This is a genomic window from Verrucomicrobiota bacterium, assembly GCA_034440155.1.
Lineage (GTDB): Bacteria > Verrucomicrobiota > Verrucomicrobiia > JAWXBN01 > JAWXBN01 > JAWXBN01.
On record JAWXBN010000031.1, the window covers coordinates 1 to 41,517 of the forward strand.

At 48.3% G+C, this 41,517-nt stretch carries 42 protein-coding genes and 1 tRNA gene; 22 read left to right on the forward strand and 21 right to left on the reverse strand.

The genetic code is table 11. The features are described from left to right. The 3 genes from SGI98_03055 to SGI98_03065 form a co-directional block, all read left to right on the forward strand. Positions 1 to 275: pyrroline-5-carboxylate reductase dimerization domain-containing protein (locus SGI98_03055; protein MDZ4742381.1), on the forward strand; the 275-nt coding region annotated here is incomplete at its 5' end. Positions 276 to 428: 153 nt separating this feature from the next. Next, positions 429 to 1,844, forward strand: a complete 1,416-nt coding sequence (gene fumC, locus SGI98_03060; GenBank protein MDZ4742382.1) for a class II fumarate hydratase — start codon at positions 429 to 431, stop codon at positions 1,842 to 1,844. Positions 1,845 to 1,965: 121 nt separating this feature from the next. Further along, positions 1,966 to 2,829, forward strand: a complete 864-nt coding sequence (locus SGI98_03065; GenBank protein MDZ4742383.1) for a TIM barrel protein — start codon at positions 1,966 to 1,968, stop codon at positions 2,827 to 2,829. A 77-nt stretch (positions 2,830 to 2,906) separates the two neighbouring features. Here SGI98_03065 and SGI98_03070 read toward each other — a convergent pair whose 3' ends face one another. Beyond that, entirely contained in the window at positions 2,907 to 4,193 is a 1,287-nt protein-coding gene (locus tag SGI98_03070) for a DUF4034 domain-containing protein (GenBank protein ID MDZ4742384.1), read from the reverse strand. Continuing rightward, the gene (locus SGI98_03075; protein ID MDZ4742385.1) at positions 4,190 to 4,444 is read right to left on the reverse strand and encodes a hypothetical protein; all 255 of its coding nucleotides are present in this window, start codon (positions 4,442 to 4,444) and stop codon (positions 4,190 to 4,192) included. Before SGI98_03075 ends, SGI98_03070 begins: the two co-directional genes overlap by 4 nt. Positions 4,445 to 4,628: 184 nt before the next feature. Between SGI98_03075 and SGI98_03080 the strand changes: the two genes are divergently transcribed. Both SGI98_03080 and SGI98_03085 read left to right on the forward strand, forming a co-directional pair. Next, entirely contained in the window at positions 4,629 to 6,155 is a 1,527-nt protein-coding gene (locus tag SGI98_03080) for a tetratricopeptide repeat-containing serine protease family protein (protein MDZ4742386.1), read from the forward strand. A 318-nt stretch (positions 6,156 to 6,473) separates the two neighbouring features. Further along, positions 6,474 to 9,923 carry a hypothetical protein gene (locus tag SGI98_03085; GenBank protein ID MDZ4742387.1) on the forward strand — a complete coding sequence of 1,150 codons (3,450 nt, stop codon included), beginning with the start codon at positions 6,474 to 6,476 and terminating at the stop codon, positions 9,921 to 9,923. On the opposite strand, the gene SGI98_03090 is transcribed toward SGI98_03085, so the two are convergent. After that, positions 9,916 to 10,491: a hypothetical protein gene (locus SGI98_03090; protein MDZ4742388.1), complete on the reverse strand. Its 576-nt coding sequence runs from the start codon at positions 10,489 to 10,491 to the stop codon at positions 9,916 to 9,918. The genes SGI98_03085 and SGI98_03090 overlap by 8 nt on opposite strands. Positions 10,492 to 10,509: 18 nt before the next feature. Then, positions 10,510 to 11,055 carry a tRNA adenosine(34) deaminase TadA gene (gene tadA / locus SGI98_03095; protein ID MDZ4742389.1) on the reverse strand — a complete coding sequence of 182 codons (546 nt, stop codon included), beginning with the start codon at positions 11,053 to 11,055 and terminating at the stop codon, positions 10,510 to 10,512. Positions 11,056 to 11,200: 145 nt separating this feature from the next. On the opposite strand from tadA, the gene SGI98_03100 reads away from it, so the two are divergent. The 4 genes from SGI98_03100 to SGI98_03115 all read left to right on the forward strand — a co-directional run bounded on the left by SGI98_03100 (position 11,201) and on the right by SGI98_03115 (position 14,685). Next, positions 11,201 to 12,097, forward strand: a complete 897-nt coding sequence (locus tag SGI98_03100; GenBank protein ID MDZ4742390.1) for a glycine cleavage T C-terminal barrel domain-containing protein — start codon at positions 11,201 to 11,203, stop codon at positions 12,095 to 12,097. Further along, positions 12,094 to 12,825 carry a peptidylprolyl isomerase gene (locus tag SGI98_03105; GenBank protein MDZ4742391.1) on the forward strand — a complete coding sequence of 244 codons (732 nt, stop codon included), beginning with the start codon at positions 12,094 to 12,096 and terminating at the stop codon, positions 12,823 to 12,825. Before SGI98_03100 ends, SGI98_03105 begins: the two co-directional genes overlap by 4 nt. A gap of 23 nt (positions 12,826 to 12,848) precedes the next feature. Further along, positions 12,849 to 13,400, forward strand: coding sequence for an NUDIX hydrolase (locus SGI98_03110; GenBank protein ID MDZ4742392.1), 552 nt, complete (start codon positions 12,849 to 12,851; stop codon positions 13,398 to 13,400). A 64-nt stretch (positions 13,401 to 13,464) separates the two neighbouring features. Then, the gene (locus SGI98_03115; protein MDZ4742393.1) at positions 13,465 to 14,685 is read left to right on the forward strand and encodes a glycosyltransferase family 4 protein; all 1,221 of its coding nucleotides are present in this window, start codon (positions 13,465 to 13,467) and stop codon (positions 14,683 to 14,685) included. Positions 14,686 to 14,747: 62 nt separating this feature from the next. On the opposite strand, the gene SGI98_03120 is transcribed toward SGI98_03115, so the two are convergent. Continuing rightward, positions 14,748 to 15,029: an HU family DNA-binding protein gene (locus SGI98_03120; GenBank protein MDZ4742394.1), complete on the reverse strand. Its 282-nt coding sequence runs from the start codon at positions 15,027 to 15,029 to the stop codon at positions 14,748 to 14,750. Between the two features lie 185 nt (positions 15,030 to 15,214). On the opposite strand from SGI98_03120, the gene SGI98_03125 reads away from it, so the two are divergent. From SGI98_03125 to fmt, 8 genes are all read left to right on the forward strand, one after another. Continuing rightward, complete coding sequence (locus SGI98_03125) at positions 15,215 to 16,348, forward strand: response regulator (GenBank protein MDZ4742395.1); 1,134 nt, start codon at positions 15,215 to 15,217, stop codon at positions 16,346 to 16,348. Further along, positions 16,345 to 16,644 carry a hypothetical protein gene (locus tag SGI98_03130; GenBank protein ID MDZ4742396.1) on the forward strand — a complete coding sequence of 100 codons (300 nt, stop codon included), beginning with the start codon at positions 16,345 to 16,347 and terminating at the stop codon, positions 16,642 to 16,644. The genes SGI98_03125 and SGI98_03130 overlap by 4 nt, the downstream gene beginning before the upstream one ends. A 120-nt stretch (positions 16,645 to 16,764) precedes the next feature. Further along, positions 16,765 to 16,848 (forward strand) — tRNA-Leu (locus SGI98_03135). A 17-nt stretch (positions 16,849 to 16,865) separates the two neighbouring features. Then, complete coding sequence (gene folP / locus SGI98_03140; GenBank protein MDZ4742397.1) at positions 16,866 to 17,708, forward strand: dihydropteroate synthase; 843 nt, start codon at positions 16,866 to 16,868, stop codon at positions 17,706 to 17,708. Between the two features lie 40 nt (positions 17,709 to 17,748). Continuing rightward, complete coding sequence (gene glmM, locus SGI98_03145; GenBank protein MDZ4742398.1) at positions 17,749 to 19,119, forward strand: phosphoglucosamine mutase; 1,371 nt, start codon at positions 17,749 to 17,751, stop codon at positions 19,117 to 19,119. A 63-nt stretch (positions 19,120 to 19,182) separates the two neighbouring features. Next, positions 19,183 to 20,415 carry a class I SAM-dependent rRNA methyltransferase gene (locus tag SGI98_03150; protein MDZ4742399.1) on the forward strand — a complete coding sequence of 411 codons (1,233 nt, stop codon included), beginning with the start codon at positions 19,183 to 19,185 and terminating at the stop codon, positions 20,413 to 20,415. 240 nt (positions 20,416 to 20,655) lie between these two features. Next, positions 20,656 to 21,276 carry a nucleoside monophosphate kinase gene (locus SGI98_03155; GenBank protein MDZ4742400.1) on the forward strand — a complete coding sequence of 207 codons (621 nt, stop codon included), beginning with the start codon at positions 20,656 to 20,658 and terminating at the stop codon, positions 21,274 to 21,276. A 19-nt stretch (positions 21,277 to 21,295) separates the two neighbouring features. Further along, positions 21,296 to 22,240 (forward strand): methionyl-tRNA formyltransferase, encoded by a 945-nt coding sequence (gene fmt / locus SGI98_03160; GenBank protein MDZ4742401.1) that lies wholly within the window; start codon positions 21,296 to 21,298, stop codon positions 22,238 to 22,240. 72 nt (positions 22,241 to 22,312) lie between these two features. On the opposite strand, the gene nth is transcribed toward fmt, so the two are convergent. The 6 genes from nth to SGI98_03190 all read right to left on the reverse strand — a co-directional run bounded on the left by nth (position 22,313) and on the right by SGI98_03190 (position 29,651). Next, complete coding sequence (gene nth / locus SGI98_03165) at positions 22,313 to 22,975, reverse strand: endonuclease III (protein ID MDZ4742402.1); 663 nt, start codon at positions 22,973 to 22,975, stop codon at positions 22,313 to 22,315. Positions 22,976 to 23,057: 82 nt separating this feature from the next. Beyond that, entirely contained in the window at positions 23,058 to 26,045 is a 2,988-nt protein-coding gene (locus tag SGI98_03170) for a tetratricopeptide repeat protein (protein MDZ4742403.1), read from the reverse strand. Positions 26,046 to 26,058: 13 nt separating this feature from the next. After that, positions 26,059 to 28,191, reverse strand: coding sequence for a polyribonucleotide nucleotidyltransferase (locus tag SGI98_03175; protein MDZ4742404.1), 2,133 nt, complete (start codon positions 28,189 to 28,191; stop codon positions 26,059 to 26,061). Positions 28,192 to 28,460: 269 nt separating this feature from the next. Beyond that, complete coding sequence (rpsO, locus tag SGI98_03180) at positions 28,461 to 28,718, reverse strand: 30S ribosomal protein S15 (GenBank protein ID MDZ4742405.1); 258 nt, start codon at positions 28,716 to 28,718, stop codon at positions 28,461 to 28,463. A 67-nt stretch (positions 28,719 to 28,785) separates the two neighbouring features. Beyond that, positions 28,786 to 29,307, reverse strand: a complete 522-nt coding sequence (locus SGI98_03185) for a cyclic nucleotide-binding domain-containing protein (protein MDZ4742406.1) — start codon at positions 29,305 to 29,307, stop codon at positions 28,786 to 28,788. A gap of 185 nt (positions 29,308 to 29,492) precedes the next feature. After that, the gene (locus SGI98_03190) at positions 29,493 to 29,651 is read right to left on the reverse strand and encodes a hypothetical protein (GenBank protein MDZ4742407.1); all 159 of its coding nucleotides are present in this window, start codon (positions 29,649 to 29,651) and stop codon (positions 29,493 to 29,495) included. Positions 29,652 to 29,731: 80 nt separating this feature from the next. Between SGI98_03190 and SGI98_03195 the strand changes: the two genes are divergently transcribed. Next, the gene (locus tag SGI98_03195) at positions 29,732 to 29,959 is read left to right on the forward strand and encodes a hypothetical protein (GenBank protein ID MDZ4742408.1); all 228 of its coding nucleotides are present in this window, start codon (positions 29,732 to 29,734) and stop codon (positions 29,957 to 29,959) included. A 67-nt stretch (positions 29,960 to 30,026) separates the two neighbouring features. Here SGI98_03195 and SGI98_03200 read toward each other — a convergent pair whose 3' ends face one another. The 4 genes from SGI98_03200 to SGI98_03215 form a co-directional block, all read right to left on the reverse strand. Beyond that, the gene (locus SGI98_03200) at positions 30,027 to 31,169 is read right to left on the reverse strand and encodes a DEAD/DEAH box helicase (protein ID MDZ4742409.1); all 1,143 of its coding nucleotides are present in this window, start codon (positions 31,167 to 31,169) and stop codon (positions 30,027 to 30,029) included. A gap of 164 nt (positions 31,170 to 31,333) precedes the next feature. Continuing rightward, entirely contained in the window at positions 31,334 to 31,888 is a 555-nt protein-coding gene (locus SGI98_03205; protein ID MDZ4742410.1) for a UbiX family flavin prenyltransferase, read from the reverse strand. Further along, positions 31,885 to 33,369: a menaquinone biosynthesis decarboxylase gene (locus SGI98_03210; protein MDZ4742411.1), complete on the reverse strand. Its 1,485-nt coding sequence runs from the start codon at positions 33,367 to 33,369 to the stop codon at positions 31,885 to 31,887. Before SGI98_03210 ends, SGI98_03205 begins: the two co-directional genes overlap by 4 nt. A 322-nt stretch (positions 33,370 to 33,691) precedes the next feature. Further along, on the reverse strand, positions 33,692 to 33,832 hold the full coding sequence (locus SGI98_03215) for a hypothetical protein (GenBank protein MDZ4742412.1): 141 nt from the start codon (positions 33,830 to 33,832) through the stop codon (positions 33,692 to 33,694). Positions 33,833 to 34,139: 307 nt separating this feature from the next. Between SGI98_03215 and SGI98_03220 the strand changes: the two genes are divergently transcribed. After that, the gene (locus SGI98_03220) at positions 34,140 to 34,940 is read left to right on the forward strand and encodes an NRDE family protein (protein MDZ4742413.1); all 801 of its coding nucleotides are present in this window, start codon (positions 34,140 to 34,142) and stop codon (positions 34,938 to 34,940) included. Here SGI98_03220 and SGI98_03225 read toward each other — a convergent pair. After that, positions 34,849 to 35,556, reverse strand: coding sequence for a phosphopantothenoylcysteine decarboxylase (locus tag SGI98_03225; GenBank protein ID MDZ4742414.1), 708 nt, complete (start codon positions 35,554 to 35,556; stop codon positions 34,849 to 34,851). The genes SGI98_03220 and SGI98_03225 overlap by 92 nt on opposite strands. 59 nt (positions 35,557 to 35,615) lie before the next feature. Here SGI98_03225 and nadD point away from each other — a divergent pair, with 59 nt between their 5' ends. Beyond that, positions 35,616 to 36,227 carry a nicotinate-nucleotide adenylyltransferase gene (gene nadD, locus SGI98_03230; protein ID MDZ4742415.1) on the forward strand — a complete coding sequence of 204 codons (612 nt, stop codon included), beginning with the start codon at positions 35,616 to 35,618 and terminating at the stop codon, positions 36,225 to 36,227. Then, entirely contained in the window at positions 36,205 to 36,717 is a 513-nt protein-coding gene (gene rsfS, locus SGI98_03235; GenBank protein ID MDZ4742416.1) for a ribosome silencing factor, read from the forward strand. Before nadD ends, rsfS begins: the two co-directional genes overlap by 23 nt. 80 nt (positions 36,718 to 36,797) lie before the next feature. Here rsfS and argS read toward each other — a convergent pair whose 3' ends face one another. The 5 genes from argS to SGI98_03260 form a co-directional block, all read right to left on the reverse strand. Then, on the reverse strand, positions 36,798 to 38,525 hold the full coding sequence (argS, locus tag SGI98_03240; protein MDZ4742417.1) for an arginine--tRNA ligase: 1,728 nt from the start codon (positions 38,523 to 38,525) through the stop codon (positions 36,798 to 36,800). A 66-nt stretch (positions 38,526 to 38,591) separates the two neighbouring features. After that, positions 38,592 to 39,053, reverse strand: a complete 462-nt coding sequence (locus tag SGI98_03245) for a PTS sugar transporter subunit IIA (protein MDZ4742418.1) — start codon at positions 39,051 to 39,053, stop codon at positions 38,592 to 38,594. A 75-nt stretch (positions 39,054 to 39,128) separates the two neighbouring features. Continuing rightward, positions 39,129 to 39,830 (reverse strand): hypothetical protein, encoded by a 702-nt coding sequence (locus SGI98_03250; protein MDZ4742419.1) that lies wholly within the window; start codon positions 39,828 to 39,830, stop codon positions 39,129 to 39,131. A gap of 21 nt (positions 39,831 to 39,851) precedes the next feature. After that, complete coding sequence (locus SGI98_03255) at positions 39,852 to 40,193, reverse strand: putative quinol monooxygenase (protein ID MDZ4742420.1); 342 nt, start codon at positions 40,191 to 40,193, stop codon at positions 39,852 to 39,854. Positions 40,194 to 40,254: 61 nt separating this feature from the next. After that, the gene (locus SGI98_03260) at positions 40,255 to 40,932 is read right to left on the reverse strand and encodes a glycosyltransferase family 2 protein (protein MDZ4742421.1); all 678 of its coding nucleotides are present in this window, start codon (positions 40,930 to 40,932) and stop codon (positions 40,255 to 40,257) included. Between the two features lie 42 nt (positions 40,933 to 40,974). Here SGI98_03260 and SGI98_03265 point away from each other — a divergent pair, with 42 nt between their 5' ends. Next, positions 40,975 to 41,487, forward strand: a complete 513-nt coding sequence (locus tag SGI98_03265) for a hypothetical protein (protein ID MDZ4742422.1) — start codon at positions 40,975 to 40,977, stop codon at positions 41,485 to 41,487. Positions 41,488 to 41,517: the final 30 nt, after the last annotated feature.

A 41,517-nucleotide genomic window follows, 5' to 3' on the forward strand; every position in this document is an offset into this window, starting at 1 on the left:
ACATTTACCTGATCATAGAGGCCCTCGCCCAAGCCGCCGTGAAAGAAGGACTCCCGGAAACTCTCGCCCTAAACCTCGCGGTCCAAACAGTCAAAGGGGCCGCCCTCATGCTCGAAAAAACGGGGGAAACCCCCTCCAAACTCCGGGATCAAGTCACCAGCCCCGGTGGCACTACCCTCGAAGGCCTCAAAGTCATGGAATCCAAAGCCATCCGCGACATCCTCCAAGACACTGTCTCCGCCGCTGCTAACCGTTCCCGCGAACTCGGACGGTAATCCGGTATATACTAAAATAACTTTACAAGCTACAGGACTATTGGGAGGTAAATAGTCCGGCACCGGGGGAAATTTTACGGTGCATATCCTTGCGCTGAAAACGTATTCGATCTAATCAATTCACTAAACAAAACGAGAGAATCAATCAATCTTATGTCAGCAAAACCCTCCTACCCCGCCGGAACAAAAACACGTATCGAATCAGACAGCATGGGCGACATCGAAGTGCCCTGTGATGTTTATTGGGGAGCACAGACCGCCCGTTCCCTCATCCATTTTAATATCGGATCGAATCCCATGCCCCCGGAAATCATCAAGGCATTCGGTATCCTCAAAAAATCCGCCGCCCTCGCTAATAAAGACCTCGGCAAATTGCCCGCGGAAACCTGTGAACTCATCTGTAAATCTGCTGATGAAGTCATCACCGGTCAGTGGAACTCCCATTTCCCTCTCAATGTCTGGCAAACCGGCAGTGGCACCCAGACCAATATGAATGCCAACGAAGTCATCTCGAACCGCGCCATCGAAATGGCCGAAGGTGAGTTGGGCTCGAAAAAACCGGTGCACCCAAATGACCATGTGAATATGTCACAGTCCTCAAATGATACATTCCCCACAGCGATGTACGTCGCTGCCGCCTGCCAAATCCAAGAGAAACTCATCCCCGCCGTCCGCCTCATGCGTAATGGGCTCGCCGCCAAGGCCAAGGAATTCACCGGGATCGTCAAAATCGGTCGTACCCACTTGCAAGACGCTACCCCTGTGACTCTCGAACAAGAATTCTCCGGTTACGTCGCCCTCTTGGACGCAGACATCGAACGCATTGAAATCGTTCAAAAAGGTCTCTTCCGCCTGGCTATCGGTGGAACAGCCGTCGGCACCGGCCTAAATGCCCATCCGGAATTCGGTGACCGCGCGGCAAAGTATATCGCCACGGCCACCGGCCTTCCGTTCGTGTCCCACACAAATAAATTCGCCTCCCTCTCAGCCCATGATGAACTTGTCTTCGCCAGCGGGGCACTCAAAACACTGGCGTGTTCACTCATGAAAATCGCCAATGACGTGCGTTGGCTCGGCAGCGGACCACGCTGTGGACTCGGTGAACTCAACCTTCCTGAGAATGAGCCCGGTTCATCCATCATGCCCGGCAAGGTGAACCCGACCCAGAGCGAAGCCATGACCATGGTTTGTGTCCAAATGATCGGTTATGATACGGCGATCGGTATCGCTGGTAGCCAAGGTAATTTCGAGCTCAATGTCTTTAAGCCGGTGATGGCTTTCGACTTCCTTCACGGGCTCAAGCTCCTCAGTGAATCCTGTGTCTCCTTCCAGGAACATTGTGTCGAGGGAATCACGGTCAACCGCGAAGTCATCGACGGTTACGTGGAAAAATGCCTCATGCTCGTGACCGCGTTAAATCCCGTCATCGGTTACGACAAAGCCGCTAAGATCGCGAAAAAGGCACACAAGGAAAAAATCAGCCTCAAGGAAGCGGCTATCGCCTTGGAGTACCTCACCGCAGAAGCTTTTGACAAAGCTGTCGTGGCCGAAAGAATGACCCGCCCGTAATCATTTCCTACAAAAGGCCCGTGGGAACACGGGCTGTTTTATTTCCGCCGACAAACTCATCAAACATTTTGCCCCGATTCAAAATCTCCTTATGAATAAACTCAGAGTATAATTCCCCCTCATGAAAAGACCTTTTATTGCCATGGATACGAATTTCTTTACGGAGCTCGGCTGGTACACATTCGAGTCCCGTGCCGAGATGCTCGCCGAGCTGGGTTATGACGGCATGACCTTTACCATTTTTGAAACCGGTTACAAACCCCTCTGGCGTCAACAAGCCTTTGACGACATCGAGAAGATAGCTGCGATCCAGAAGAAAACCGGGATCGGAGTGGACTCGATCTATATGAATCTCGACTTGTCCAAAAGCCCTGCTGAGGGGGACAATGCCGATATTCCCCGGATACTCTCCCAAATGACCTCAGAGACTTGCGCGAATTTGGAGTTAAGCGTTTGTTTTACGGATAATTCCGTCGCCAAATCCGATGCCTCCGCCGACGGCAAATTGCTGCAATGGCTCGAACCAATCATTCCTGTCTTAGAAAAAAACAATTTGCACCTGCATCTCTACCCTCATTCCGGGTTCTGGATCGAGCGAGTGGAAGACTCCGTCCGCCTGAAAAAGAAAATCAATCACCCCCGGATCCATGCTGTATTCTGCGGGCTCCACTGGTTTTGTGTGGATGGTCAGGATATCGAGGGCAAATTGCGCGAAGCGGCCCCTCACTTGGGTTCGGCTAATATCTCCGGCATGCGGGTCACGGGTGAACACAAACAAATTGTTCCCTTGGACGATGGGCAACTGGATAATTCCCTCATCATCGGCCTGCTCGACCAATACGGCTACAAAGGCAAAATCGCCTTACAAGGTTTCGGTTGTGCCGGGGATGTCTATACTCATCTCAAAAAGTCGATCAACACCTTCCGCGACATCGACACCCGAGTCCGAAACCACCCGTCCTGGAGCCAGCGTTTCCCGGCTTAGATAAATTTTCCCTATTCATCATCCTCGATGAATGGTGGATTTTTTGTTTTAGTCTGCAAGCCGGGGAGAACCCATCCTTATTGTCCAACCTGATAATGCCTTCTAGCCCAAGCATAATACTGCATGTCACGCCAGACCCGGGATTCATATTTTCCCTCGATTTTCTGCAGGAGTTGTTTAGCCATTTTATCATCCTCTGCGATACAGGCCAAATAGGCGTAATCATTAATAATTAGATTTGAATTTGGATAGTCCGCCACAGACCCATCAAAAGAGTCCTTAACAATCTTCCATTTAAAGTCCGTTTCTTTAAAAAAATCACTGCCATAATAACTAATAATATAAGAACAGATTTTACTATAGATTAGCTTGCCTTCTGGGTGGGTTTTATAAAGTTCCAAAGCGAATCCCTCCATCTCCCCCCTTTCTCCATACCAACGTGGCATGAGATAATAGGCCTTATAGGTATATAAGGGAATATAGCCCGGCCATAGTTTTATCCCTTCCTGGTAAAAATTTTCAAAACCCTCACGCTCTACCCCCTGCCCCATGGCGATCACCATCATAATGCGGTAATACTCAGGATTTGAATCCGGCAGGGTAGAGGCTTCAAGCATGACTTTTTGGGCATTATCCAAGAATTGATGGAAGTATTTCCATCCGTCTTCACTCACTGAATGAGCATACCCCGATCCACGTGCTTCCCAAGCCATATCCACCCATATATCAGCCTCGACGAGTCTTGCTGTCATGGAGTTTGGATACTGTTCTTTCCATCGGTTGATCATCTCCAGCTTCTGCTGGTAGTGGGGAATGCCACTATTTGAATAATTACCTATGGAAATAAAATAATTAGTTAACTTCCATGACCCTGTTGTTGTTCTTGCTTGGGAATCTTTGAGATCTTTGGCGATTTGCTCAAGTTCATCAAATTTTTCAGCAGCTAAAAGAGCTCGAATGTAGGCTTCGGCTTGTTCCATTAGCAAGGTTTCCTGACTTAATCCTGCCTTCATTTTGACTTCCGGGACTACAAACTCTTTTGGTTTTGCTTCGGGAGGGGCTGCATTTTGAGCTACGGCAGCCGGAGCCGCAGGGAGGGGAGTGGGTGTGGGTACGGGTTTCGGCGGTGGCTCTTGGTCATTCTGGGCAACGAGATCCACCTCGATAACCTTTCCTTTTTCGATGGTTACATCCCCCCCTTTATAGGAGAGCACTTTCTTTTCCCCCTCTTCAATAATTCCCACTGGTTTGCCCAGCTCTTGAACGACTTTGTCTTCAGTGTCATCTATATATATCCATGCGTGAAGGGGAGAAAAGAGTGACACGAATAAAAGCAAAAAACTGGTAATGGGGAGAAGTCTCATAGTGGCTGGATGAATTTAATAAACAGTGTGACGCCAAGTAAAGGCCAATATTCCATCTTCAATAGATTGCCTGCCCGGTATTCGCCGGAACTCAAGTTTTCAAGACTCTCGACATACATATACCCTATATTACTTTCCGGGCGGGCGGGGGCACCGACATTGGACAACCACACTTGGGCATTTTTTTGATTGGTCACATTTGCAATCAACCCTGTGATCTGGACAATGTCCCCTTTGATCAAGGATTTCATTTTCTTTTGATCTCGGGATTAGCGGGAATGAATGGGAGGTCAATGGTGGAAGGAAATATTTGCGAAGTAGGAATCGACGGTGGGTCAGGATAAAGGATACTCATGTCCCTACTGCCTTTATTGATAATGAAATCTCACAAGCAAATGATTGATTTGGGTAAGGAATACTGTTAGTTGATACGTTATGGGGTCTGACAATTTTCGTACAAGAGGAAATCAACTGCGTATTTTTCTGTTAATCCTGTTATTTATCCCCCTGATTGTCCGGTCACAGGAAAATAATTACGATTCGGAATACCAAAAAGCTAAGGCACTCACTGAAACGGGGGCTTACTCACAAGCCATTGAAACTTTCAAAAAACTTGCCGAGGCCGGATTTGCCCCGGCACAAACCTCCCTTGCCATGTTTTATTTACAGGGGAATGGAGTCGATAAAAACCCTTCGCTTGCCTTTGAAAATTTCCAGAAGGCAGCCAACCAAGGTGATATCCAAGCTCAGGTTTATCTTGCAGGATGTTACGCAAATGCCATCGGGACCCCTAAAAACGTCGAGGAATCAGCTGTGTGGTTCAAGAAAGCAGCCGATCAGGGGAATGCTAAAGCCCAACACTATTTGGGCACCTATTACATGACAGGGACCGGTGTGAAACCGGACATTAACGATGCAATCAAACTTTTTAAATTTGCGGCGAATCAGGGATACCAACAATCCCAATTCCAACTTGCCCAAATCTATCAAAATGGACAAGGCACAGATAAAGACATCAAGGAATCCGTCAAATGGTATAAAAAATCCGCCGAGGCCGGGCACGCGGAATCACAATTCAAATTATCCCTCTATTATGCCAATGGCCAAGGAGTACCAAAAGATGAAATTGAATCCTTGGCCTGGATGAATATTGCTGCCAGTAGCGGTAATGAAACGGCCGCCCGTACCCGCACCGCGATGGAGGTAAATCTCGGCAAAGAAATCACGCTTTATGCCCAGCAACGCAGCAAGGAAATCCTCGACGATATCAAAATGTCAAAAAAATCCCATGACGAGTATAACTCCATGTCAAAGGCCAAGGAATTTAGCGGCAATGTCAGGGGATTTGGTACAGGGAGCTTTATTTCAAAAGACGGACTGCTCCTCACCGCAGCACATGTCATCGAAGACAGTAAAAGGATCGAGGTCATGACGAGTACCGGAAAAGTAAAAGCAAAAGTAATCCAGGTCGATTCATCAAATGATGTTGCGCTCTTGGAATGCTCCGGCACTTACGAAGCCCTCCCGGTGGTCACGTCAAAACTCGTCAAACTCGGACAAGGGGTTTTTACTATCGGGTTCCCAAATGTGGACATTCAAGGCTTTAGTCCAAAGCTTACAAAAGGCGAAATCAGTAGTATGTCCGGATTCAAAGATGATCCCCGTTCCTGGCAAGTAAGTGTCCCCGTCCAGCCCGGAAACTCTGGAGGCCCCTTATTAGATATGAATGGAAACCTAGTCGGCATCATTGTTTCCAAGCTAAGTGCCACCCAAATGGCGGCATCACGCGGGGATATCCCCCAAAATGTGAATTACGCGATCAAATCGAGTTATATCCAGCCCATCCTCGATAAATATACCAGCCGATTACAGTCCTTTGATACACTTACCCCAAATACATCTTTTGAGAAAATCGTCCAAAAAACCCAGAACTCCGTTGTATTGATCGTCACCTACGATTAAGGAAAATTATTTCCATCATCTGGATCGGTATTTTGCTTGATCGTGTTTTGGATTAATTTCTAAGCTCTCGACGTAAACGACTTCACAAGCTCCGCCATCCGCAGAGACTCTGATATGTTTCATGATCAATAATCCCCGAATATTTGGTTTGAGTATTTAAGTAATCCCCCCCACTCCAGCGGGCAAAGTAAAAAGAATCATGTGGATTCCCCGTGTTTTCGTGAATACAAAACCAAGGCTCTTCCTCCTTAATGGAATTTCCTTTTTTAGTAAACTTCCATTGACTTTCGGTTTGTTTCTGGGAAATCGGGATTAATCATGAAACATCTTTCTTCTCTCCCCTTAAAATCACAGTGGACAGCATTCCATAAAGACTTTTCCTCCTCCCTTCATTACGAATCCGTTGCTGGAAAAGAAACTTTTGTTTTCGACCTACCTATGGACACCCGGCAATTGATGTTCCTCCACGGAAAATGTCCCGACCCCAGAATCGGTGATCTCTCCACACAATCGGATTGGGTAGCGACCCGGGAATGGTGGTTCATTAACCATTTTGAAGGGGCTGCACTCGAAGAAGGACAAAAGGCATTCATCCGCATACGTGGCATGGACCAACTCGCCGAAATCTTTGTCAACGGCATACACCTCGGGAGTAGTGAAAGCTTTAACCAAGTCCATTATTTTGATGCGACTACGGCCTGGAAATCCGGCACGAATGAACTTTCCATCCGACTATGGACTTGTGATCCGACGGATATTCAAAGTACCGATGAAGCCGCCAAAAACCAACTCGGTGGGGATGCCGCCAATATGAATATGGGCATGGCAGGCCTTTTCAAAGCCACCACCCAATCCCTCAAGAGCCGTATGCTCTACGGAGGGGACCAGAACCCTTTTATGCTCTCCTGTGGTTTGGCCATCGCCCCGGAAGTCATCATCGCCCGTTATGTATTACCGGAATTCATCCGCAGTGAGTATGAATATCATGCCGATAATTACCACGTCAGCGGCTTATTCCTGATCCAAGCCCAAGCTTGGGGTGCCAGCGATTATGAATTAACCATCCGCCCGAAAAATTTCGAATGGGAAAGTTTCACCCTCCGCGGCAAATGGACAGAACCCTCCTCTTTCCTCACGATCCCATTCAGTCATTTACCCCTGAAACCTTGGACGGTATTTGACCTTGGCTTCCCCCATTGTTATGAATTAATCCTGAAAACCGGTGGACAAACCCTCACGGTGACAACGGGATTCCGCAAATACGAAAGGCGCCTTAATACTGCATTTAAAAGTAGTCCGCCCGCCAGCGCCTTTGATTGGAATGGTTACGAGAATCAAAGTTACGGGCAGGATTATTATAAGGGGTATGAAACGGTCGAAGAAGGGGGAGATAAAGCCTGGCCAGAAGTTCCGCGGGAATATGGGACATACCATTTCGACCACTATCTCAACGGTCAAAAGTATTTCGCCAAAGGGGGATCAGTGGTGCCGACAAACCTTTTCTGGTCGGATTGGGACGGGGAACACCTCCGCCGCGTTGTCCGTCGCGCCCGTGAATCAAATAATAACACCCTCCGAGTCTGGGGTGGTGGCTACCTCTCCGGGGATGAATTCTTCGAGGAAGCCGACCTCCAAGGGGTCAGCATTTCCCAGGATTTCCTGAATTTTAGTGGGGGGACAGATAAAAGCCTTTTCCACCAGAAACGCCTCGAAAATGAATTCCGTAATGTGATCAGCCAGCTCAATATCCACCCGAGTGTGGTTGTCTTGAATGGGGGTAATGAACTTTACCAATTCGGCACTATTAACCGTCCGACGGACCCGATTTTCCAGATGATGGAACGGGTCATGAGACAGATGGGGCAAAACCAGTATTTCCACCGTTCCAGCCCGATCAACCCCGAGCTCCACGGCCCTTGGCATTTTGACTTAGACCATGCCTCACGCTACAATTCATGCCGCGCGATTTTTAATTCCGAATGCGGAATCACCGGGTCAGCCTCCCTGAAAAGCCTTAAACGATTTCTACCCCATGACCAACTCCACGACATCTACGGGAGCGTCTGGCACCACAGGATGCCAGACCGGGGTTACTTCGCCATCTTTGAATCATATCCCGACCTCTTTATTGAACGTAAACACCTGAGCGTCGAGGATTTTGTCCGTTACACCCAGTGCATTCAAGCTTGGGGATACCAGTATGTCGCGGAAGAGTACCGCCGCCAGAAACCGGTAAAAAGCGGATTCACGACCTGGGAATTTAATGAACCATGGACAGACTTTAACTGGGGAATTATCGACAGTGAGTTGATTCCAAAACATTCGTTCTATACTTTTGCCCGGGGTTGTGCCCCCGCGCTAGTTTCCGCACGTTTTAACAGTTATGTCTGGGCGGCGGAGTCAAAATTCCACGCAGGCATTTGGTTTTCCCTCGAGGGTGGTCAACATCGCCATGCCACGGTCCGGACCAGTGCCTGTGACGATCACGGAAATATCCTTTTCGAGGGATCATACGAAGGCTGGAGTGGTGGCGACTCGATTCCCTTGGGAGATGTATCATTTAAAGTCCCCGCAAACGGGGCGTTTTTCCTGAAGCTCCAAGCCCACCTCGACAATGGTCAGACACTGGATAATGACTATGCTTTCACCGTCATCCCGAAATGTGATGCAGCCCCGTTAAATATCCTTTTCCTCTCGGGAAAAGTGTATGAACGGCATATCATCAACGAATATTTCAAGGCTGCGCAATTTGTTCTGGATGAAAGGATCATTAGTCCTCAACAGCCATTAAATCCTGATGAGATCAACCTCCAGAAATATGACGCTGTCGTCCTCGCCCCCGTTTTTAATCCGCTCCAATCCCTCGGCGACGGCTTTTTCGATAAACTCAAAAAAGCCATCCACGACGACGGCCTTGGGTTTGTCTATTTCCCTTTTAACTCCTCCGCTTACGTCTCAGGCCGCTTCGATGTGGATCCACTCTGCGGCTCCGTTTTAGAAGAGCTCCTGCCTTTCTCATTCGCGCCAAACCATTATAGTAATAGCGATGAACACTCCGCCCAATGGAAAATCCTCGATGATCCATCGGCACAATCCACAGCCGCACCATGGGAACCCCGTAATGATGGCCTGAATAAAGTACGGGATCATCTCATCTGGAATTTCATCAATACCGATATACAACTGCCGATCCTCTCGATCCGGGTGCAAACCGCCTACAAAAACAGTGATGACATTATCGGGATCGAAGGGAGACAGCCCGTTCTTGGCGTTAAACAATCCGGCAAAGGCCGGATCGTGGCATTTGCCGGTCCCTTCGGCGGCCATAACTTCTCCCAAACACCCTTCCGTCGCTGGATCGATGCCGAGCAATTACTGATAAATCTGGTCGAATATGCTGCCTCAGGAAATGTATCCCGAAAGGTCGGAGGACACACTCCCTTGGCAGCCCTCGCCCATCTCCCCCCATCCAAAGCGGAAATCGCCGCCAAGGAACTGGAAAGGACTCCAGAGAAAATCTCGTGGCATATCTCCGTCAGGAACACTTCCCCGATTCCTCTCGTTTATTTTACTATCGAGAATACATCACCCCAAGAAGGGCAGGTTTTCGACTGGCACGTTTCTGATAATTATCTCCTCCTCATGCCCGGAGAATCAAAGGAAGTCCACGCCTGCGTCACCGCTAGAAACAATCACCCGCTTCCAGAACACATTGATCTAGCGACCAGCGCATGGAATCTCCAGGCGCGCGCGCTAAAGGTTACTTGAGGGCTCCTCGGAAAGCAGACATTTGGTCATCAGGCAGATAAATCGTCACGTAAACCATATCCCGGGGTTTACGTACGATGATCCCTTTTTTGGCCAGAATCATGGCATAAGCTTCGACCAATTGTTTATGGGCATCTCCTGATAGGATTTTTTTGAGTGATGCAAAATAAAAGGACTCCGCCGCCTGTGTTTTTTGGAATAATTGAACCATCAGGCAGAGTTTGCCGATAACCGCCTGCACTTCTTGGGGATAATGCTTCAGCACCTGTGCAAATTCCTCAGCGGCCTCTTGATATTTTTCCTTTCGCAGGTAAAGGTCTGCCCGTGCATAAGAAAGGATCGGTTTTGCTGCCCGTTCATTAGGGAAAAACATCCAGCCCATTGAGTGTGAAAATAACTCTGTAAAGGGTGTGGAGATAATCAACCCTGCCGTCACTAACAAACCGACTCCGATAAAAGCATTCCCCCCTCCTTGTAAAGCTAGATGGATGGCGATGAATATCAGAGGCACCACAAAAAGCAGACGAAAAGCAATTTGCTTGAGGAATTTAACCCACACAGATTCCATAGTGATTCCGGAAAAAAACTAGTTCAGCCCCCGTGCCGGCGGTGTGGACTCGTCCCCATTATCCCGGCGTTGGCGTTGTTCTTTAAAAAAACTCTTGAGCATCATTTGGCATTCATTTTCTCGAACCCCACCGGTGGAGGAGCATTTATGGTGAAGCCCGGGGAGCTCAAGGATATTCAGGGCTCCGCCCGCTCCGCCGGCTTTGGGGTCCCCCACACCAAACACCACGCGTTTGATCCGAGAAAGCATGATAGCTCCCGCACACATCGGGCAGGGTTCCTTTGTGACATAGAGCGTGCACTCCGTGAGCCTCCAATCATCCACGACCTGCTGGGTCTGGCTGATGGCTAGAATCTCGGCGTGAGCGGTAGCATCTTTAAGCATCTCCACTTGGTTATGGGCGCGTGCCACGATTTTGCCGCCCCGGACCATGACCGCCCCGATGGGGACTTCTTCGCCTGCATAAGCCTTTGCCGCCTGACGTAAGGCCTCACCCATAAAATAATCGTCACTGGATAAATCAATGACTTGGTCATCAGGGGGTAAGGCGAAAAATTCGGACATGGTGAGGGTAATTTACCGGAGAAAATTAAAAACCGCAAAACCCTTTTTCATCGGGCTACTATAAATACCATTGACCTTTTATCCCCCCTTGCTTTGATTCCTTTTTACAAGAAGTACACAAAACCAATAGGAAAAAGTTTAACCTGTGAATGAATTGATCAAAAAAGGCATTTTTTTCGACCTCACCAACCGTGCTCGCTTTTCCTTTACAGGGAGTGACCGCGAAAGATTCCTCCAAGGCCAAGTCAGTAATGACGTCCGGATGGCTAACCCGAAAAATGCTATTTATTGTGCTGTCATGTCCTCCAAGGGGAAAATGAATGGTGATGGATTTATCCACAAATCGCACGACTCGATTATTTTTGATACCGAACTATCCCTGAGGGATTCGCTCAAGGAGCGGTTCGAACGCTTTATTATCGCTGATGATGTAGAGCTCCAGGACACGACCGACGAGACTTGTCAATTCCATCTCCTCGTACCTGAAAGCCAATTATCCGGACTGCACCTCCCCTTGGTCGAGAGTGCACGCCTCGGTATTCGGGGGTACGATTTTTTTGCACCCGCCGTTTCGAGAAACGCTCTCTTGGAGCAATTTGCTGCGGCAGGACTGACTCATGGTGATGAGACGCTTTACGAAATAACCCGGATCGAGCAAGGCATCGCCCGTTACGGCCAGGACATGGAGGAAGACACCATCCCGAATGAAGCAGGGCTCGAAACCCGGGCCATCTCTTATCACAAGGGTTGTTACATCGGCCAAGAGGTCATCTCCCGGATCAAGAGTGTGGGGCGTGTTAATTGGAGCTGGAATGGTTTCTTGATCGACTCCCCTACCCCTTTGCCCACGGACACAAAAATCGTCATCGAAGAAAAAGAAATTGGCTTAATCACCAGCTCTTGCTATTCAAAAACTCTCTCTCGCATGATCGGACTGGGCTATTTGCGCCGCGGCCATGAGAATGCCGGAATGAAATATTTAACCCAATCAAATATAAAGGTGGAAGTCACCCCTCTTCCTTTTATTAAAGAAACTTTATGAGACACCGTTTTAGCCTTTTGCTTGCACTCACACTCCTGACGGCCTGCTCGACTACCCAGCCCACCATCCGTGAGACCAAGACAAAACCTTACAATCCCCAAGTGGACCGCAAATATGAATTCACCTCCACAGACGATGATGTCGCTGTCATTGATACAAAATTCGGGATTATGGTAATGGAATTCGACTCGGCAGCAGCACCCCGCCACGTGCAAAACTTTAAAAACCTCGCCGGCCAGGGTTTCTATAACGGACTCCTCTTCCACCGTACCGTTCCCGGATTCATCATCCAAGCGGGTGATCCGAAGACCCGGGAGGATGATCGCCGGGGTGAATGGGGCACAGGGAACCCCGGATACACCATTCCTGCAGAGGTCCAGCTGCCTAATGTCCGTGGTGCTGTCGGAGCTGCCCGCCTCGGAGATAATGTTAATCCTGCTCGGGAATCCAATGGCTCTCAATTTTACATCGTGATCCAAGATGCCCCTTCCCTAGACGGTACTTATAGTGTCTTTGGGCATATCTCCGAAGGTATGGAAGTCTCTGATGCCATTTCCGGACAACAAAAGGATAGCTCGGACACTCCCCTGACCGACATTCCCATGAAGGTCACTGTCATCCCCAGATCAAAGCTTTCTGAGTATAAGAAAAATAAAAATGCTCCTCCTGTGGATGCCTCATCGGTACCAGCCCCTGTCGAACCAGGCCCCTCTAAAAAGAGGAATTAATCCCATATTTACGCCCCATCCTTATGAAAGAGCCTCTTCATTGGCCGGTACACGCCCGCAAAAAGGCGGGGCATTATCGTATCTTCGATGTCCATGAAGAAGAATGCACCTCCCCGCGCACCAGCCAGAAGCATCACTTTTTTGTGATTGAATGCGCCTCATGGGTCAATGCGATCGCCTTGACTCATGACGAGCAAATTGTCCTCGTCAGACAATACCGGCACGGCATCAAAAAAGTCACCCTCGAGCTACCCGGCGGGATTATCGACAGGGTGGATGAACCCCCGGCGGAAGCCGCCATGCGGGAACTGCGGGAGGAAACCGGATATATCGGAAAAACCGCCAGACAACTTGCTTCCTTTTATCCAAATCCCGCCGTCCAACAAAACGTCTTACACACCGTCCTTGTCGAAGGCTGCGTTCTTTCAGCGGAAACGGATTTCGACGAGGCCGAGGATATCCAGACCCTCCTGTATCCGCTTTCACAAATCCCCGAAATGATCGCCTCCGGGGAGATTACCCACGCCTTGAATATTGCAGCCCTTTACCATTATTTCCGTTTATCTGGAAAATAGCCGTATCTGTGCATCCTCAAAATAGGCTCTTTGCGGATCAATAAAGATTTGATATAAAGGTCCTGTGCGAGTCGTTATCCTGAACCACTTTTTTTACCCGGACGAAGCTGCTACTGCCCAACTCAACGGGGACTTGGCACAGTCTTTATCAGAATCTGACGACATCACGGTCATCGGACTCTGTGGTGTGACACGTTACGCCCTTAAGGAAAAACAAGCACCCGGATCTTCCCGGTGGGAAAAAGTAACCATCCAAAGGATGGCTTGCACGGATTTCGGCACAAAAAACATTCCCGGACGCCTGAGCGACTACGCGACATTTTTTTTTCAAGCGATACGGTACCTTCTCTTTGGCCCAAAAAGCGATCTGGTCATCGCCATGACGTCCCCCCCCCTCATCGTTATTGCGGGAGTCTTGGCAAAGATATTTCGTGGCACAAAATTAATTTATTGGGTACAGGATCTTTACCCAGAGATCATCGCCCCTGAATCCTCCAAACGGGAAAGGCCCGTCTTCCGGGCCCTGATGCATATCGCCCAATGGGTCGATAAACATACAGACATGCATGTCGTTCCCGGTGAATGTATGAGGGAAACCCTCCGGAAAAGGTCAACCGGACGAAAAATGAATATTGAAGTCATCCCAAACTGGTCAATCGTTCCTACAAACGCAAGTACCCCGCTTACCACCATGGATTTTAGGGAAAAATGGGATTTGGAAAAACGTTTTGTTATTATGTACAGCGGTAACCTCGGCCGCGCCCATGATTGGAATACCATTGCCGAAGGTTTTCGCCTCGTTTATGAAAAACACCCCGGTGCTGTCCTGCTCATTATCGGATATGGTTATGGTAAAGACCGCTTGGCTCAATGGCACACTTCCCGCCAGGATATCCCTGTCACCTTTCTCCCACACCAACCGCGTTCAGACCTCAAAACAATCTTGGGCAGCGCCGACCTCCACCTGATTAGCCAGAGTCCCGAGTTCGACGGCCTTGTTGTGCCCTCGAAATTTTACGGAATCGCCTCGGTATTCAAACCCGTTCACTTTATCGGTTCCCTCCATAATACCGTTTCAAAAACCATCCACACGCATTGCCTCGGTAGTGTATCCCAGGCGTATGATCCCGAGCAATTTGCTTCCTGTGTTTCAAAATTCATTTCACACCCCGACTACGCAGTAAATTGCGCTCAAGCGATGGAGGAATGGTACTTACGTGAAGGCACTCCCGGTGTCCCACTGGCCCACTGGAAAAAGGCGATCAAAGCTTTATCCCAGAGATAAAAAAAAGACGGCCTCGAAAATCGGGCCGTCTTTTGCAAGAATATATTCTGAAGCGAAAAAAACTACTTCAGGATTGCGTCTTTAGCCGCTTTGGCTACACGAAATTTCAAAACCTTTTTGGCTGGAATTTTGATTGTAGCGCCTGTGGCAGGGTTACGACCCATGCGTGCTTTGCGCTGCACCAAAACGAGCTTGCCAAGTCCTGGCAATGTGAATTGGTTTTTAGCTTCTTTGTAGGCCAATGCTGCGATTTCGTCGAGAGCTTGAACAGCGAGTTTCTTGCTGATTTCGAGCTTCTTGGCGAGTGTGTCAGCGATTGCGGATTTAGTAAGGGCTTTTCCCATTTTGTTTTTTCCTTTTGTGTGTTTAGTTGTAAAACGTCGGTAAGTATGTGAATTCATCCAATAAAATCAAGGCTTTCGTGCATTTTTCTTCATTTTCTTTTTACAGTCCAGAACGGAATAATTCATTTTAAAAATGATAGAAATTTTACCTCGCCACAAAAAATAAATCCTCTTATCATCAAAAAGTGACCTCTGCAATTCACTCCACGCACAAAGGATCGTTACTGGTTATTGACGATGATCCGGGTATTATCGAGTCACTTGCTCTCCATTGGAAACACAAGGAAATCCCTTATAATATTATCTTTTCTGAAACAGTCGAAGATGCCCTCCGTGTTCTGGCCACACAACAAGTCGATGTCGTTCTCACTGACCAACAGCTCCCCGATGCCACTGGATTATTCCTCATGACAGAGATCAACCGCAGGCATCCTCTGATTAAAGTCATCTTGATGACGGCGAGGCCTTCAGAAGAAACACGTTTAAAAGCATTAGCCCTCGGCGCTGTGGAATTCATTGCAAAACCCTTTGACCTTAATACACTGGACTCCCTCCTGCTGAATATCCGTTCTATTAAACACGTGGGATTTTCAGGGATCATCTACCAGCTTTCCTTGGCGGATATGGTTCAGTTAAAATGCTCAACGTTAGCACGGGTGAAAATCATCCTCAAAAATGGGCCCCATGAAGGAATCCTTTATTTTGACAAGGGCAGCTTCATTCACTCAAAACTCGGAGGACTAGAGGGGGAAGAAGCATTTTACCAGATGTTCAGCTGGCAGCGAGGGCAGTTTGAAGAACATCCCTACCTCGATAATCCTGTAAAGAATATCAAACGTAACTGGGAAGGCCTCCTCTTGGAAGCAGCCCAGAAAAAAGATGAAATCCTCATCTCCAGCGATCAGGATTTTGATTCGCTGCCCCCCCAAGACACCACTCCCGAGCCTCTCCAAGGTGATGACGCGTGGAATGAAACAAAAAATCCACCGGACGAGAACGCGGTGATAAACCTTTCCACGTTTCCGGACGTTAAAGGATCATTAATATCCTCCCGCTCAGGCACACTCTTAACGGCCAGCCTCGATGAGAATCCGAATCAGGCGGGGGCGCTGGCCTCTTTTCTGGTCCAACAAGGCGAGTGCTTGGCCCGTATCCTCCGCGAGGAGACCACACAAGAAGTATTTATCGAGACGGTCCTAGAAAAGAGGTTTATTTTCCCCCGAGGTCAAAATCTGGTAGCCATTCACTTAGCCCCTGAAACCGCTTCATGGCCTATGCGTGAAACATTCAAACAATCAATCAAAAGCTCTGACTCATGAGTGATTTTCAAGACACACTGGCAAAAATCGATGGGGTCCAAGTCGCTTGGACTTATGACACCCGTGGAAATATTAGATCAAAAACGATCAGTGATTATACCGATGATATCCTGCGTGAAATCAGTACTCTCTTGGCTTCTTTAGCCTTCATGCACAAAAAAAACAGTAGCACCATATCTAAACTCCACTATCGCTTCAAAAACCACCAGCTCTGGACTTTTTTCGACGGCGAGAATTATACCGCACTCATCGCAGATGAAGATGCCATGATCGCCGAGTCGATGGACGGCCTGTAAACAAGGGGCAGGAGAGCCTCATCCTCCATCAACGATTTATCAATTTATCTCTTTTTTCTAAAAAAGTCTTTTTTTCATGCTTGCAGATATTTTAGAATTCCCTTACTACTTTATTTTTACGCGCTCGTGGTGAAATGGCAGACACGCAAGCTTGAGGTGCTTGTGCCGCAAGGCGTGGAGGTTCAAGTCCTCTCGAGCGCACCATTTTTCCTCTTCCATCCATGACATTCCATTTTAAAAACGGCACTTGGCCCCTACTTTCAGAACCCCGCATATTCGGAATACTCAATGTCACTCCCGATTCATTTTTCGATGGTGGACAATGCTCAAACTTGTCAGACATTCTTGAAAATGCTGAGAAAATGATCATGGACGGGGCTGATGCCATTGATATCGGCGGGGCTTCCTCACGCCCCGGCGCGCCTACAGTAAGTCTCGAAGAAGAGTTAATCCGGGTGATCCCCGCAGTCAAAGCCATCAGGAAAGAGTTTAATATCGTCATTTCTGTCGATACTTTCAAACCTGAAGTCGCCGATAGCGCATTGGATTGTGGTGCCCAGATTATTAATGATATTACTGCGGGCCGTGACGGGAGAATGGCGGAGGTGGTCAAGAAACACGGGGCTGGATGGATACTCATGCACATGCAAGGCACTCCACAGGATATGCAAGAGTCTCCATTCTACCACAATGTCGCCCGTGAAGTCTTAGATTTCCTGATCGATAAGGTCGACTGTGCCCGTAAGACTGGTATCCACCCCCAATGCCTGGCTATTGATCCAGGTATCGGTTTTGGAAAAAATTTCGAGCACAATATGGCCCTGCTTTCCTCTACCGCGCAATTTGCTGAAACCGGGCTTCCTGTCATGATTGGCACCTCCCGGAAAAGTTTCTTAGGCAAAATTATCGATAATGCTTCCCCTGAATACCGTTTACCGGGTTCTCTCGCCTCCATTTTATGGGCTTACCAAAGTGGAGCCCAGTTCCTCCGGGTCCATGATGTCCAAGAAACCGTTGACGCCCTGAAGACATGGATGAAAATCGCCGATTTTCCTGAAGATTAATGCTTTCAGAACCGGAGTGAATCCGTCATATTAGCTCCCTATGGCAAACTCCCGTAAACTCTTTGGAACCGATGGTATCCGCGGTGTCGCGAATATAGAACCCCTTTCGGCTGAAACAGCCCTAAAAATCGGGCGGGCTGCCGCCCATTTTTTCAAGAATGACAACCGCCGCCACCAGATTGTCATCGGTAAAGATACGCGCCTATCGGGTTATATGCTCGAAAACGCCCTCGTCGCCGGGATCACCTCTGTGGGTGTAGATGCCCTGCTTATCGGTCCCCTGCCCACTCCGGGGGTCGCCTATATCACGCGTTCCCTGAGGGCTGATGCCGGGATCGTCCTGACAGCCTCCCATAATCCTTATGAAGACAATGGGGTCAAGTTCTTCCGCAACGACGGTTATAAACTCGATGACACCCTCGAACAACAAATCGAAGACATCGTTTTTTCAGGTGAGATAGATAAAATCCGGCCCACAGCCGAGGAGATCGGGAAAGCCTTCCGTATTGACGATGCCTTGGGCCGTTATATCGAGTTTGCCAAAGGCTCCATTTCCCGCAAAATGACTCTGGAAGGCCTCAGGATCGTCGTCGATGTCGCCAATGGTGCAGCTTACAAATCTACCCCTTGTGTCCTCAAAGAGCTCGGTGCCGAGGTCTTTGTGTACCATAACAAACCCGACGGCAGTAATATTAACCATGATTGCGGGAGTATGCATCCCGAGGCGATCCAGAAATATGTCAAGATTCACGGTGCTGACGTGGGCCTCGCTCACGACGGGGATGCCGACCGCTTGCTACTCGTCGATGAAACGGGCTCATTAGTCGACGGGGATGAACTCATGGCTATCGCTGCCTTGGATATGATCAAAAATGGAACCCTCAGGAACAACACCCTCGTGACCACTGAAATGAGCAATGCCGGCCTCGATGAAGCCATTATTAATGCCGGGGGTAAAATCATCCGCACCCAAGTCGGAGACCGTTACGTCATCGAGGAAATGATGTCCCATGATTTTAATCTCGGGGGCGAACAGTCCGGGCATATTATTTTCCGCGACTACTCGACTACCGGTGACGGCCTAGTCTCAGCCCTGCAGATTTTCCAGATTATGAAAGAAACCGGTAAACCACTCTCCGTACTCCGCAAATGCATGCGCCGGTATCCCCAAGAAATCAAGAGTATTAAAGTCAAATCAAAACCCGCCATCGAAACCTTGTCCGAGGTCTGTGCCGAGATTGAATCCGTCAAAAAAGATCTCGCAGGCAAAGGCCGGGTATTCCTCCGTTATTCGGGTACGGAACCCAAGATCCGGCTCCTGATCGAAGGCGACCAAGAGTCCAAGCTGAAGGAATACTCCCATCGTATCCTCACGAAAATCGAGGCGATCATCGGGACTAAAACCGATTAAGATTGCATTCCACCTGTCTTTATTCTGAATTCGGTCACAGGATTTTTTTATCATCCTACTATTATGGGCTTCCCTTCTATCATTATTAATCCGAAACGCGGTTCCCGCTTCTGGCACCGTCATCCATGGCTTTATCAAAATGAAATCCTCCGCCGGCCCGAAGACCTTGCCGAGGGTACAATTGTTGTTTTAAAAGATAAACGCGGAAAAATCTATGGCACGGGTATGTATAACTCCCGCTCACAAATCGCCGTCCGCCGTTACTCGATGGGTGTCAAAGCCCTCAATGAAGAGTTGATTGAATCGAGGATCCTAAAAGCCCAGGAATACCGCCAAAGTCTTTATAATGGCAAAATGCCTCAGGCCTACCGGATGGTTTTCAGCGAGAGTGATTACCTCCCCGGGTTGATCATTGACCGTTACGCAAATTGCTTGGTCATCCAGACGATGACTGCTGCTTTTGATCAAAGAAAGGAAATCGTCGTAGAAATCCTTAAGAAATTATTTTCTCCGGAATGTATTATCGAGCGTAATGATTCCTCCGGACGCGTCGGGGAAGGACTCGAACAAAAAACATCCATCCTCCACGGCAAATTGCCCGATGCATTGGTCATTGAGAGCCATGGCGTTAAATTCCTCCTAAACCTCCTTGAAGGCCAAAAAACAGGCTTATTCCTGGATCAACAACCCATTTATGCGCAACTTGCCCCCCGGTTTAAAGGCCGCACGGTACTGGATTGTTTCTGTTACCACGGAGCCTTTGGCCTTTTTGCAGCGAAACACGGTGCGAAATCAGTGGAATCTGTGGATGCATCTGCACAAGCTATCGAACACGCGCGGCAAAACGCCGGGCTCAATGGCGTTCAAATAAACTTCACCACTGAAAACGCCTTTGACTTCCTGAAAAATAAATCCAAACAAGGAGGCAAATACGACCTCATAGTCCTCGATCCTCCTTCTTTCACAAAAAATAAATTTAACATCGGCGATGCCCAACGTGGATATAAAGAAATCCACCTCCGTGCCCTCAAAATGTTGCCGGTTGGCGGTTTATTAGCCACCTATACATGCTCACATCATATCCAGCCAAAAATCTTTATGGAATTCCTCGTAGACGCGGCAGCAGATGTGGGATGTTCCCTGCGACTGATCGAGACTTATGCGCAAAGCCAAGATCACCCGGTACTCCCTGAGGTTCCTGAAACAGAATACCTCCGCGGTTATCTCTTTGAAATCAGCGCAAAAGATACTCCCAAACCACATGAAATGGTAAAGACCCCGGATTCTGAAAGTTAAAGAAACTCGTTTCTTTTCCCGACATGAGCACTCACGGGGAAGACTTGCCATTACCAGGCTTTTTTTTAGAAAAGTTTATTTGGACTATTTTCTCGAAAATAATATGTGTATTTACCCGATATTCTAGGGTTTTCGCACGGCTAAATTCAAAAAAAACAATGTTTCACTCACGGTTTTTTCCAGAGAATCATCGAAACAGTTGTTATTTTAAAATATATTTGTATGTTTATTAAATCCTCTATGAAATATAAAACGTTCCTTCTTTTTGGTTCACCCGGTAGTGGAAAAGGCACCCAAGGCCTGATTTTAGGTCGCGTCCCCGGTTATTTCCACTGTTCATGCGGTGATGTCTTCCGTTCCGTCGATCTCACCAGTGATATTGGTAAAGAATTTATGGAATATTCCAGCCATGGATCCCTGGTCCCCGATGATGTCACGATCAAGCTCTGGCAGACATCGATCAAAGGAAAAGAACTCACACGAAATTTTAAAACAGAGGCTGATTTCCTTATTTTGGACGGTATCCCCCGCAATGTAGAACAAGCCCGTTATCTTGATAATGAACTCGATGTCCTACTGGTATTCCACCTTGTCTGCCCGGATAAAAAGAAACTCATGGAACGGCTGAAAAAAAGAGCGATCAAAGACAACCGTCATGATGATGCTAATGAAGAAGTCATCAAACACCGGCTGAAAGTATATGAAGATGAATCCAAGCCCGTACTGGATTTTTATGGCCGGGATAAGGTGATTAATATCAATGCCGAACAACGTCCTGACCAAGTGTTGAATGATATACTCCATTACACGACCAAACTCACCCCTGCGTCATCAGGGGAACCCAAGAATTATACTACATAGGAGCTCTTGATCCGGACTCATGGTAAAAATCGTCTATATCGGCACCTCCAGTTTTGCCTGCCCGGCACTTCAGTTAATCGCAGCGACGAGTAACCATGAGGCTGTCGGGGTCATTACCCAGCCTGATCGCCCTGCCGGACGCCGTCTGGAGCTGACCCCCTCTTCGGTCAAGGAGCTCGCTATGAAGCTCCATCTCCCTGTTTTTCAACCGGAGACGATAAAGTCGCCGACTGTGATCGAGCAGGTGAAATACCTTCATCCCGACATTATCGTCGTCGCAGCCTACGGCCAGCTCCTACCTCCTGCACTCATGGAAATTCCGAAATTCGGTTGTCTCAATATCCATGGTTCACTCCTCCCTAAATATCGTGGAGCTGCCCCGGTTCATTGGGCCCTCCTGGATGGAGAATCAAAAACGGGGGTCACTATAATGATGGTCTCCGAGAAACTCGATAGTGGGGGTATTCTCGCCCAACAGGAGCTCACGATCAAACGTAGGGACAACTCTCAAACGATTCATGATCAGTTGGCTCATATGGGAGCCTCTCTGCTGATGAAAACAATCCCGGACTTTATCTCCGGCAAAATCAAACCCGTTCCACAGGGGGCATCCCCGACCGCTTATGCCCGCAAGCTCACCAAGGAGGATCGACTCCTAGACTGGAATAAAAACCCGCTGGAACTCTGGCTCAAAATCCGTGCTTTTGCCCCATCCCCCGGAGCATTCACGCTCATCAACCAAGAAGGCTCCCAGAAAACCCTCAAGATATTTGATGTGATCATGTCCCGTGAAAAACAATTTGCGCCTGGGCAAATTGCTCGGATCAATAAACACGGGATACTTGTCGGGGCAAAAAGTGGGGCCCTCCTCCTTCGTGAAATCCAGCTTGAAGGCCGCAAACGCATGTCCGCCCGAGACCTAGCCAATAGTGGTATCTTTAAGACCGGCGATATTCTCGGGTAGGTAGCCGGAAAAGCGTTTTATAAAGCCTTGCCTCATCTGAGGGGGAAGAAAGTTCTTTAAATCTTTTCACCTTCATCGCGATTTATCTGCGGCCGCTTTGAGTAATTTATCCCTACTCACACATAGACCTTCTAGTTCACAGTTTCCACAATCCGGTTTACGTGCGTCACAACGATTCCTTCCATGCCAAATGAGGAGATGAGAAAGATCACACCAGTCTCCAGGCTTAAAAAGTTTCATCAGGGATAATTCTATTTTTTCAGGGGTCTTTTCCCGAGTCATCCCCATTCTTTGGGAAAGGCGCGAGACATGGGTGTCGACTACCACACCCTCATTGATCCCAAATGCATTCCCCAGCAGCACATTAGCCGTTTTACGGCCTACACCGGGCAATTGGGAGAGTTCCTCAATCTTACGCGGCATTTCACCCCGGTATTTCTCTAAAAGCATTTTGCAGCAGGCAATAATATTTTTGGCCTTATTCCGGTAAAACCCGGTACTTTTAACGAAACTCTCCATCTCGAATTGATCTGCCGCAGCAAATTGCTCCACATTCTGGTAACGTTTAAAAAGTGCGGGCGTAACGAGATTCACTCTTTTATCCGTACATTGGGCCGAGAGGATTGTCGCGATTAATAACTCCAGCGGATTAGAATGATGAAGCTCACAATGTGCTTGTGGATAAACTCGCCTGAGCACCGAGAGAATCTGCTGTGATCGTTCTTTTAAAGTCATAATCTGGTGAATATTTTTTTCAGTTATTCATCATTCCGTTAAATTACGGCCCTGAATCACTCTAGAGATTCAGATGGAGGGCTTAAGGAGCTTGCTTGGCAGCAGCGGAGTCAGGATATTTAGTTTTAAGTTGTTGGTAAAGTTTCTTGGCCTCTTCGCCCTTGCCGAGTTTCTCATTCATTTGGGCTGATTTCAAAGTGGCTTCCGAAGCCACATCGGTGAGCCCCTCGTAAAAGAGGGTTACTTTAATGTAATTCCCGAGTGCCTTATTATAATCTTTCTTACCGAGTTCAGCATCCCCTGCCCCGATCAAGGCCCTTCCTTTGGATTCATTCGAGCTTCCCTTTGAGCCCGCTACACTTTCAAAGATTTTAATCGCTTCATCAAATTTATTACCTTTAAGCTGCGTCATTCCCGAGTAATAAATCGCATCACCCATCAGGGGACTCCACCGATAGTTAGTCTTCATTTCATTAAATTGTTTATCGGCCAATACATATTCTCCCTTATTATAATAGACCAACCCTAACCCAAAAACACCTTTATCCATTGAACGTGGGCTATTAGCAAAATCCGTCATGATCCGTTCATAAACCTTTAATGCCTCATCCGTCTTTCCTGTGGCCACTAATGCCCGTCCATAACGGTCCAGATTATCAGCACTGAGTTTTGCATCAGGAGTCTCGGCAAGAATCTTATCAAAAACTACCAAAGCCTCTTTTTGTTTTCCCTCCTGTTGGAGGATTCCGGCTTGGGTAAAAAGGATTTGGGCTTTAAGATTAGACTTTGCACTGGCCTTATCCGCCAGTTGCCCTAGGTAAGCATCCACAGTCACCCCTTCATCCATTTTTCCGGACGCCAAAGTCTGTTTGGCTTTCATCATATTGGTTAATGCGTCACCTGTTCGCAGACTGTCGGGGAAAAGTTCAAGGAGTCTCTCGGCACTCGCAATCGCATCATTGATTAACTTCTTATATTGTTCCTTTTGATCAGGAGTCATACTAATCGGGCGGCCCATCGATTGTGCCTTATCAAAGAAAGTAAAAAAGATACGTTCCTGTGCATCCGCACCGACGGGTTTATCCTTATATTTTTCTACTATTTCCGTATACTTCGCCCTCGCCTCATCATGCTTCTTCTCATTCTCTAACTGGCGTGCAATGGCTAAATAAGCTTGAGGAGCCATATCGCTTTCGGGATACTTTTTGATCAATTCTTCATAAGCCGCGATCATTTCAGGATACTTTTTAGCTTTTTGGTAACCAATAGCGATTTGATAAGCTGAAATCAAACTCGTTCTTTCATCAGGATACTTTACCATGTTATCGCGATAGGCTTTGACAGCATCGTCGAGTTTGCCCTGCTTTTCATAGGTTTGTCCGATAAAATAAAGAGCCAGCGAACCCGTCTTTGCAGGCGGATTTTTGGACAATAAATCCTGTAATTCCTTAATGGCTTCATCCCCCACCTTTGGATCACTCGGGGACTTCTCCAGCAAAGTACGTGCAATTTGCAATTGGGAATCAAGCCGGTAAGCGCCATTTGGATATTTCACTAGGTAATCCCGATACGTTTTAATGGAATTATCATACTCCTTCATTTCCATCTCTGTAGTCGCGAGCTGGAACATGACACTTTCCGCCATGGGCGAATCCTGGTTTTTGGAAAGGAAATCACGGAAAACATCAGATGCTTCCTTGAGTTTCCCCTGAGTACGGTAAACCATTGCCTGCCCGGCTAACATCTCCGCAAATGAACGGTGTTTTTCCCCGTACATATCTAAGCTCTCTTTAAAAGCCCCTGCTGCTTTATCATAGAGTCCTTGATTCAAATAAGCATAACCAAAAACCAAACCGAACTGGTCACCTTCAGGTGCTTTAGGGAATTGGGAGAAGAAGTCAGTTTTCGCCTTTTCAGCCTGTGGCATCAATCCTTGTTGGGAATAACTGATCACCAATTGGTATTGAGCATTCTGGACTTGGCTGGCCTTAAGGAAGGGTAAAAATTGTTTAATGATAATCCGAGACTCATCAGGTTTTTGTTGGAGATTATAAATCGTGGCTGATTTGAGTGCCGCATCAACGTACTGGTCTGACTTTGACTCCATCTGGCCGAGCTTCATTCTTTCATTGCTGAGGTATTTCTGAATGGCTTTGAATTTCACCGGGTCACCCACGGACCCCCGGAGCTCCACCATGATTTCACCTATTTTTTGTTGTTGGAGCTTGATCACCTCTGATTTGGGCAGGATCTGGCGGAAATTATTTAGGGCTAGGTCATAATCCCCTTTGTTAAAGAGAATCTCCGCCACCTGGAAAAGGGCCTCGTTTTTAAGCGGGATATCCGATCCATTTGTCACGACTTCCTGGAAAAGCTTTGTCGCCTCCGCAAATTTCGCATTAGCCTCATCCGTTTTTTTTGCTTGATCCGCGACAACAGCCTGTGTCGCCTTGACAAGCCCCAAGAGATAAACCGCATCCAAGCGCCCTTTACTGTTTGGGAACTCTTTTAATACCATTTCGAGGTCTTTGACGGCGTCATCATATTTCTCGAGGAAAAAATAGGTCAATGCACGCCCATTGAGGGCATCTTCACGGAAAATGCTTTTCGGGAATTTGGTGAGGAAATCTGTATATTGTTTTGCCGCCTTTTCAAAAAACTCTTTTTTCTCGGCAGGATTTTCTTTTTGGGATGTTATCCCCGCATAACACTGGGCAAGGAGAACACTCCCCTGCTCTTGCAGGACAGGATCCAGATTTGGAGTCTTGAGTAATTCATCTAAGGCGGTCGCGGCCCCCTGATATTGGCCTTGGAGTACATAACAAAATGCTAATAAATAACGTGCATTGGGAATGATGGGGGATGCTTTATACTTCGTCAGCAACTCATCAAGGGCCAAGCTGGCATTCCCCACATTGCCTTCATTAACGGATTTTTGGGCTTCATTATATATGTCCTCGGCTTTCACTGCTTGTGCAGAAAGCCGGGACGGATATGCTAATGCGCCAAAAACCGCGATTAATATTAAAACCCAAACACCTCTTATGATCGTTTGTGGTTTTATCCTCATTATTTTGCTTCGCTTAGGAGTTCGTATTTTGCTCTGACTTTTCAGCCATTGCCTGCTTACGACTAAGCCTTATTTTGCCGCGTTCGTCAACCCCAAGTACCTTCACCCAGACACGATCACCGATTTTAACGACATCTTCGGTCTGGCGAACGCGTACATCGGCGAGTTCACTAATATGGCAAAGCCCCTCTTGTCCGGGCAGGACTTCGACAAAAGCGCCAAATTCCTTGGTTCCTGTCACTGTCCCATGATAAATCTTACCGATTTCGACTTCTTCAGTCATGGATCGGATAATCTGGACGGCACGGTCAGCAGCTTCGCTATTATTCGAGCAGATTTTTACGAGACCATGGTCTCCACGGTCATCAATATTGATATCACAACCTGTCTCTGCCGTGATGGATTTAATTGTTTTTCCGCCTGGCCCGATAATAAGACCGATTTTTCCGGAAGGAATACGGACCGTGTGGATACGGGGCGCGTATTGGGACATTTCAGTCCGGGGAGCAGCAATGGCTGCTTCCATAATGTCGAGAATATGATAACGAGTGGTTTTTGCTTTTTCCAAAGCGACTTTGGCTAGATCAAAGGTTAAACCGCGGATTTTTAAGTCGAGCTGGAATCCGGTGATTCCTTTACGGCTACCGGTGACTTTGAAGTCCATGTCGCCGTAATGGTCTTCGCTGCCGATGATATCGGTCAGGAGGACGGATTTACCACGGTTACCCGCTGCATCAAACTCTGTGCACATCCCAATGGAAATACCCGCAACCGGGGCTTTCATCGGCACACCAGCATCGAGAAGCGCTAAGGTACCACCGCAAACACTAGCCATCGATGTGGAACCATTTGACTCCATGATTTCAGCAGTCAGACGAACTGCATAGGGGAAGTTATCCTTCGGCATCATCGGCTCAATGGAGCGTTCGGCTAAGTTTCCGTGTCCGATCTCACGACGTCCGGGGGAACCGAAACGCCCGGTTTCACCCACGCTGAAAGGAGGGAAATTATAATGGAGAATAAAACGTTTTTCGCTTTCACCACCTGAAATAGCGTCGAATTCCTGGACATCGTCCTCGGAACCGAGGGTTGCAAAAACAACCGCTTGAGTCTCGCCACGTTGGAAAAGGGCTGACCCGTGTGCGCGTGGGTAGAGGCCGACCTCACAAGTAATCGGGCGGAGGTCTTCGGGGGCACGTCCGTCCATGCGTTTACCGGCCAGTAACTGGGCACGGACTGCATCATTTTCAATCTTGTGATACGCTTCGCGGAGTTCAAAATCTGTCGCATCCGCGTGATTGGCTTTAATGGCAGCCTTGGCTTCAGCAGCAAGGGCGGCGGAAGCGGCTTGGCGTTCAAGCTTGCCGGGTATCGAGATGGCGGCATCTACTTTGCCATCGACAGCATTTTTAGCTGTGGCCATGACTTCAGGGCGGACAACAGAAAGCGGGTAAATACGTTTGGTTTTATTCACCAGCTTGGCGAGTTCACGTTGAAGGTCGATAATCTCTTTGACTTGGACTTGCGCAAATTGCAGCGCGGCAAAGAACTCGTCTTCGGTTAATTCCTTTGAGGAACCTTCCAGCATCATGATCTCATTGTCCGTACCTACATAAACGAGGTCCAAATCTGAATCAGCGCGGTCTGAATGGGTGGGATTCGCAACAAATTGCCCATTGACCCGTCCGACGCGAACAGCTCCGATCGGTCCTTCAAAAGGAATATCAGAAACCATCAAGGCAGTGGATGCACCGTTAATGCTTAAAATATCGGGATCATTCTCACCATCCAAAGAGAATGTCATGGAGATGATCTGCACTTCGTTGAAAAAACCTTCTGGGAAAAGCGGGCGGATCGGGCGATCCGTCATGCGGCAAGTCAGGATTTCTTTTTCTGTAGGACGGCCTTCACGCTTGAAGTATCCACCGGGGAATCTACCGGCAGAAGCGGATTTCTCCTTGTATTCTACTGTCAGGGGGAAAAAATCTTGTCCGTCCTTGACTGAATCAGCCGCAGTAACTGCGACAAAAACGACTGTTTCGCCATAAGTAAGTGTTACCGCCCCGTTGGCTTGTTTGGCGAGTTTACCTGTTTCAATGATTAATTCAGTATGGCCGATTTGACGGGCTACTTTTAAATGTGACATATATTCCTTGTTTATTCTTTGTATTGATTAAGAACAGACAGAATAATATTTCCTGCGCTATGCAGGGAATGAAGAAGTGACTTGAAAGCTTAGATTACAGAACGAAGCCCGCTTTTCCCGGTGGGAAAGATTTGCCAGCTTTGTTCTAGAATCTAGTCTTCCAGCCGGCACTCATGACTTCCCGCCAGCAAGAATAATACAATCTATCTATCGTTTTATTTTTGTGTTTTTTAAAACCGAGCAAGAGAAGCAAGTTGCCGCAAGTATAATTACCTGCGCAACTCGAGTTTCTTGATCAAATCTTGATAACGCACTTTGTCAGTACGTTTGAGATAATCTAATAAACCGCGACGGCGGTTTACCATCATCAAAAGTCCACGGCGTGAGCTGTGATCTTTTTTGTGGTCTTTGAAGTGATGTGTTAATTCATTGATCCGCTTTGTCAAAAGCGCAACTTGCACATCAGCCGAACCAGTGTCCGTACCTTGTTTTTGGTATTCTTTAATTACTTCCGCTTTATTCACCATGTCTCAAAATCCTTTTTGATTGAACGGCCTTGTATACATGAATTACTAAATCGACGCAAGTAGTTTTCTAGGATTGTTCTTCATCTTCCGCTCCAGCAGAGAGAATACGCATCTTTTGGAGCCCTTCCGGCTCAAGGGTATTCATCCAATAAAGAAAATCTCCGAGCTTTTCATTCGCCGTAGCCAAGCGGAAACAAGCCGATTTCAGGATTTCCATCAGGATTTTCACTCCGGCTTCTGGGCGTTCATGGATATAATCCAATAAAACATTGTGTTTAATGTAGTTAATACAGGTATCCTGCGCAGCCACCACTGTGGCTGTTGCACAGACTGAATGAAAAAGGGAAGCTTCACCGAAAAAACCTTTTGGACCAATGTGCGCGAGTAGAATTTCTTTGTCTTCCTGGATTTTGACCACATCTACACTCCCGGTCTGGACCAGATAGAGGGCATCATTAGCCATCCCCTCCTCAAGAATAACATCTTTCTCTTTAAAATAGGCCGTCTTGAAAGTCTCCAAAAGAGCCTGACCATCCACCTCGTCAAGCTTACAGAAGAAACCGAATTCTTTTAAAAAACCTGCGCTCATACCTCATATTTAACGGAGCATCCCGTAAAATGTCTATCAGAATTCCTGTAATTTAACTTTCTTTTTTTAGAAGAAAAAGGAGCTATGCCAACCCCAAAATAATCATCAGGGCCTTTGTAGAAGGCTCAGGGACCGCTGCAAATCCAATGAGCCCACTTTGTGTATTATAAAGAATGTCAAAACGATTAAAAAAATGCGACCCCCGAATTCACAGCCCCACCAGAGTCTGAATTACTCCCCGACACCGAGATATTATTCCCGTTACTGACATAATTCCACAAGAGTCCGCTCGGCAAGGAGAGTTTGAGAGTCACCCCGCTTTTGAGATAGTTCCCGACAATCAAGGAATCATCGAGGTATTTATCGGCTTGGTAAATTCAAAGACCTCCACACTCAGCATTGCCAAAATGACCAGTCCCACTGATTGGTCTGCCCCTTTCAGACAAATGAATTCGACGAATATACCGTTGTCCTCAATGGCCTACTCAATGTCGAAACAAATGAAACCACATTCTTTGTTAATGCGGGTCAAGCCATCATTATCCAGAAGGGTGAACGAGTCCGTTATCGTACGCCACATCCTAGCAGAGCTAAATACATCGCCATCTGCCTTCCCGGATTTTCTCCCGGTGCGGTTCACCACGAGGAATGATTAACTTCTTCGCATCAAGCAAATTGCTCACCCTTTTAAAGAGAAGGGGGGGGGGGGAGTCCCTCCACTAAAAGCCGTGCAATTTGATCTCTTGAGTCGCGGTTAAGGGGACTTGTTTTTTCATCTTTTTTTGGATGACCTGGAAGTGGTGCTCATCCCCCGGGCTGATGAGGGAGATGGCTTGACCGGGTGACTCCGCCCGTCCGGTCCGGCCAATGCGGTGAATATAATCTTTGGGTGAACGGGGCAGCTCGTAATTGATTACGTAAGGCAGGAAAGGGATGTCGATACCCCGGGACATGATATCCGTGGAGACAAGCACTCGGAGTTTGCCTGATTTAAAATTCCTCAGGACATCAGTCCGCGCACCCTGGCTCTTTTTACTATGCATGGCCTCAGCCTGGATATCGTTAATCTTGAGTTTCTGCACGACACTATCCGCCTTAAAAACCGATGAGGTAAATACCAATACCTGCTGCATATCCTGTGTCTTGATTAAATACCGCAGGAAAGGCCCCTTTTTTTCCTCAGCGATGGCGTACGCTATTTGCGTGATCAGATCGAGGTTTTGTTCCTCTTCCTGGATTTCGACTTTCACCGGATCGTGCAGGAGGAATTCAGTCACCGTATCGATATCTTTGCCAAGGGTGGCGGAGAAGAGAAGGTTTTGGCGTTTCGCTGGGAGCAGCTTAAATATCCGGGTCATTTCCTCTTGGAAACCCATATTCAACATTTTATCCGCCTCATCCAAAACAAGGATTTTTACGTCCGAAAGATAAACGGCCTTTGACGAGATTAAATCCAGTAACCTCCCGGTAGTGGCGACGAGAATATCGACCCCGCTCATTTTCATCATCTGGGGATTGATCGAGACTCCCCCGTAAACCGACAGGGTTTTAATCCGCCGGTTTAATGACCGTCCAAAAAGTTTAAAGACTTCACCCACCTGTATAGCGAGTTCCCGTGTCGGAACCAGAACCAATACCGGAACATAGCGGTTCCTCCCCGGTGAACGTTTCTCCAGCAAATGAAGGATGGGCAATACATAACCCGCTGTTTTTCCCGAACCCGTTTTTGCGATCCCTAGAATATCTTTCCCTTCCAAAATAGGTGGGATCACCTGTTCTTGCACCGGGTATGGTGCGGCAAATTGATTTTCTGTTAATGCGGCCAGTAATGTATCGGCGAGTCCAAGGGAAGAAAATGTCATAGTTATCCAGCTGACTTTAAAGGCAAGGGGCAAAAAGCCCATCGAGGGGTTTTCCGGCGGTCCGGGGTATTCATGTCGACTGGAGTATTACACCCGCCCGACAAAAGACAAGCTGGATGAAACAAAATTAAACTCTCTCCCCAGCACGTGAGCAACTTGCTCGTCTACTCGGTTTCGTCTTTCCAACGGCGGGAAATATGGTGGGCGACACCCATGTGGTCGAGGATGCGGGCGACGACAGTGTCGGCGAGGTCTTCGATGGATTCGGGATTATGGTAATACGAAGGCATGGCAGGGATCACCATCGCACCGGCTTCCATCGCGCTCACGATGTTTTTTGCGTGGATCAGGTTAAATGGCGTCTCCCTCGGGACGAGGATCAACTTTCGTTTCTCCTTGAGGAAAACATCCGCCGCACGGAGCAAGGTCGTCTCGGAAGTGCCGTAAACGATCCGGCCTACGGTCCCCATGGAACAAGGAACGATCACCATACAGTCAAAAATGGCCGAGCCACTGACAAAGGGGACATTCATCGTCGCGTCACGGTGGTGGTGCACCCCCTCGCGTAGCTTGAGTTCCCCAATCTCCTCGGCCACGACCTGGTGGGCGAATTTAGTCATGACCACATGGACCTCGTGTTCTTGAGGATCGAGGCGGTCGAGGAGTCTCTGTGCGTAGATGGCCCCGCTGGCCCCGGTGATGCCGATGACAAACCTCATAATCCGGGAATTCCTTTTATCATCTGGTCCACCTTGGTTTTAATTGCATCGGGCATTTCCACCTTGTCTGGCCAGACACGTTTATCATACCCTTCCCCGGGCAATTTGCGCGTGGCGTCGATCCCTACCTTCGTCCCGATATTCGGCAGGGTCGAAGCGTGGTCGAGAGAGTCGGTCGGGCCTTTGGTAAAAATCATGTCTCGTTGCGGCTCGATATTCCCGCACATCCACCAGAGCCACTGGCTGTTATTACGCACGTCCACATCATGATCGACGACGACCATGATCTTGGTGAACATCATTTGCCCCATGCCCCACAGCCCATGCATGATTTTAAATGCCTGCCAAGGGTATTGCTTTTTGATCGAGACAATCACGAGATTATGAAAGACCCCCTCCGGTGGCAGGTGGATATCCACGATCTCCGGATGCAGCATTTTCATCATCGGGAAAAAGATGCGCACACTGACATCCCCCATGTAGAAATCCTCCATCGGAGGAATCCCCACGACTGTGGCCGGATAAACCGCATCTTTGCGGTGCGTGATCGCCGTGACGTGAAAAACGGGGTATTCATCCTCGGGCGTGTAGAACCCGGTATGATCACCGAAAGGACCTTCTGTGCGGGATTCAGCCGGATCGACATAACCTTCGATGACAAAATCGGAATTCGCCGGCACCATCAGGTCATTAGTCTCACATTTGACCATCGGCACAGATTTCCGGCGTAGGAATCCTGCCAGAAGCACCTCGTCAAGCCCGTCGGGCATAGGAGCCGTGGCGGCAAAGGTGAGCACCGGGTCTCCGCCGAGACAAACAGATACCGGCATTTTTTTACCTTCCTCATAATAACGCCGCCCGTGGCGTGCCCCGACCTTGTGCACCTGCCAATGCATCCCGGTGGATTTCCCGTCATAAACCTGCATCCGGTACATCCCGATATTGCGTTCACCGGTATCCGGGTCCTGTGTATAGACATTTGGAAAGGTCACAAACCGGCCGCCATCATGGGGCCAACATTTCAGCACGGGTAAATCATCGAGGGTAAATTGATTGGCCGGGTCATCCATGAGGTAGATATGATCCTTGCAGGAACCACTCCGGACTGTGGAAGGTTTTGCATGCAGCATGACGCCTAATCCGAGCTTGAGCAAGGGTATCGCCTCACCGATGGACCTCGGTGGTTTGGCCTTCAAAAGTGCGGAGATTTCGTCAGCCACCTGCGACACGGGACGATCCCCGAAACAAAGCTCCATCCGACGTTCAGACCCCATGGCATTAATCAGGAGCGGAAAAGCGGAAACTGCTCCATTTACCACAGGCTTTTCAAAGAGAAGTGCCTTGCCCCCGCCGGGCTTTTTCATTTCGCGCTCAGCTATCTCGGTGATCTCAAGGTCGGTATCCACCGGCATGGTGATCCGGATGAGTTCACCTTTCTCCTCGAGCTTCTGAATAAATTCTCTCTGTGAATCGTAGGCCATTTGCCCACTAAACTATCACACACCGCTTGAAGTGCAATATTTGACCTCTATTATCCTGATCCCCCGAATTGTCTCATAAGCTTTGACACCCATGAGGGAAACGGCAATGGTTCAAAATCAATGTGAGAAGAAATGAACTAACCTCTTGCTCTCAAGCAATTTGCGCGACATTCCTTTGGAATGGCAAAAAGAAGATTTTCAAGGTATCTTAGACATATTCGATTCCATCCTCACTCAAGAAGGGAGATATTAAATGAGTACTGAACCTGAAAATGATAACTTGAACGTCTCTCACACAAAGTCCACTGGAGACACCCGTGCCTTAGGCGTCCCGCCCATGGTCTGTGCGGTTCATGGGCAGGATGCCCATGCCACTTGCTTTGGTGATCGAGGCTTTTGCGGAGAAATAGGGTTTCCGAGACGCTGCCGGCGGGGGAGACAAAGCGAGTCCAGCGTCATTCACTTCAAAGGCCTACGGTCTCAAACAACGGTGTCCAAAGATTCTGATTATCAATCGGCATCAATGCGTTGGGGTTGATGGTCAGGCTGTATATTGTGCTCTGACCTGAACCGTTTCCGGGCGAGCATAAACCTCTTTTGTCCCGGCATGAGATAGTCCGTGAGCCCATTTCAGGCCTGTGCGAGTTCTCGATAAACCATGATTGCAAATTGCGCGTAAATCCCGTTATAGTGGCAAAAGAGAACCCCCGCCTGCGACTGTTTTTTCGCAGAAAAAAGGGCGCTTGAAGATTTACGAAAAAAAATGATTCATGAGTACATTGACCTATTATCCACGATCCAAGAATGAGTATTCCCTCCGGTTCAACCGCGACACCTCTAAAAAGCGCGGGACCGCCAAGCTCCCCCAAGTTTTCCGCAAAGGGAATGTGCAGGTGGTATATCCTCTGGATAAAGTCGCCAGCGGCCCTTGGGTAGCGGTCCAGTCCAATGGCACTACTTTTGCCGTTTTGAACCGACCCCGTATCGAGAAAAAAATCGGTGAACGCAGCCGGGACAGACTCATCCTCAAGCTCCTCGGGTCCATGAGTGAGGGAGAGATCCGCTCCAAAGTCCAGGCCCTCGACCAGCAATCCTATTCCCCCTTTGGTCTCGTTTGTATTATCCAACATCCTGACGATGGATTTAAAATCCTCAACTGGGAATGGGATGGGCGTATCATGACCTCCCTCGATAAACAAAACAAACCCCAGCTTTGGAGCACCTCAGCGAGGGAAGAGATCTCGGCGAGGCGTTACCGCCAGCACCAATGGGAAAAACTCATCACCCTAAATGGGGAACCAACCGAGGATATCCTCCACGACTTTCATTTCAGCACACAAGTCTGTAATGACCTGACCCCCGCCTGCAAAGGGATAAAAGAGCAAACCGCGAGCATATCCGAGATCTACGTCCGTGAGGACTCCATCTCATTCCATTATCACGATGGCGGGCCGTGGATCGAAATGCCCTCCCATCAAATCACGATTCAGCGCGCTTTTGGAAGTCAGGAAGATGAAAAACCTCTTCGCCAAGGAGTCGAAATAAAGCCGGAGAACCGTCTGCAGGCGTGAGGCCCTCTGTGGTGTTTAAGAATCCATAACCCTTACCCCAGGCCGGGCCATTTACCACACAACCATCCGTGGCAGATGTTTTTATTTGTTCCCGCCCTTTTTTAATGGCCGTGTCCTGATTCCCATCGACTTCGTATTTCCAACCGATAATCCGGCTCTCCGGATAAAGTTTACGCAACCGGGGCAGGATTTTCACCGTGGGCTGCATTTCAATAAAAACTTTCGGGTGATTTGTCGGTATTTTGCCATAGGGAAGTGGACGCCCCTGCTCATCCCTCACTGAGGCCACCTTAAAATCCCCCACGGCTGCACAATGGAAAATCGCCCCCGCTTGTCCTTTCCGTTTCGTAAATAGCGCCAGCAAATCATCCGCCGTGGTGAAACGGACTATCTCCAGGCCTTTTTTTCCCATCTGCTCGTGGCCTGCGTCCCCGGTATTGTCCAAAGCCGCACAATGATAGGTCGCTAATTCCCCGAGCAATAAAGTCACCTCATGACCGAAATCCATCAAGTATAACGCTAACTCCGTCCCTAACCGCCCCGTGGAGAAATTCGTCACGCGCCGCACTTGGTCGATGGGTTCATAACTCGGGCCTGCTGTGACGATGATTTTCATGGATACTCTTGAATGTTTGACAATTGGGACTGAATTCCCCAGAACACTCACTGAAACCAGTGAGAAATTCAAAGACGAAATTCAAAAGAATCGGCCTTTTCGGCGGCACTTTCGACCCCTTCCATACAGGACACCTGCTTCTGGCCATGGATGCTATCGAGCAATGTGCCCTGGATCATCTCTATGTCATCCCCAGTGCGACCCCCCCCCACAAATGGGAAATATTCCTCCCGGCCAAAAAACGTTATGCCCTCGTCAAAGCCGCATTATCAGGGATCGACAAGATGTCAGCATCTGATATCGAGATCAAACGAAAAGGGATTTCTTATACCTACCTGACCCTTAAAGAGTTCAAAAAACAATTCCCCGGGGCGGAACTCTTCTGGCTCATCGGTGCTGATAATGTCAATGAAATCAGCGGATGGCGCCATCCGGAGCAAATTGCCCGGGACTGCACCCTCGTGATCGCCGCAAGGCCCGGCACGAGAATCAACCCTCAAAAGCTCACCGGATTTACCTTTAAACGGCTCGAAGCCAGAGCCATAGACATTTCCTCGACCGAAATCCGCCAAAGACTCGCTAAAAAATTATCAATACACGGGCTTGTGCCCGAGAGCGTAGAAGGTCTAATATCCCCATCGAAATCTTATGCCCCCGAAAAAAACAAATAAATCCGCCCCCGTTAAAAAAGCACTTAAACCTTCCGTAAAAGCCGCGCCGAAAAAGGTGCCGGCCAAAAAATCGGTGACCAAGGTTAAAAAAGCCGTCTTAAAAAAACCTGTTCCCCAAAAACAGGCGGCCAAAAAAAGGACACCTTCCCTTCCCTCACCGGGTCTTGATCTCGCACGCAAATTGCGTTCGCTCATCGAAGACAAAAAAGGAGAAGACCCCGTGATCATTAATGTCGAGGGCCTGACTTCATTCACTGATTATTTCCTGATCTGCTCCGGTATGTCCGATCCACAAATCAGAGCGATCGCTGAGGAACTCGAATTCCAGATGAAACACACGTCCTCCCCTTGTATTGTACGGGATGGCACAGTCGAAAGTAAATGGATCATCCTGAATTTTGGGGATGTTTACGTCCATATCTTCCACCCTGACGCACGCCGCTACTACGCCCTGGAAGAGCTCTGGAAAGACGGTCACATCGAGGAATAATCCGGCGGAAGAACTGGGAAGACGAGAGAGAGATTCTCACGAGACTCGCTTCCCTATAACGACAAAAAACGCGGGCTTTTTTACATTTGCTCGACAGTCTCGATCCCGAGGAGGGCCAATCCCGTCTGGAGGGTTTTTGCGGTCAGCTCGCAAAGGTGCAGGCGGGACTCACGCAAATTGCCCTCGCTTTTGAGGACCGGACAATGTTCGTAGAAACTGTGGTACATCTGGGCGAGTTCAAAAAGATAGGTACACATCACGTGCGGACGATAATCCTCCACGACCACCTGGAGGAGTTCCCCAAAACGCAGCAAGTGTTTGCCTAAGGTAATCTCCTGTGGCTCGACAAGCTCCCATTCGGGCACACCGGATAGCTCCACTTGTCCCTTGCGGAAGATCGACTGGATCCGGGCATAGGCATTCTGCAAATACGGAGCGGTATTCCCGTTAAGGGAGAGTAATTTGTCCCAGTCAAAGACGTAATCAAGTGTGCGGTTCTGCCCGATATCGGCATATTTGAGTGAACCAATCCCTACCACACGCGCAATTTGCTTTTTGGTGTCATCAGTGAATTCACCTTTAGTCTCGATTAATTTTGCCGCGCGAGCCTCGGCTTCGTCCAAAAGATCGACGAGTTTGACCGGTTCACCCGAGCGGGTTTTAATCGGCTTATTATCGGGGCCGAGGATGGTGCCGAAGCAGACATGGGTGAGTTTGACATCAATACCCCATTTTTTTGCGGTGGCAAAAAGCTGTTTAAAATGCAGCTGCTGACGACTGTCCGTCACATAAATGATTTCGTCGGCTTTCCATTCCTCCATACGGTATTTGAGTGTGGCCAGATCGGTGGTGGAGTATAGGGCCGCCCCGTCACTTTTCTGGATCAGGAAAGGTTTATCCCCCAGCTCTTTTTCCCCGTCGAAAAATACCACAATAGCCCCTTCGCTCTCCCGGGCAATTTGCGCGGCGATGAGTTCCTGGACGACAGCCTTAAGTTTCGGATTATAAAAACTCTCCCCCAGGGTATAGTCAAATCTCACTCCGAGCCGGGTATAGATACGGTCGAAAGAGCCCTTCGACATTTCGATGAAACGTTCCCAGAGTTCCAGATTTTCACAATCCCCGTCCTGGAGCTTGCGCAGCTCCTCACGCGCGGCATGGATCGTTTCGCTCTTTTCCTCCTTTTTCTCTTTCTCACATTGGTCATTCACGAGTTTGTAGAGGCGTTCGAGTTCGGCAATCGGGTCACGGTCGAGAGCGGCCTTATCCAAATCGTTTTTGTAACCCAAAAGTAATTTGCCGAATTGGGTTCCCCAATCGCCGATATGATTATCAGTAATGACCTCGTGCCCTGAGAAACGCAAGATACTTGCGAGGGTATCCCCGAGAATGGTGGACCGGATATGGCCGACATGCATTTGTTTGGCGACATTCGGCGAGGAGAAGTCGATAACGATTTTTTTAGGTTTTTCTGTCTTGTCCACACCGAGGTTTTGCTCGGTGACCATCCGGGTCAGGCACGATGCTAGGAAATCTTTCCTCAAGCGTAGGTTAATAAAGCCTGCTCCCGCGATCTCGAGGGGCTCACAAATCGCTGTGAGATCAGTCTCCTTGATGATTTGTTCGGCAAGTTCACGGGGATTACGTTTAAGTTCCTTTGCCAAAACCATGGCGATATTACACTGGTAATCGCCGAACTGTGCGTCGAGGCAGGGTTTGATCAAGGACACAACTGGGACATCACGCGCGGCGATCTGGTTAATGACGGGGGAAAACACTTCTGCAATTTGCAATGGAACCAATTTCATAATCTAACCAAGAGGAATGAAGAAATCCGGCGGATTAATCCAGAAGAATTTCCGGGTGTGCCCTGATTAATCAATCGGCACTTGGAAACACTTGGCAATATCTTCTGATGACCCTGCTTGGTCTATCTGAGTCCGGCGGGCGGGATCATTATAGAATTTCGCCAAAACGGATAGTGTCCTCAAATGTGTCTGGAACTGGAGCTTTGGCACCACTAACAGGGTGACATAATGGACGGGTTTACCATCGAGGGCCTCGAAAGAAATACCTGATAAAGAACGGCCAAAAGCGGCCACCATCGTTTTTGTCCCGTCATAAGAAGCATGCGGAATCGCTATGCCGTGGCCAATCCCCGTGGTCATGAGCATCTCACGATTCACGAGAAGGTCATAGACGGTTTTGCGGTCACCTGCGGACAAATGCCCAGCAGCAACGACACAATCAACAAGCTCACCGATACAGCTCCACCTGTCCGTGGCTTTTAATTCCGGGATAATCACATTTGATGTGAGCATTTCGCTCAATAACATATACGACCTTTTAAGCAAAGTCCGGGAGGAACCGCAAGCGTCATCATTAAAAAATGTATAATTATATGAGATGACTCATCGAATATAACTATAAATGTCCATAAAAAACCGGTAAACCGTTTTTAATACCCATATATATGCAGCGACCGTATTCTCCCAAAGCAAAAGCAAATTGCTCCCCCACTTTAATTCCGGGACGACAAAAAGGAGGAATAACCAGATAATCAGGATATTAATCAGGTAGATCACCACGAGGGAAAACACCCATCCATTACTGGTAATATCCGGCTGCACTGTCGGAATCATTTTTAGGGTGAAAACCACATGGAAGGACCATGTTAATCCAATCAGGAAATACAACCAGACGAGATATGGCCCGAGATCCCAAACGAGATTACTTAGCCCGTAAATGATCACGAGAAAAACCGTGTAGATCGGGAAAAAATACGGCGCCAGCGCGATCCAGAAATTCACCGTGTCCGTCTGTACATACCCTCCATCCTTACCCACCTTGAACCCCGTCACACGCCCGCCCATGGCGAGAACCCAAATCGCATGGGTTAACTCATGGCCCAGCACATAGAGGCGCATCGGCTTCGGTAACGTAAAAAAAATCACCACCCACGCTAAAAAACCCGACATAAAGAAGATGAAATACCGGGATTCCAGAAATAAACCCGGATCCCCCATGGACGAGATCGTCTGGAAAAATGTCTGGCTCAGGGCAAATACAAAGGGCAGGAGTTCGATCCCGATAAATAATTTCAGCCCTTTCATGAATTCCAGAGTCCCGTGGGGTTAGGCAATATGATGAAGGATATCGACTTTCACACCGCCATCGCGGGTCATCGTTTCCATCGCCGTGAGGAATTCTTTAGTGTAGGGGGCATTCGCATGAAAATCAAAAGCCGCCTGATCTTTAAAATTCTCAAAAAAAACAAAAAGGTTTTCGTCATTATGGGATTGATGAAAGTCATACTGGAGACATCCCGGCTCGGCACGTGTCTGGGGGATGAGTTTTGTCATAACCCATTCCTTAATTTTTACTGAATGCTCGGGTTTTGCATGAATCCTAGCCAGAATCGTGATTTTTCCATTTTGCATGCCCCCCTGTATATCAAAGCCCCGGAAAAGCGCCATTTGATTTTTTTAGGGACCTCAAGAATCTTACCCGAAACAGGCGTCCGTCCATTGCAGGGGATTACCGGGCTTTGGAGAGTACACCCCTCATGATAAATCTCAACCACCGCCACGAATCCAAAAGGGGCATGATCCGACTTTGTCGCCCGTGACGATAAGAGCAGGAAACGGGCATCTGGTGGATATCCCAGCCCAAAGCCGCCGCTTTCAGGATCATCTCCGACTCGATTTCGAAATAATTACTTTCGAGGCTCCACTGCTGGGCTAACCCCGCCGGGATCAATCGGAACCCGCACTGGCTGTCGGACAGGCGTTTACGCGATATCCGCGAGAGGATCATACTCATCAGGCGGTTAGTCAGCCTCCGGGCTAAAGGCATCGATGTCGCAGACCCCATGCGATTCCCGATAATCATGGACTGGGGAAAATCGATCGATTCTTTTAAAAATAGGGGGATATCATGCGGATCGTGCTGTGCATCGGCATCCATCAGAATAAGGTTATCAGCACCTCCGGCCAGGGCATGCCTGATTCCTTCCCTCAGGGCATAACCTTTCCCGATCCTCTTTTTGAGACGGATCACCACCGCTCCGGCCTGCTCAGCTATTTGCTCTGTACGATCACTGGAGCCATCATCCACTACATAAATTTTCTGGACAAATTGCGCCGCCACGGAAATAACAGCTCCTATATGATTCTCTTCATTATAGGCAGGAATAATACAATTGTTTATTTGCATTGACGAATAAAATGAATACTTTCTAAATAAACACAATATTTTATGGTAACCCTATCCCCGTATATTTTATTAATCGTCTCCCTTCTCCTCGTGGTTGCTTGTGGTAAACCCGATATTCCGACCGCGGCAGATCATTTAGCAAATCAAAGTGCCAATCCGGAGGCTTCTGATCCGGTCACGGCCGCACTCCGAGCCCAATCCCACGCGGAGGAAATGCTCGCCCTAAATTCCGTCTCGGCTGTTGTGAAAATCTTTTTTACGACTGAAAACCGTTACCCGATCAGCCTAAATGAACTCATCGAAAAAGGCTACATCAGTTCATTCCCTCCCTTACCCGCAAGTAAAAAACTTTCTTATAACCCGAAAGACGGGCGTGTCGAGGTGGTCAGAGCGGATCCACCGACTGATGCACCGTCTCCTCCCACAGAGACACCCTCAAATACGGATTCTGCCCCGCCTTCTGCGTCAGACACGCCGGAAACCGCCCCGACAGCCCCCGTTGTCCAGCCCATCGCGCCGAAACTTCCCGCTCCTACCCCCGCAGAGAGCCAGTAATTTTCCCCTCCCCGATTCTCGGAATTATCT

Bases quoted from the DNA above. Each gene is read 5' to 3' on its own strand.
- SGI98_03225 (MDZ4742414.1), bottom strand. From the start codon at position 35,556: ATGAAAATCATCGTCACAGCAGGCCCGAGTTATGAACCCATCGACCAA.
- SGI98_03175 (MDZ4742404.1), bottom strand. From the start codon at position 28,191: ATGTCACATTTAAAAGTAGCCCGTCAAATCGGCCATACTGAATTAATC.
- SGI98_03105 (MDZ4742391.1), top strand. From the start codon at position 12,094: ATGAGACACCGTTTTAGCCTTTTGCTTGCACTCACACTCCTGACGGCC.
- SGI98_03155 (MDZ4742400.1), top strand. From the start codon at position 20,656: ATGAAATATAAAACGTTCCTTCTTTTTGGTTCACCCGGTAGTGGAAAA.
- SGI98_03080 (MDZ4742386.1), top strand. From the start codon at position 4,629: ATGGGGTCTGACAATTTTCGTACAAGAGGAAATCAACTGCGTATTTTT.
- fumC (MDZ4742382.1), top strand. From the start codon at position 429: ATGTCAGCAAAACCCTCCTACCCCGCCGGAACAAAAACACGTATCGAA.
- SGI98_03220 (MDZ4742413.1), top strand. From the start codon at position 34,140: ATGAGTACATTGACCTATTATCCACGATCCAAGAATGAGTATTCCCTC.
- SGI98_03250 (MDZ4742419.1), bottom strand. From the start codon at position 39,830: ATGAAAGGGCTGAAATTATTTATCGGGATCGAACTCCTGCCCTTTGTA.
- SGI98_03260 (MDZ4742421.1), bottom strand. From the start codon at position 40,932: ATGCAAATAAACAATTGTATTATTCCTGCCTATAATGAAGAGAATCAT.
- SGI98_03065 (MDZ4742383.1), top strand. From the start codon at position 1,966: ATGAAAAGACCTTTTATTGCCATGGATACGAATTTCTTTACGGAGCTC.
- SGI98_03075 (MDZ4742385.1), bottom strand. From the start codon at position 4,444: ATGAAATCCTTGATCAAAGGGGACATTGTCCAGATCACAGGGTTGATT.
- tadA (MDZ4742389.1), bottom strand. From the start codon at position 11,055: ATGTCCGAATTTTTCGCCTTACCCCCTGATGACCAAGTCATTGATTTA.
- argS (MDZ4742417.1), bottom strand. From the start codon at position 38,525: ATGAAATTGGTTCCATTGCAAATTGCAGAAGTGTTTTCCCCCGTCATT.
- SGI98_03130 (MDZ4742396.1), top strand. From the start codon at position 16,345: ATGAGTGATTTTCAAGACACACTGGCAAAAATCGATGGGGTCCAAGTC.
- SGI98_03265 (MDZ4742422.1), top strand. From the start codon at position 40,975: ATGGTAACCCTATCCCCGTATATTTTATTAATCGTCTCCCTTCTCCTC.
- SGI98_03170 (MDZ4742403.1), bottom strand. From the start codon at position 26,045: ATGAGGATAAAACCACAAACGATCATAAGAGGTGTTTGGGTTTTAATA.
- fmt (MDZ4742401.1), top strand. From the start codon at position 21,296: ATGGTAAAAATCGTCTATATCGGCACCTCCAGTTTTGCCTGCCCGGCA.
- SGI98_03185 (MDZ4742406.1), bottom strand. From the start codon at position 29,307: ATGAGCGCAGGTTTTTTAAAAGAATTCGGTTTCTTCTGTAAGCTTGAC.
- SGI98_03070 (MDZ4742384.1), bottom strand. From the start codon at position 4,193: ATGAGACTTCTCCCCATTACCAGTTTTTTGCTTTTATTCGTGTCACTC.
- SGI98_03110 (MDZ4742392.1), top strand. From the start codon at position 12,849: ATGAAAGAGCCTCTTCATTGGCCGGTACACGCCCGCAAAAAGGCGGGG.
- SGI98_03210 (MDZ4742411.1), bottom strand. From the start codon at position 33,369: ATGGCCTACGATTCACAGAGAGAATTTATTCAGAAGCTCGAGGAGAAA.
- SGI98_03085 (MDZ4742387.1), top strand. From the start codon at position 6,474: ATGAAACATCTTTCTTCTCTCCCCTTAAAATCACAGTGGACAGCATTC.
- SGI98_03090 (MDZ4742388.1), bottom strand. From the start codon at position 10,491: ATGGAATCTGTGTGGGTTAAATTCCTCAAGCAAATTGCTTTTCGTCTG.
- SGI98_03205 (MDZ4742410.1), bottom strand. From the start codon at position 31,888: ATGAGGTTTGTCATCGGCATCACCGGGGCCAGCGGGGCCATCTACGCA.
- SGI98_03120 (MDZ4742394.1), bottom strand. From the start codon at position 15,029: ATGGGAAAAGCCCTTACTAAATCCGCAATCGCTGACACACTCGCCAAG.
- SGI98_03255 (MDZ4742420.1), bottom strand. From the start codon at position 40,193: ATGGCGCTTTTCCGGGGCTTTGATATACAGGGGGGCATGCAAAATGGA.
- SGI98_03200 (MDZ4742409.1), bottom strand. From the start codon at position 31,169: ATGACATTTTCTTCCCTTGGACTCGCCGATACATTACTGGCCGCATTA.
- SGI98_03150 (MDZ4742399.1), top strand. From the start codon at position 19,183: ATGGGCTTCCCTTCTATCATTATTAATCCGAAACGCGGTTCCCGCTTC.
- rpsO (MDZ4742405.1), bottom strand. From the start codon at position 28,718: ATGGTGAATAAAGCGGAAGTAATTAAAGAATACCAAAAACAAGGTACG.
- glmM (MDZ4742398.1), top strand. From the start codon at position 17,749: ATGGCAAACTCCCGTAAACTCTTTGGAACCGATGGTATCCGCGGTGTC.
- SGI98_03245 (MDZ4742418.1), bottom strand. From the start codon at position 39,053: ATGTTATTGAGCGAAATGCTCACATCAAATGTGATTATCCCGGAATTA.
- nth (MDZ4742402.1), bottom strand. From the start codon at position 22,975: ATGACTTTAAAAGAACGATCACAGCAGATTCTCTCGGTGCTCAGGCGA.
- folP (MDZ4742397.1), top strand. From the start codon at position 16,866: ATGACATTCCATTTTAAAAACGGCACTTGGCCCCTACTTTCAGAACCC.
- rsfS (MDZ4742416.1), top strand. From the start codon at position 36,205: ATGCCCCCGAAAAAAACAAATAAATCCGCCCCCGTTAAAAAAGCACTT.